The 56,841-nt window shown below is 62.6% G+C and carries 50 protein-coding genes, 3 tRNA genes and 1 pseudogene (2 of these 54 cut by a window edge); 29 read left to right on the top strand and 25 right to left on the bottom strand.

Annotation, left to right across the window (positions count from 1 at the left end; genetic code table 11):
- Window positions 1-984, bottom strand: partial view of an MFS transporter gene (locus ACZ5J0_RS14495; protein ID WP_464093344.1) — the 5' portion only. It extends 303 nt beyond the left edge of the window; only the first 984 of its 1,287 coding nucleotides appear in the window; its start codon is at window positions 982-984; its stop codon lies off the left edge, out of view.
- A 75-nt stretch (window positions 985-1,059) separates the two neighbouring features.
- Window positions 1,060-2,502: a PucR family transcriptional regulator gene (locus ACZ5J0_RS14490; protein WP_464093343.1), complete on the bottom strand. Its 1,443-nt coding sequence runs from the start codon at window positions 2,500-2,502 to the stop codon at window positions 1,060-1,062.
- A gap of 144 nt (window positions 2,503-2,646) precedes the next feature.
- Between ACZ5J0_RS14490 and ACZ5J0_RS14485 the strand changes: the two genes are divergently transcribed.
- Window positions 2,647-4,077, top strand: a complete 1,431-nt coding sequence (locus ACZ5J0_RS14485; RefSeq protein ID WP_142938273.1) for a gamma-aminobutyraldehyde dehydrogenase — start codon at window positions 2,647-2,649, stop codon at window positions 4,075-4,077.
- A gap of 59 nt (window positions 4,078-4,136) precedes the next feature.
- Complete coding sequence (gene gabT / locus ACZ5J0_RS14480; protein WP_142938274.1) at window positions 4,137-5,492, top strand: 4-aminobutyrate--2-oxoglutarate transaminase; 1,356 nt, start codon at window positions 4,137-4,139, stop codon at window positions 5,490-5,492.
- A 179-nt stretch (window positions 5,493-5,671) separates the two neighbouring features.
- Here gabT and rarD read toward each other — a convergent pair whose 3' ends face one another.
- A complete protein-coding gene (gene rarD / locus ACZ5J0_RS14475) occupies window positions 5,672-6,760 on the bottom strand; it encodes an EamA family transporter RarD (protein WP_142938275.1) in 1,089 nt (362 codons plus the stop codon).
- 85 nt (window positions 6,761-6,845) lie between these two features.
- On the opposite strand from rarD, the gene ACZ5J0_RS14470 reads away from it, so the two are divergent.
- From ACZ5J0_RS14470 to ACZ5J0_RS14445, 6 genes are all read left to right on the top strand, one after another.
- Complete coding sequence (locus tag ACZ5J0_RS14470) at window positions 6,846-8,318, top strand: FAD-dependent oxidoreductase (RefSeq protein ID WP_464093342.1); 1,473 nt, start codon at window positions 6,846-6,848, stop codon at window positions 8,316-8,318.
- 150 nt (window positions 8,319-8,468) lie between these two features.
- A complete protein-coding gene (locus ACZ5J0_RS14465) occupies window positions 8,469-9,812 on the top strand; it encodes a GAF domain-containing protein (protein ID WP_142938277.1) in 1,344 nt (447 codons plus the stop codon).
- Window positions 9,813-9,908: 96 nt separating this feature from the next.
- A complete protein-coding gene (gene exaC / locus ACZ5J0_RS14460) occupies window positions 9,909-11,432 on the top strand; it encodes an acetaldehyde dehydrogenase ExaC (RefSeq protein ID WP_142938278.1) in 1,524 nt (507 codons plus the stop codon).
- A gap of 95 nt (window positions 11,433-11,527) precedes the next feature.
- A complete protein-coding gene (gene adhP / locus ACZ5J0_RS14455) occupies window positions 11,528-12,550 on the top strand; it encodes an alcohol dehydrogenase AdhP (RefSeq protein ID WP_187697113.1) in 1,023 nt (340 codons plus the stop codon).
- Window positions 12,550-12,966 carry a DUF779 domain-containing protein gene (locus tag ACZ5J0_RS14450; RefSeq protein ID WP_142938279.1) on the top strand — a complete coding sequence of 139 codons (417 nt, stop codon included), beginning with the start codon at window positions 12,550-12,552 and terminating at the stop codon, window positions 12,964-12,966. Before adhP ends, ACZ5J0_RS14450 begins: the two co-directional genes overlap by 1 nt.
- A gap of 167 nt (window positions 12,967-13,133) precedes the next feature.
- Window positions 13,134-14,687 carry an amino acid permease gene (locus tag ACZ5J0_RS14445; RefSeq protein WP_223940689.1) on the top strand — a complete coding sequence of 518 codons (1,554 nt, stop codon included), beginning with the start codon at window positions 13,134-13,136 and terminating at the stop codon, window positions 14,685-14,687.
- A 183-nt stretch (window positions 14,688-14,870) separates the two neighbouring features.
- Here ACZ5J0_RS14445 and ACZ5J0_RS14440 read toward each other — a convergent pair whose 3' ends face one another.
- The 4 genes from ACZ5J0_RS14440 to ACZ5J0_RS14425 all read right to left on the bottom strand — a co-directional run bounded on the left by ACZ5J0_RS14440 (window position 14,871) and on the right by ACZ5J0_RS14425 (window position 18,413).
- Window positions 14,871-15,506: a DUF2461 domain-containing protein gene (locus tag ACZ5J0_RS14440; protein ID WP_464093341.1), complete on the bottom strand. Its 636-nt coding sequence runs from the start codon at window positions 15,504-15,506 to the stop codon at window positions 14,871-14,873.
- A 130-nt stretch (window positions 15,507-15,636) separates the two neighbouring features.
- Window positions 15,637-17,118 carry a catalase gene (locus ACZ5J0_RS14435; protein WP_223940687.1) on the bottom strand — a complete coding sequence of 494 codons (1,482 nt, stop codon included), beginning with the start codon at window positions 17,116-17,118 and terminating at the stop codon, window positions 15,637-15,639.
- 14 nt (window positions 17,119-17,132) lie between these two features.
- A complete protein-coding gene (locus tag ACZ5J0_RS14430) occupies window positions 17,133-17,609 on the bottom strand; it encodes a Fur family transcriptional regulator (RefSeq protein WP_142938282.1) in 477 nt (158 codons plus the stop codon).
- Window positions 17,610-17,639: 30 nt separating this feature from the next.
- Window positions 17,640-18,413, bottom strand: coding sequence for a hypothetical protein (locus ACZ5J0_RS14425; RefSeq protein WP_142938283.1), 774 nt, complete (start codon window positions 18,411-18,413; stop codon window positions 17,640-17,642).
- 91 nt (window positions 18,414-18,504) lie between these two features.
- Here ACZ5J0_RS14425 and ACZ5J0_RS14420 point away from each other — a divergent pair, with 91 nt between their 5' ends.
- Together ACZ5J0_RS14420 and htpX are read left to right on the top strand one after the other, a co-directional pair.
- Entirely contained in the window at window positions 18,505-19,776 is a 1,272-nt protein-coding gene (locus tag ACZ5J0_RS14420) for an MFS transporter (RefSeq protein WP_142938284.1), read from the top strand.
- A gap of 201 nt (window positions 19,777-19,977) precedes the next feature.
- Window positions 19,978-20,847 carry a zinc metalloprotease HtpX gene (htpX, locus tag ACZ5J0_RS14415; protein ID WP_142938350.1) on the top strand — a complete coding sequence of 290 codons (870 nt, stop codon included), beginning with the start codon at window positions 19,978-19,980 and terminating at the stop codon, window positions 20,845-20,847.
- A 79-nt stretch (window positions 20,848-20,926) separates the two neighbouring features.
- On the opposite strand, the gene ACZ5J0_RS14410 is transcribed toward htpX, so the two are convergent.
- The gene (locus ACZ5J0_RS14410) at window positions 20,927-21,418 is read right to left on the bottom strand and encodes a YajQ family cyclic di-GMP-binding protein (protein WP_017200185.1); all 492 of its coding nucleotides are present in this window, start codon (window positions 21,416-21,418) and stop codon (window positions 20,927-20,929) included.
- Window positions 21,419-21,600: 182 nt separating this feature from the next.
- Here ACZ5J0_RS14410 and ACZ5J0_RS14405 point away from each other — a divergent pair, with 182 nt between their 5' ends.
- Window positions 21,601-21,858 (top strand): hypothetical protein, encoded by a 258-nt coding sequence (locus ACZ5J0_RS14405; RefSeq protein WP_464093340.1) that lies wholly within the window; start codon window positions 21,601-21,603, stop codon window positions 21,856-21,858.
- A gap of 128 nt (window positions 21,859-21,986) precedes the next feature.
- Window positions 21,987-22,068: transfer RNA gene (locus ACZ5J0_RS14400), tRNA-Tyr, on the top strand.
- A 245-nt stretch (window positions 22,069-22,313) separates the two neighbouring features.
- On the opposite strand, the gene ACZ5J0_RS14395 is transcribed toward ACZ5J0_RS14400, so the two are convergent.
- Both ACZ5J0_RS14395 and ACZ5J0_RS14390 read right to left on the bottom strand, forming a co-directional pair.
- Window positions 22,314-23,123: a potassium channel family protein gene (locus ACZ5J0_RS14395; RefSeq protein ID WP_142938285.1), complete on the bottom strand. Its 810-nt coding sequence runs from the start codon at window positions 23,121-23,123 to the stop codon at window positions 22,314-22,316.
- 46 nt (window positions 23,124-23,169) lie between these two features.
- Window positions 23,170-23,391, bottom strand: a complete 222-nt coding sequence (locus ACZ5J0_RS14390; protein ID WP_142938286.1) for a hypothetical protein — start codon at window positions 23,389-23,391, stop codon at window positions 23,170-23,172.
- Between the two features lie 163 nt (window positions 23,392-23,554).
- Between ACZ5J0_RS14390 and ACZ5J0_RS14385 the strand changes: the two genes are divergently transcribed.
- A complete protein-coding gene (locus tag ACZ5J0_RS14385; protein ID WP_142938287.1) occupies window positions 23,555-24,100 on the top strand; it encodes an acyl-CoA thioesterase in 546 nt (181 codons plus the stop codon).
- Here ACZ5J0_RS14385 and ACZ5J0_RS14380 read toward each other — a convergent pair.
- The 3 genes from ACZ5J0_RS14380 to ACZ5J0_RS14370 are packed head-to-tail and all read right to left on the bottom strand — an operon-like array spanning window position 24,097 to window position 26,604.
- Window positions 24,097-24,897: an ABC transporter permease subunit gene (locus ACZ5J0_RS14380; RefSeq protein ID WP_166839829.1), complete on the bottom strand. Its 801-nt coding sequence runs from the start codon at window positions 24,895-24,897 to the stop codon at window positions 24,097-24,099. The two genes, ACZ5J0_RS14385 and ACZ5J0_RS14380, sit on opposite strands and share 4 nt — an antisense overlap.
- Window positions 24,890-25,930 (bottom strand): ABC transporter ATP-binding protein, encoded by a 1,041-nt coding sequence (locus tag ACZ5J0_RS14375; protein WP_464093339.1) that lies wholly within the window; start codon window positions 25,928-25,930, stop codon window positions 24,890-24,892. Before ACZ5J0_RS14375 ends, ACZ5J0_RS14380 begins: the two co-directional genes overlap by 8 nt.
- Complete coding sequence (locus tag ACZ5J0_RS14370; protein WP_464093338.1) at window positions 25,927-26,604, bottom strand: TetR/AcrR family transcriptional regulator; 678 nt, start codon at window positions 26,602-26,604, stop codon at window positions 25,927-25,929. Before ACZ5J0_RS14370 ends, ACZ5J0_RS14375 begins: the two co-directional genes overlap by 4 nt.
- 142 nt (window positions 26,605-26,746) lie before the next feature.
- Between ACZ5J0_RS14370 and ACZ5J0_RS14365 the strand changes: the two genes are divergently transcribed.
- On the top strand, window positions 26,747-27,124 hold the full coding sequence (locus ACZ5J0_RS14365) for a thioredoxin family protein (RefSeq protein WP_142938291.1): 378 nt from the start codon (window positions 26,747-26,749) through the stop codon (window positions 27,122-27,124).
- 106 nt (window positions 27,125-27,230) lie between these two features.
- Here the strand turns inward: ACZ5J0_RS14365 and ACZ5J0_RS14360 are convergent, their stop codons facing one another.
- Window positions 27,231-27,509: a putative quinol monooxygenase gene (locus ACZ5J0_RS14360; RefSeq protein ID WP_011775682.1), complete on the bottom strand. Its 279-nt coding sequence runs from the start codon at window positions 27,507-27,509 to the stop codon at window positions 27,231-27,233.
- An 83-nt stretch (window positions 27,510-27,592) separates the two neighbouring features.
- Here ACZ5J0_RS14360 and ACZ5J0_RS14355 point away from each other — a divergent pair, with 83 nt between their 5' ends.
- Window positions 27,593-29,284 (top strand): AMP-binding protein, encoded by a 1,692-nt coding sequence (locus ACZ5J0_RS14355; RefSeq protein WP_464093337.1) that lies wholly within the window; start codon window positions 27,593-27,595, stop codon window positions 29,282-29,284.
- Here ACZ5J0_RS14355 and ACZ5J0_RS14350 read toward each other — a convergent pair whose 3' ends face one another.
- The 3 genes from ACZ5J0_RS14350 to ACZ5J0_RS14340 all read right to left on the bottom strand — a co-directional run bounded on the left by ACZ5J0_RS14350 (window position 29,285) and on the right by ACZ5J0_RS14340 (window position 32,140).
- Entirely contained in the window at window positions 29,285-30,097 is an 813-nt protein-coding gene (locus ACZ5J0_RS14350) for an ABC transporter permease (RefSeq protein ID WP_142938293.1), read from the bottom strand.
- Entirely contained in the window at window positions 30,097-31,065 is a 969-nt protein-coding gene (locus ACZ5J0_RS14345) for an ATP-binding cassette domain-containing protein (RefSeq protein WP_187697115.1), read from the bottom strand. Before ACZ5J0_RS14345 ends, ACZ5J0_RS14350 begins: the two co-directional genes overlap by 1 nt.
- A gap of 103 nt (window positions 31,066-31,168) precedes the next feature.
- On the bottom strand, window positions 31,169-32,140 hold the full coding sequence (locus ACZ5J0_RS14340; RefSeq protein WP_464093336.1) for a DNA-3-methyladenine glycosylase family protein: 972 nt from the start codon (window positions 32,138-32,140) through the stop codon (window positions 31,169-31,171).
- 156 nt (window positions 32,141-32,296) lie between these two features.
- Here ACZ5J0_RS14340 and ACZ5J0_RS14335 point away from each other — a divergent pair, with 156 nt between their 5' ends.
- The 5 genes and pseudogenes from ACZ5J0_RS14335 (at window position 32,297) to ACZ5J0_RS14315 (ending at window position 37,444) form a co-directional block, all read left to right on the top strand.
- Window positions 32,297-32,689: a VOC family protein gene (locus tag ACZ5J0_RS14335; RefSeq protein ID WP_223942663.1), complete on the top strand. Its 393-nt coding sequence runs from the start codon at window positions 32,297-32,299 to the stop codon at window positions 32,687-32,689.
- A 54-nt stretch (window positions 32,690-32,743) separates the two neighbouring features.
- The gene (locus ACZ5J0_RS14330; protein WP_142938296.1) at window positions 32,744-34,129 is read left to right on the top strand and encodes a cystathionine beta-synthase; all 1,386 of its coding nucleotides are present in this window, start codon (window positions 32,744-32,746) and stop codon (window positions 34,127-34,129) included.
- A gap of 52 nt (window positions 34,130-34,181) precedes the next feature.
- Window positions 34,182-35,345, top strand: coding sequence for a cystathionine gamma-synthase (locus tag ACZ5J0_RS14325; protein WP_464093335.1), 1,164 nt, complete (start codon window positions 34,182-34,184; stop codon window positions 35,343-35,345).
- Between the two features lie 130 nt (window positions 35,346-35,475).
- Window positions 35,476-36,027, top strand: coding sequence for a winged helix-turn-helix transcriptional regulator (locus ACZ5J0_RS14320; RefSeq protein WP_464093334.1), 552 nt, complete (start codon window positions 35,476-35,478; stop codon window positions 36,025-36,027).
- Window positions 36,024-37,444 (top strand): annotated as a pseudogene (locus ACZ5J0_RS14315) (MFS transporter). Before ACZ5J0_RS14320 ends, ACZ5J0_RS14315 begins: the two are co-directional and overlap by 4 nt.
- 158 nt (window positions 37,445-37,602) lie before the next feature.
- Here ACZ5J0_RS14315 and ACZ5J0_RS14310 read toward each other — a convergent pair.
- The 4 genes from ACZ5J0_RS14310 to ACZ5J0_RS14295 are packed head-to-tail and all read right to left on the bottom strand — an operon-like array spanning window position 37,603 to window position 43,884.
- The gene (locus ACZ5J0_RS14310; protein WP_464093333.1) at window positions 37,603-40,689 is read right to left on the bottom strand and encodes a glycoside hydrolase family 2 TIM barrel-domain containing protein; all 3,087 of its coding nucleotides are present in this window, start codon (window positions 40,687-40,689) and stop codon (window positions 37,603-37,605) included.
- On the bottom strand, window positions 40,689-41,603 hold the full coding sequence (locus ACZ5J0_RS14305; RefSeq protein ID WP_142938300.1) for a carbohydrate ABC transporter permease: 915 nt from the start codon (window positions 41,601-41,603) through the stop codon (window positions 40,689-40,691). The genes ACZ5J0_RS14310 and ACZ5J0_RS14305 overlap by 1 nt, the downstream gene beginning before the upstream one ends.
- Complete coding sequence (locus tag ACZ5J0_RS14300; protein WP_223940677.1) at window positions 41,600-42,553, bottom strand: carbohydrate ABC transporter permease; 954 nt, start codon at window positions 42,551-42,553, stop codon at window positions 41,600-41,602. Before ACZ5J0_RS14300 ends, ACZ5J0_RS14305 begins: the two co-directional genes overlap by 4 nt.
- Window positions 42,550-43,884: an ABC transporter substrate-binding protein gene (locus ACZ5J0_RS14295; protein WP_142938302.1), complete on the bottom strand. Its 1,335-nt coding sequence runs from the start codon at window positions 43,882-43,884 to the stop codon at window positions 42,550-42,552. The genes ACZ5J0_RS14300 and ACZ5J0_RS14295 overlap by 4 nt, the downstream gene beginning before the upstream one ends.
- 149 nt (window positions 43,885-44,033) lie before the next feature.
- Between ACZ5J0_RS14295 and ACZ5J0_RS14290 the strand changes: the two genes are divergently transcribed.
- Window positions 44,034-44,693, top strand: coding sequence for a TetR/AcrR family transcriptional regulator (locus ACZ5J0_RS14290; RefSeq protein ID WP_464093332.1), 660 nt, complete (start codon window positions 44,034-44,036; stop codon window positions 44,691-44,693).
- Between the two features lie 54 nt (window positions 44,694-44,747).
- Here ACZ5J0_RS14290 and ACZ5J0_RS14285 read toward each other — a convergent pair whose 3' ends face one another.
- The 4 genes from ACZ5J0_RS14285 to ACZ5J0_RS14270 form a co-directional block, all read right to left on the bottom strand.
- Complete coding sequence (locus ACZ5J0_RS14285; RefSeq protein WP_464093331.1) at window positions 44,748-45,923, bottom strand: acyl-CoA dehydrogenase family protein; 1,176 nt, start codon at window positions 45,921-45,923, stop codon at window positions 44,748-44,750.
- Between the two features lie 133 nt (window positions 45,924-46,056).
- Window positions 46,057-47,583: an APC family permease gene (locus ACZ5J0_RS14280; RefSeq protein WP_464093330.1), complete on the bottom strand. Its 1,527-nt coding sequence runs from the start codon at window positions 47,581-47,583 to the stop codon at window positions 46,057-46,059.
- Window positions 47,580-48,785: a glutathionylspermidine synthase family protein gene (locus ACZ5J0_RS14275; protein WP_166839854.1), complete on the bottom strand. Its 1,206-nt coding sequence runs from the start codon at window positions 48,783-48,785 to the stop codon at window positions 47,580-47,582. Before ACZ5J0_RS14275 ends, ACZ5J0_RS14280 begins: the two co-directional genes overlap by 4 nt.
- A 2-nt stretch (window positions 48,786-48,787) precedes the next feature.
- On the bottom strand, window positions 48,788-49,486 hold the full coding sequence (locus ACZ5J0_RS14270) for a Tat pathway signal protein (RefSeq protein ID WP_142938307.1): 699 nt from the start codon (window positions 49,484-49,486) through the stop codon (window positions 48,788-48,790).
- A 152-nt stretch (window positions 49,487-49,638) separates the two neighbouring features.
- Here ACZ5J0_RS14270 and ACZ5J0_RS14265 point away from each other — a divergent pair, with 152 nt between their 5' ends.
- The 8 genes from ACZ5J0_RS14265 to ACZ5J0_RS14230 all read left to right on the top strand — a co-directional run.
- Entirely contained in the window at window positions 49,639-51,159 is a 1,521-nt protein-coding gene (locus tag ACZ5J0_RS14265; protein WP_464093329.1) for a sensor histidine kinase, read from the top strand.
- Window positions 51,156-51,830: a response regulator gene (locus tag ACZ5J0_RS14260; RefSeq protein ID WP_166839860.1), complete on the top strand. Its 675-nt coding sequence runs from the start codon at window positions 51,156-51,158 to the stop codon at window positions 51,828-51,830. The genes ACZ5J0_RS14265 and ACZ5J0_RS14260 overlap by 4 nt, the downstream gene beginning before the upstream one ends.
- 32 nt (window positions 51,831-51,862) lie before the next feature.
- Complete coding sequence (locus ACZ5J0_RS14255; RefSeq protein WP_464093328.1) at window positions 51,863-52,519, top strand: MOSC domain-containing protein; 657 nt, start codon at window positions 51,863-51,865, stop codon at window positions 52,517-52,519.
- Window positions 52,520-52,913: 394 nt separating this feature from the next.
- On the top strand, window positions 52,914-55,079 hold the full coding sequence (locus ACZ5J0_RS14250; protein ID WP_250820108.1) for a DEAD/DEAH box helicase: 2,166 nt from the start codon (window positions 52,914-52,916) through the stop codon (window positions 55,077-55,079).
- 496 nt (window positions 55,080-55,575) lie between these two features.
- Window positions 55,576-55,647: transfer RNA gene (locus tag ACZ5J0_RS14245), tRNA-Thr, on the top strand.
- 61 nt (window positions 55,648-55,708) lie between these two features.
- Window positions 55,709-55,782: transfer RNA gene (locus tag ACZ5J0_RS14240), tRNA-Met, on the top strand.
- Window positions 55,783-55,847: 65 nt separating this feature from the next.
- A complete protein-coding gene (locus ACZ5J0_RS14235; RefSeq protein WP_142938312.1) occupies window positions 55,848-56,504 on the top strand; it encodes an NAD(P)-dependent oxidoreductase in 657 nt (218 codons plus the stop codon).
- Between the two features lie 118 nt (window positions 56,505-56,622).
- Window positions 56,623-56,841, top strand: the beginning of a protein-coding gene (locus ACZ5J0_RS14230) for a Na+/H+ antiporter (protein WP_166839862.1). The gene runs 1,353 nt beyond the window's last position; 219 of the gene's 1,572 nt are visible here — the first part of the coding sequence; it begins with the start codon at window positions 56,623-56,625; the stop codon falls past the right edge of the window.

The raw sequence follows: 56,841 nt of genomic DNA, 5'->3' as shown, positions 1-56,841 counted from the left end.
TGACGTTGGCAGCCAGAGCATGGCGGCAATGGCCACCAGCGTGGAGCTGCTGGCGAGATACAGTGCGGGGCGGAGCATTCCCGGCCGAGAGCCGAAGGCAAGCAGGATCATTCCGGCGGCAACGGACACCAGCTGCATCACGCCAAACTGCAGGCCGCTTTCGGAGGCGCTGAGGCCTTGGGACGTGAGGATGTATGCAAACCAGCTCATCACGGCGTAGGCAAGAAACGCCTGGAAGGTGAAGATTGCGGTGATCAGGATGCCCAAGCGCGTGCGCAGGAGAGGCCACATGGAGACCCTTGGACGATCAGTTTTGGTGGTGTTCCGGTGAGTGTGCAGGACAACCGGCAGGAATCCAAGCAGGGCCGCGACGCCCAGCAAGCCCCAGGCAGCCAGGCCCATGGACGGGGAACCGAGCTCCTGGGCCAAGGGAACGCTGACGACTGCGGCGAAGGTGGCGCCGCCGGACATGGTGAAGGTATAGAGGCCTGTCATCATGGAGGTGCGCTCGGAGTAGTGCTCACGGATGAAGGACGGCATGGCCACGTTGCACACGGCCAGGCCGGACATCGCCAGGACGGTGCCTCCGAGGAGTGCACCTGTTACCGGAACGCCGCGGACCAGCAGGCCGCCAGTCAGCAGTGCCAGCGCAATTGCGATGGCTTTCTCCACACCCACCCGACGCGTGAGCCATGACGTTCCCATGCCCGCAACCGCAAAGCACAACAGGGGGATGGACGGCAGAATCGACGCGACCAAAGCACCGTAGCCCAGTACCTGTTGCAGATCGTGGAACAACGCCGCGGCACTGGTGATGCCTGCCCGAAGGTTCAGACCGATGAGCACCACGGCAATAATGCCGACGACGGCGACGACGCGCGTCTTGGGAGCCGAAGGGTTCGCAAGGACTGCGGGGGCAACCTGGGCGTTGCTCACAGTGGGGATGTTTCCGGTGCTGGGGGTAAGAGGAGTCGTCGCGGCCATACCTAAAGGTTAGACGTTTGACGTCTAATGTCTAGAACTTTGTGGCGAACCTCTCCACGCTCACTGCAGAGGGGACTATCGCGGGTTGCGCGAACCCAACCGTTGCACGGCAAGGGCGAGCCACAGCTGCACCCGGTCTTGCGTCTGTGAGGGGTCGTAGCCCGTCAGCTCCGTGATTTGGGCCAGACGGTAACGCACCGTATTGCGGTGCAGGGTCAAGGCCTCGGCGACGGCGGCCACTGACCCATTGTGGTTCAGGTAGCTTTCCAGCGTGGCCACCAGTTCGGCGCCGTGGGCGGCATCGAACTTCCGCAGCGGCGTGAGGGACTCGCTGGCCATATCCGCCAAAGGAACATCCTCGCTGGCGAGCAACAGCGACGTCAGGCTCAGCCGTTCGGGTTCGTTGACCGGCAAGCCGTGCGCCACGGCGTCGCGCGCTTCAAAGTAGCTCCAGCGCAGGCCGTTTGGCTTCGTGTAGGCACCGCCGATGCCGATGACGGCGTGGATTCCGGCCTCCTGCAAGTGATCACTGAGGCTTTTGGCCAAAGCGGTGGCCGAGCTGCCGTCGTCGTTGATGACCGTGACCAGGTCCTTCCCGACGACGGCGCTCACGCCGGCTTCCAGCGCCTGGGGCAGGGAAATGCTGACCAGCTGCTTGTGGTGTGCTGTGGACTCCGCCACGAGCACCACGTTCTTCCTGGTGCTGTTGATTCCCACTCCAGCCAGGCGCCGGGCGGCCTCGATGCTCTCCAGAGTGCCGTGGATAACGTCGTCCAACACTTGCCCGGCCATGGCGCGCTGGGACTGGCGCTGCTTGACCATGTTGTTGAGCTCAACGCTGATGAGGTTCTGCGCGTAGCTGACTATCCCGGAGTCCACAAAAGGCTGCCTAAGCCACAGCGTGCATGCATCCCTGCGGCCGGTGGGAATCGGATACGAAGCCCAGCCGTCCGCCGTCGGGGCCGGTTTCCCAGCCACGCTGTTGTAAAGCTGCGCGCTGAACTGGGTGAGCACCACGTCGGTGCGGAGCATGCTGCCCAATTGTTTGAGGAGCTCGTTCAGGCCGCCGCCGGTGAGGAGTGAGCGTGCCAGGATCTGGTGCCCGGCGAGGAGCCGCTCCAAGTTGGAGTAGTGGTCAGCCGAATGCGATTCCGCCACCAGTTTGCCGATGGCTATGAAGGGGGTCTCGTAGGGGACTTCCACCAGCGGTAAACCCCAGCGGTTGGCTTCGGCGATGAGGGCTTCCGGAACGGACTCGTGGGTGAGGCCGATGCCGAAGCCGATCCCCACCGCGCCGGCGCGCTGGGCCTGACGAACGAACCGCCGCTGGTCCGCGGCGCTCTTGAGGCGGAGCCCGGTGGTAAGGACCAATTCGCCGCCGCTGAGGAAGCGCTGCGGATCTTCCAGTTCCGTCACGGCAACCCAGCTGATGTCCTGGTTCCAGGTAGTTTCGGCAAGGCCGGCCTGGCGGAGTTTCAGGGAGGGGACAGCGACGAGCGAAGCGAGGGACATTGCCATGCTTTAAAGCCTAACCCGGCACTGGTCAAGCGCACTAAGCGGAGGGCTCTTGTGTGTGCAGCTGGCTATTCCTTGGTCCACCTCCCTGGCATAGGCTCTGATCAGCTAAACCCATGCCCAGACTCCGAAAGAGGGTTGCACACCGTGGTTCAAACCTTGCAGAACTTCATCAACGGCGAATTCGTTACGCCGGCAGGTACGGGTCTTCTGGACATCGTGAACCCCGCCACCGGGGACATCGTTGCCAAGTCGCCGATTTCGGTGCAGGAAGACGTGGACGCCGCCATGACTGCGGCCAACCAGGCCTTCAAGTCCTGGAAGAAGGCCACCCCGGGCCAGCGCCAGCTGATGCTCCTCAAGCTCGCCGACGCCGTGGAGGCCAACAGCGACGAACTGGTCGAAGCCCAGCACCGCAACACCGGCCAGGTCCGCTCCCTGATCGCCTCAGAGGAAGTTGCCGCCGGCGCAGACCAGCTCCGCTTCTTCGCCGGTGCTGCCCGCATCATGGAAGGCAAGTCCGCGGGCGAGTACTTCGAGGGCCACACCTCCTACGTACGCCGCGAACCGATCGGCGTGGTAGCCCAGGTTGCTCCGTGGAACTACCCGTTCCTCATGGCTATCTGGAAGATCGGCCCCGCGCTGGCCGCAGGCAACACCGTGGTCCTGAAGCCCTCGGACACCACTCCTGAGTCCACCCTCGTATTGGCACGTCTCGCCGGGGAGATCTTCCCGGCCGGTGTCCTCAACGTTGTCCTCGGCACCGGCGAAACCGGCGCCATGATGGTTGACCACAAGGTCCCCGGGTTGGTTTCCATCACCGGCTCCGTCCGCGCAGGCATCGCCGTGGCAAGCGGCGCAGCCAAGGGCCTCAAGCGTGCCCACCTGGAACTTGGCGGCAAGGCTCCGGCCATTGTGTTCAAGGACGCCGACATCAAGAAGAGCGCCGCGGCCATCGCCGAGTTCGCTTTCTTCAACGCCGGCCAGGACTGCACGGCCATCACCCGCGTTCTGGTGGAAGACTCCGTTCACGACGACGTCGTGGCAGCCATGGTGGAGCACACCAAGACCCTGCACACCGGTTCGCAGAACGACGAAGACAACTACTTCGGCCCGCTCAACAACGTGAACCACTTCAACGCGGTCACGTCCGTGGTGGAGAACCTGCCGGCCAACTGCAAGATCGAGACCGGCGGCCACCGGGCAGGGGAGAAGGGCTTCTTCTTCGAACCCACCATCATCTCCGGCGCCAAGCAGACCGATGACATTGTGCAGAAGGAGACCTTCGGCCCGGTCATCACTGTCCAAAAGTTCAGCTCGGAAGAAGAAGCGCTGGAGCTGGCCAACGACGTCGAATACGCCCTGGCGTCCAGCGTCTGGACCACCGACCACGGCACGGCCATGCGCATGAGCCGCGACCTTGACTTCGGTGCAGTCTGGATCAACACCCACATCCTCCTGACGGCAGAGATGCCGCACGGTGGCTTCAAGCAGTCCGGCTACGGCAAGGACCTCTCCATGTACGGCGTTGAGGACTACACGCGCATCAAGCACGTCATGTCCGCACTCGATGCATAACCCGGCTGCATAGCGCAGCCGCGTAACCCGTACGAATTTCCCAGAAAGGCAACCACCCCATGACCACCACCGCGAACGAGCTCTCGTACCGCATCGAGCAGAAGCGCAACATCAACGGCACCTTCCCCGGACCCAAGTCGCAGGCACTTGCCGAGCGTCGCGCCGCCGTCGTTGCTGCCGGAGTTGCGTCCGGCGTCCCTGTCTACGTTGAAGACGCCGACGGCGGAATCATCCGCGACGTCGACGGCAACTCCTTCATTGACCTCGGCTCAGGCATCGCCGTGACCAGCGTCGGCGCGTCCGATCCCGCCGTCGTCGCCGCTGTCCAGGAAGCTGCCACGCACTTCACCCACACCTGCTTCATGGTGACCCCGTACGAGGGCTACGTTGCAGTTGCCGAGCAGCTCAACCGCCTCACCCCGGGCGACCACGCCAAGCGCACCGTGCTGTTCAACTCCGGCGCTGAAGCCGTGGAAAACGCCGTCAAGGTTGCCCGCCTGGCCACCGGCCGCGACGCCGTCGTAGCCTTCGACCACGCCTACCACGGCCGCACCAACCTGACCATGGCACTGACTGCCAAGGCCATGCCGTACAAGACCAACTTCGGCCCGTTCGCGCCCGAGGTCTACCGCATGCCCATGAGCTACCCGTTCCGTGAAGAGAACCCGGAAATCACCGGTGCCGAGGCTGCCAAGCGTGCCATCACCATGATCGAGAAGCAGATCGGTGGCGACCAGGTTGCCGCGATCATCATCGAACCCATCCAGGGCGAAGGTGGCTTCATTGTTCCGGCCGAAGGCTTCCTCCCGGCACTGTCCGCATGGGCCAAGGAAAAGGGCATCGTCTTCATCGCTGACGAGGTCCAGTCCGGCTTCTGCCGCACGGGCGAGTGGTTCGCCGTTGACCACGAAGGTGTTGTCCCGGACATCATCACCATGGCCAAGGGCATCGCCGGCGGCCTTCCGCTCTCGGCCATCACCGGCCGCGCCGACCTCCTCGACGCCGTTCACCCCGGCGGCCTCGGCGGCACCTACGGTGGCAACCCGGTTGCCTGCGCCGCAGCACTGGCAGCCATCGACACCATGGAACAGCACGACCTCAACGGTCGCGCCCGCCACATCGAAGAGCTCGCCCTGGGCAAGCTCCGCGAACTGGCTGAAGAAGTTTCCGTGGTTGGCGACATCCGTGGCCGCGGCGCCATGCTGGCCATCGAGCTCGTTCAGTCCGGCTCCAAGGAACCGAACGCCGAGCTCACCAAGGCTGTTGCGGCTGCTTGCCTCAAAGAAGGCGTCGTGATCCTGACTTGCGGTACCTACGGCAACGTGATCCGCCTGCTCCCGCCGCTGGTCATCAGCGACGAACTGCTGATCGACGGCCTGGAGGTTCTCGCGAACGCCATCAAGGCTCACGCGTAAGTTTCACCCACAAGCAGGGCCGGATTCAATCGTGGATCCGGCCCTGCTTGCTTTAACCGGTCGCGCTCTCACATCCCACCGGTCTTTCGGGATTGCTCTCTCACATCCGGCAGGTTTTTGGCGGTTCCTCTCTCAGCTTCCGCCGGGCACGGGTGGCGGGGGCCGACGGCGGCTCCGGGCTAGGCCGCGGCCGTTGCCTCGCGTCGGGCCTGCTTTTTCATGACGGAGTTCTTGCGCGTTGTCCGGAGCATGTCCACTGTCAGCAAAACCAGGGCCAACCACACCACGCAAAAGCCGATCCAACGGGCCGTGGTCATGGTTTCGTGGAACACCGTCAGCGCCACAATGAACTGGAGGACCGGGGCAAAGTACTGCAGCAGCCCGATGGTGGTCATGGGCAGGCGGCGTGCGGAGGCACCGAAGAAGAGCAGCGGCACGGCGGTGATCACGCCCGAGGCCACCAGCAACCAGAAGTGGCCGGCGCCTTGGGTGGTGAGCGTTGCAGCGCCCGTCACGCCCAGGACAACCATGGTGATACCGGCGAGGGGAGCCAACACCACGGTCTCGACGCTGAGGCTGGTGAGGGCGTCAACCTTGGGTCCCACGCGCTTCTTGACGAAGCCGTAGAGGCCAAAGCTGAACGCGAGGATCAAGGCGATCCAGGGAAGCTGCCCGTAGGAGAACGTCAGCACTCCAACGGCCACGAACCCGATGCCCACAGCTGCCCACTGCAGGGGACGCAGCTTCTCCTTCAGGACGAAAACGCCGAGCAACACCGAAACCAACGGGTTGATGAAATAGCCCAGAGACGTCTCAACGGCGTGCCCGGTGGTGACACCAAAGGTATATGTCAGCCAGTTGATGGCAATCAGCACAGCAGCCAAGGCTAACGGGCCGAACACAGTGCGGTCCTTAACCGCAGCGCCGAAAACCCGCCAGGCCCGGGTGATGGTGATGAGCAGGGCACAGAAGATCAAGGACCACACGATCCGGTTGGCTACGATCTCGATGGCGCTGGCCGGCATCAGGACAAAGAAGTACAGCGGAAGCAGGCCCCACAGGCCGTAAGCGCCGATGCCGAACAGGATTCCCGCGGTCGACTCGCTCCTCATGGGCTTGCCGCCCGCTTTACCGGAACCGCCGGTACCACCAACGCCGCCGCCGACGGTCGCCGTCGTTGGCTGGTTTGAAGAGGGTGGGTTGGCAGCTATCTGATCCGGAGTCGACACAATGTCGCCAACGCCACCTCCCCCAGCAATATTCCGCAATCTTTACTAATTTCTGTGACTCCTGCCATATAGGCGGCCCGGTGTGGGGTGGACATCTAGAATTGGAATCTGCGCGCCCCACACAATGGCGTGGCTCACTGCTTCGGAAGGGCTAACGGTGTCCAACTCAGCCGCAACAACCCCCAATCGTCCGCTTCGCGTCGCGATCGTCGGCGCGGGACCCGCAGGTGTGTACGCCGCGGACATCCTGACCAAATCCAATGAGGTCAAGGACGGGCAGGTGGAGGTCAGCATTGATCTCTTCGAGGCGTATCCGGCGCCCTACGGGCTGATCCGCTACGGGGTGGCCCCGGACCACCCCCGCATCAAGGGCATCGTCAACGCGCTGCACAAGGTGCTGGACCGCGGCGACATCCGTTTCCTGGGCAACGTGACCTACGGCAAGGACCTCACGCTCCACGATTTCCGTGCTTTCTACGACGCCGTGATTTTCTCCACCGGTGCCATCAAGGACGCAGACCTGAACATCCCGGGCGTCGGTATGGAGGGTTCTTTCGGGGGCGCTGACTTCGTGTCCTGGTACGACGGACACCCGGACGTTCCCCGCGACTGGCCGCTCGATGCCAAGGAGATCGCCGTGATCGGCAATGGCAACGTGGCTTTGGATGTGGCCCGGATGCTGGTCAAGCACCCTGAGGAACTCCTGGTCACGGAGATCCCGGACAATGTCTACGCCGGGCTGAAAAAGTCGCCGGTTACCGACGTCCATGTGTTCGGCCGTCGCGGCCCGGCCCAGGTGAAGTTCACGCCGTTGGAGCTTCGGGAGTTGTCCCACTGCAAGGACGTGGACATTGTCCTGTACCCGGAGGACTTCGAATTTGATGAGGCCTCCGATGAAGCGATCAAGACCAACAACCAAATCAAGACCATGGTCAACACCATGACCAACTGGCTGGTGGAGGAGCACGCAGAATCGGAGCAGCCTTCCTCCCGCCGCCTGCACTTGCACTTCCTGCACAGTCCCGTGGAGATACTCGACTCACCTGAGACGCCCGGCAAGGTCTCCGGGATCAAGTTCGAACGCATGCAGTTGGATGGCGCGGGTAACGTCAAGGGAACCGGGGAGTTCATTCAATACCCTGTCCAATCGGTCTACCGGGCAATCGGCTACCACGGTTCGCCGTTGGAAGAGCTGGAGTACGACGCCCGCCGCGGCGTCATACCGAACGACGGCGGTCGCGTCCTGGATTCCGATGGCAACCCGGTGCCGGGGATCTACGCCACGGGCTGGATCAAGCGCGGACCGGTGGGGCTGATCGGACACACCAAGGGTGATGCTTTGGAGACTATCGGCTTCCTCCTGGAGGACAGGCTCAATCTGCCCCCGGCGGAAAACCCGGACCCGCAAGCGATCATCGACCTCCTTGAAGAACGCGGGGTGGAGTACACCACGTGGGAGGGCTGGAACAGGCTGGATGCCCACGAGGCCGCCCTGGGTGCTGCGTGGACCGGCAGTGACGGAGATGGCAATGGCGTAGTCCGTGAGCGCATCAAGGTTGTTCCCCGCGAGGAAATGATCCGGATCTCCCGCGGCTGACGAGGGAGTTTTTGTACAGCTGATGCCCTCATTCGACCACTTTGGGGGCCTTAGCTGTACAAAAACTCCAGCCCTGGAACTAGACTGCTGGGTACTGTCCCGCCCACCACACGTGCAGCGCACTGTTGTTGCGGACTATCAGGGAGTTCGATGAGGAATCCAGTCCATCCGCCCGTTCCTGGCAGCGATGCCGCGGAGCTGCTGCAGAAGCATGCCCTGGTTGGCCATGAACGCTTGGACTCCCTGCGCCTTGGGGCACCGGAGGACATTGTTGGATTACGCCGCTTGGTTCGTGAATCCTGGCAGCGTTCGGCAAACCTGCAGGCCAATCCGGACGTCCCCGAGGCGCCCCTCGCGATGGACCAGGATGAGCTGGAGGAGTACCGTCGGCAGCATCCCTTGGCCACCATCATGCCCGTCATTAAGAAGCTCCTGGTTCAGCCCAGCCATGACAGTGGCCTGCTGGTGGCGGTGGGTGACGACGTCGGCCGGCTTCTGTGGGTGGATGGTGATCCGGTGATGCAGCGCCGCGCTGAAGGCATGATGTTCGTGGCCGGTGCTGACTGGTCCGAGGCCTCCGTGGGCACCAGCGCACCCGGTACCGCACTTGCTTTGGACCGCAGTATCCAGATTTCGGGAGCGGAGCACTTCAAGCGCTCCGTGCATCCGTGGAGTTGCACGGCTGTTCCCTTCCACGATCCCGATTCGGGCGCTGTGCTGGGCGTTGTGGACATCACAGGCACTGAGACTGCCGTGGCGGCGCACACCCTTTCCCTGGTGGAGGCGACAGTTGCTGCCGCTCAGGCACAGCTGCGGATCGAGCGTCTTCAGCTTGCCGCAGCGGTCAAGGACAAACCTCGACGCCGGAGCGCGGCTGCCGCCTCCAGCCACGCGCTGTACCGGAACAGCCTGCAGCTGTTGGGCCGTGACCAGGCCTTGCTCAGCATCGATGGGCGGACGGTTTCCCTCTCTGCCCGGCACAGCGAAATCCTGGCCATCCTCAGCAGCCAGCCCGCCGGACTCAGTGCTGAAGACCTCTGCACGCAGCTGTATCCCGGGGATGGCTCTGCGGTGACCCTTCGCGCGGAGATGGTGCGGCTTCGCAAGGTCATCCAGGAGCTCAGCCCGGACGCGGTCCCCGGGTCCCGTCCTTACCGTCTGCCGGTTGAGCTCTTGCCCGATTCCGGCCAGGTGCTTAGCTGCCTTCAGCGCGGCGCCCACCGCATCGCCTTGGAAATCTACAAAGGTGCGCTCTTGCCACGTTCGGAGGCGCCCGGCGTCGTGCAGTTGCGCGAGCGGGTTTCGCACCTGCTGCGCGAAGCGCTGCTCAGCGACGGCAGCGTTGATTCGCTCCTCAAGTACGCTGAGCTGCCCGAGGCGAAGTACGACGTCGACCTCCGCCTTGCGCTCCTGAAGCTGCTGCCGCCTCGCTCGCCCAAGCGGGCCGCCGTCGTGGCAGACCTTGAGCGGATCGAAACGGAACTGAAAGCGTGAGCTGACTCACATGGTTGCAACGTAGCTGCAACCTCCCCGCTCCTAGGCTCGGATCAATGGCGACAGCCACCGTGATTCGCAGCAAAGGAGCTAGCAATGACTGTTTACGCACAGCCGGGTGCCGAGGGTTCGAAGGTCACGTTCAAGGACCGTTACGAGAATTGGATCGGCGGCGAGTGGGTGGCCCCTGTCAAGGGCGGCTACTTCGAGAACATCACCCCTGTTACGGGCAAGGCTTTCTGCGAAGTTGCCCGCGGCACTTCCGAGGACATCGAGCTGGCACTGGACGCCGCCCACAAGGTTGCACCCTCGTGGGGCAAGACGTCCGCCACGGAACGCGCAGCCATCCTGAACAAGATCGCGGACCGCATCGATGAGAATGTGGAGCTCCTCGCGGTCGCTGAAACGTGGGACAACGGCAAGCCCGTCCGTGAAACCCTCAACGCTGACATCCCGTTGGCGGCGGACCACTTCCGCTACTTCGCCTCTGCCGTTCGTGCGCAGGAAGGCCACCTCTCCCAGCTGGACGAGGACACCACGGCCTACCACTTCAAGGAGCCGCTGGGTGTGGTGGGCCAGATCATCCCGTGGAACTTCCCCATCCTCATGGCAGTCTGGAAGCTGGCGCCGGCGCTGGCAGCGGGCAACGCCGTGGTGCTCAAGCCAGCTGAGCAGACGCCCACGTCCATCCTGGTTCTCATGGAACTCATCGGTGATCTCCTCCCGGCCGGTGTGGTGAACGTGGTGAACGGTTTCGGCGTTGAAGCCGGCAAGCCGCTCGCCTCCAGCTCGCGGATCCGTAAGATCGCCTTCACCGGTGAGACCACCACGGGCCGGCTGATCAGCCAGTACGCCTCCAACAACCTCATCCCGGTCACCCTGGAACTGGGCGGCAAGAGCCCTAACATCTTCTTCGACGACGTCGCTGACCAGAACGATGCTTTCTACGACAAAGCCCAGGAAGGCTTCACGCTTTTTGCCTTCAACCAAGGTGAAGTCTGCACCTGCCCCTCACGGGCACTGGTCCAGGAGGGCATCTACGACTCGTTCATGACGGACGTCGTGGCCCGGACCAACAAGATCATCCAGGGCAACCCGTTGGACACCGAGACCCAGGTTGGAGCCCAAGCATCCAATGACCAGCTGGAGAAGATCCTGTCCTACATCGATATCGGAAAGCAGGAGGGTGCCAAGCTGCTCACCGGAGGCGCCCGGGCGGAGCTGTCAGGCGACCTGGCCGGCGGCTACTACGTCCAGCCCACCATTTTCGAAGGGCACAACCGGATGCGGATCTTCCAGGAGGAAATCTTCGGCCCGGTAGTGTCCGTCACCAAGTTCAGCGACTACAACGACGCCATCGGCATCGCCAACGACACCCTCTACGGACTGGGCGCCGGTGTCTGGTCGCGCAACGGAAACGTGGCCTACCGCGCAGGCCGGGAAATCCAGGCCGGCCGTGTGTGGGTCAACAACTACCACGCCTACCCGGCAGGTGCCGCTTTCGGCGGCTACAAGTCCTCAGGTATTGGCCGTGAGAACCACGCCATGATGCTGGACCACTACCAGCAGACCAAGAACCTCCTGGTCAGCTACAACGAGAACAAGCTGGGCTTCTTCTAAGAGTTTTTGTACAGCAGATGCCCTTATTGAGCGTTCTTAGGGGCATCAGCTGTACAAAAACTTCCACTATTCGTATAGATCAAAGGAGATCGTCAATGACTACAACCATGCGAGCTGCAGTAGTTACGGAATTCGGAACCGACCTTACGGTCAAGGATGTTGAACGCCCGACGCCGGGGCCAGGCCAGGCGCTGGTCCGTCTCATAACGTCGGGGGTATGTCATACCGACCTGCACGCCGCCGAAGGCGACTGGCCGGTCAAGCCGACGCCACCGTTTATCCCAGGCCATGAAGGTGTGGGAGAAGTAGTGGCCCTCGGGGAAGGCGTCACGGATGTCGCCGTGGGCGACCTCGTAGGGAATGCCTGGTTGTGGTCTGCCTGCGGGGACTGCCAGTACTGCCGGACCGGCTGGGAAACCCTGTGCGAGTCCCAGCAGAACGGCGGCTACAGCGTGGACGGCTCGTTCGGGGAGTACATGCTGGTGGATACACGCTTTGCGGCGCGGATTCCCGAGGGCTCGGACCCCGTTGAAGTTGCTCCGGTGCTGTGTGCTGGAGTCACTGTGTACAAGGGCCTGAAGATGACAGAGACCAGGCCCGGCCAGTGGGTCACCATCTCCGGCATCGGCGGTCTGGGACACATCGCCGTGCAGTACGCGGTGGCCATGGGCCTGCGGGTAGCCGCGGTGGACATTGCCGATGACAAGCTGGCTCTGGCACGTGAGCACGGCGCCGAACTGACGGTCAATGCCTTGCACGAGGATCCGGCGGAAGTCATCCAGCGCGAAACAGGCGGCTGCCACGGTGTCTTGGTGACCGCAGTCCACCCCTCTGCATTCGGCCAGGCGATCGGCATGGCACGGCGTGGTGGAACCATCGTCTTCAACGGCTTGCCTCCGGGAGACTTCCCTGCGCCGATCTTCGAGATCGTCCTCAAGGGACTGACCGTCCGGGGCTCCATTGTGGGCACGCGGCAGGACCTTGAAGAAGCATTGGAGTTCTATGCCCAGGGAAAGATCAAGCCCACAGTCTCAACAAGGGAACTCTCCGAGGTCAACGCTGTGTTTGACGAGATGAAGCACGCCAAGATCGACGGCCGCGTGGTGCTGAAGTTCTGATGAACAACATCAGCGTAGAAGCCGCGGTGACGCTACCCGGGGAAAATTTCTCCCGGGTGGCGCTCACCGCGGTGTCCGTGGACCTGCTCCGCAAGCTCTGGAAGCAGCACGGGCCGCTCATGTTCCATCAGTCCGGTGGCTGCTGCGATGGATCCGCCCCTATGTGCTTTCCGGCGGGGGAGTTCGTGACAGGCGATTCCGACGTTCTCCTCGGCAGGTTCGATATCGGCACCGGAGGAGAGCCGCAGCCGCTCGAGTTTTGGATGTCCAAGGAACAGTTCAATTACTGGTCCCACACCCACCTGACCGTGGATGTCGTCAACGGCCGAGGCAGTGGTTTCTCGGTTGAGTCACCCGAGGGCAAGCGATTCCTGATTCGTTCCACCCTCATGGACTGGGATGTGCCTAGCATCTAGGGCCAGATAGCTGGTGTGACGGGGGTTACCGGACCTCCGTCACATCAGTCCCACCGGCCTCGCCTTTCACAAGCCGTCTCACTATCTGGGATAAATATGGTCGTCCATTGGCCGGACACTATTCTTGATGAGTCCTATACCACTCCCATCCAGAATGTGGCATTTTTATGAACATTTTCAGGACCAAGTCGATCGAGCAGTCGATCGCCGATGCCGATGAGCCCGGGCGTAAGCTGAAGCGCAGCCTCAGTACCTGGGACCTGATGATCATGGGCGTCGCCGTTGCTGTCGGCGCCGGTATCTTCTCCGTCGGTGCCAAGGCTGCTGCAAACTTTGCCGGCCCGGCCGTCACCATCTCGTTTGCCATTGCCGCTGTCACGTGTGCTTTGGCCATCATGTGCTACGCCGAGTTCGCCACGGCGATCCCCGTTGCAGGCTCCGCCTACGTCTTCACTTATGCCACCATGGGCGAGGTCCTGGCTTGGATCATCGGCTGGAACCTCATCCTTGAACTCTTCACCGCCGCTGCCGTGATCGCCAAGTACTGGGGCATCTACCTCAGTACGGTCTTCGGCCTGATGGGCGTGGAGATGCCGCCGTCATTCCAAGTGGCTGGTGTTGACCTCTACTGGGGTGCCTTCCTGATTGTTGCGATCTTCACGGTCCTGCTGGTGCTGGGGACAAAGTTGTCCGCCCGTGTTGGCAACATCTTCACCCTGATCAAGATCGCCGTGGTGCTCTTCGTGATCGTTGTTGGCTTCAGCTACGTGAAGTTCTCCAACTACACGCCGTTCATCCCTGCCTCGGAGCCCACCGAATCCGGCGCCGCTGACGTCATGAAGCAGTCCTTCTTCGGCTTCCTCACCGGCGCTGCTCCCGCCCAATATGGAACCCTCGGCGTCTTCGCCGGTGCAGCCCTGGTGTTCTTTGCCTTCATCGGCTTTGACGTGGTGGCAACCTCGGCGGAAGAAGTCAAGAACCCGCAGAAGACCCTTCCCCGCGGCATCTTCGGTGGCCTCGCAGTGGTCACGCTTCTCTACATTTTGGTCTCCCTGGCGCTGACGGGAATGGTTTCCTACACGCAATTGGCCGAGGTGAAGAACCCCACCCTGACCACGGCTTTTGAGGCCGTGGGTAACACTGATGCTGCCAAGATCATCGCATTTGGCTCCCTGGTGGGCCTGACCACCGTGATTATGGTGCTGCTCATGGGCCTGTCCCGTGTGGTCCTTGCCATGAGCCGCGACGGACTCCTGCCGCGTTCTCTGTCCAAGACCAGCGACAAGCGCTCCACGCCGGCCCGCCTGCAGATCATCTGTGGCGCAGCAGTGGCCATTGTGGCAGGCGTAACCAAGGTGGACTTGCTCGAGGAAATGATCAACATCGGGACGCTCTCTGCGTTCGTGATGGTGAGCCTGGGCATCCTGGTGCTCCGCAAGAAGCGCCCGGACCTGAAGCCTGCCTTCCGTGTCCCGTTCGGCAAGGTCCTGCCGTGGGTCTCCGCAGTACTCTGCTTCTACCTCATGACCAACCTCGCCGTTGAAACCTGGATCTTCTTCGCCATCTGGCTGGTCATCGGCATGGGCATCTACTTCGCTTACGGCCAGCGCCACTCGCGGCTGAACGAGAAGTTCGCTGTAGCCAAGGCCTCTGTCAACAACAGCCCGGAAGGCCGCCAGGGCAAGGGCGACGAGGACGAGGATACCTTCACCAAGGTATAGACCAATGTGAGCAGCTTGTCAGACAGCTGCCTGATACAGCTGTACCAGTCGTCTAAATAGCTCTCTAGGCGCCCGGGAACCATCGGTTTACGAACCATCGGTCTCCGGGCGCTTTTGCGTGGCGGCGGCAGCAGCGCCGGCATCGGTTCGCGCCCGCATCGGTTCGCGCCAGCCTCGCCTCGGCTACGGCGCTGCATGCTCACCCACCCACTCAACCAGCGGCCTCAGCACTTCCCACCGGGCAGCAATCTCCTGACGGGCTGCGGACGTGGACACCCACTCCGGTTGGCCCACCTCTAGGCCCGCTGACAAGGACTTGTGCTTGAGAAGCTCGGCCCGTGGATGGTCCTTATCGAAACCTCGCGGAACGGTCTTGAGTCTCTCACCTTCAATGGCGAAACCTGCCGCCGCCACCGCATCCACAATCTTCTGGAGCTCCAACCCGCTCTCAGGGGCGTCCACTGCAGCCCGGAAACGTGCCAGTTGCGCCGGAGTGTGGGAGTGGTAGCCGCCGCCGATCAGCAGGCCGTCGGCGCTGATCTGCAGATAGAAGCCCACGCCCTCCTGCCCGGCAGCAAAAGCCCCTTGAGCTGTCTTGTACGGGGACTTGTCCTGGGAAAACCTGACGTCCCTGTTCGGCCGAAAGATCTTTGCCGGCCCGAACTCCGGCTCCAGCTCCGAAAGGAGCGATACCAGCGGTTGCTTCACCTCGGCGTCGTACGTTGTTTTGTGTTCCAGCCACCACTCACGGTTGTTGTTCTCTTCAAGCTCGGCGTAGAAACGGAATGCGGCGGTAGGGATGCCTTCAAATGTGGTCATAGAAGGATCCTAGGGACGGCAACGTCTGCCCAGCCATAGCCTGGGTGGGCTATGTGGAAAACAAAAGAACACCCCGCCGCGGAGAAGATCCGCAGCGGGGTGTTCTGGAAAGCACTAGAGCAAAAGACGCTTAGACCTTGTTGGCTGCTTCGGCGTCGGACTCGGTCTGGCCTGCACCGAGGTTGGCACGGAGCTTGGCGCCAAGATCGGAGTCGACGTTGGTCCAGTACTGGATGGCGCGTTCCTTGATGTCGGCGTTCTTCACGCCGCCAACAGCACCGGTGATGGTGTCCAGGAGGCGGGCCTTTGCGGCGTCGTCGTAGACCTCGCGGTACAGGGTCCCGGCCTGGCCGAAGTCGTCGTCCTCAGCGTGCAGGGTGTGGGCGGAGAGGGTGAGCTCGCCGTCGTTCTCCCAGCCGCCAGCCGGTGAAGTCGGCTCAACAGCAGCCGGGCCACCCACCGAGTTCGGTGCGTACACCGGGGTGGAGGGGGAATTGAACAGGAAACGACCCTGGCCGTCCTGGCTGTAGTTGTTGACCTGGTTCTTCGGCTGGTTCACCGGGATCTGAGCGTGGTTGGTGCCCACGCGGTAGCGGTGTGCGTCTGCGTAGGAGAAGATGCGGGCCTGCAGCATCTTGTCCGGGGAAGCGGCGATGCCCGGTACGAAGTTCGACGGCGCGAAGGTGGCCTGCTCGATCTGCGCGAAGTAGTTCTCAGGGTTCTTGTTCAGCTCCATGGTGCCCACGTGGATCAGCGGGTAGTCAGAGTGCGGCCACACCTTGGTGAGGTCGAACGGGTTGAAGCGGTACGTCTTGGCATCCTCGTACGGCATGACCTGGACGTGCAGTTCCCAGGAGGGGAAGTTGCCATCGGCAATGTTCTCCTGGAGGTCGCGGATGTAGAAGTCCGCGTCCGAACCGGCGAGTTCTTCGGCCTGGTCGCCCGTGATGGTCTTGACGCCCTGGTTGGACTTGAAGTGGTACTTGACCCAGAAGCGCTCACCGGCGGCGTTGATCCACTGGTAGGTGTGCGAGCCGTAGCCCTGCATTTCACGCCAGGAAGCCGGGAGGCCGCGGTCGCCCATAAGCCAGGTGACCTGGTGGGCGGACTCGGGGGAGAGGGTCCAGAAGTCCCACTGCATGTCAGCGTCACGCAGGTGGCTGCCCGGGAGGCGCTTCTGGGAGTGGATAAAGTCCGGGAACTTGATGCCGTCGCGGATGAAGAAGACGGGGGTGTTGTTGCCAACGAGGTCGTAGTTGCCCTCGGAGGTGTAGAACTTCACGGCGAAACCGCGGGGGTCGCGCCAGGTATCGGGAGAACCGTTCTCGCCTGCGACGGAGGAGAAACGGATCAGCATGTCCGTCTCGACGCCCGGCTGAAGGAAAGCTGCCTTGGTGTAGGCCGAAACGTCCGAGGTGGTCTTGAACGTACCGAAAGCGCCGCCGCCCTTGGCGTGCACTACGCGCTCCGGCACCCGCTCGCGGTTGAACTGCGCAAGCTTTTCCACCAGGTAGTGGTCGGTGAGGATGATGGCACCGTCAGCGCCGACGGACTTCGAGTGCGCGTCGGACGTAACGGGGGCACCTGACTGAGTCGTTGAAATGGCAGTCATTGTTCTCCTTTTTCTTATTTCTGAGTTACGGAAGTTACGGGAAGCTGTTGTTTGGACTGGCAGTCCTGGCAGATGCCTTGGTACAGGACATCTGCGATCTGAATGGTCATGGGCTTGGAATTCTCATCCCAATGCGGTGTGAGGCACGGGGCGTGGCCCACGGCGCAATCCACGTCCTCCACCTTGCCGCAGCTGATACAGACGGCGTGATGGTGGTTGTCGCCCACGCGGGTCTCGTATAGAGCAGGGGAGTGCGGCGGTTCAAAGCGGCGCAGCATCTGCAGGTCCGTGAGGTCGCTGAGCACAACATAAACGGACTGCGCCGTCAGTTCAGGAAGCTCTGTGCGGGCAGCGGCAAGAATGCCTTCTGCCGGGGAGTGCGGATGGTGCTGGACTGCGGCGAGCACTGCCAGCCGCTGTTTTGTCACACGCCGGCCGTGGGCATGCAGGGCGGCTGCCCATTCTGCTTGCTCGGCTGTGTGATCTGTCATGCACTCATTGAAACACTTATTTTGAGGAGTTCACAATAAGGCAAGGCTAACTTCCGGTGAACTCATCAGCGCTTCCAGCGGATTGGCTTCCTCTGCCGCGGATCGGCCCAGCGCATGGACCCGCAGCGGACTACCTGCTGTCTCCGATTCCAGTGCCAGGCAGCTGAATCCGCTCAGACCCCCGCTCAAGGGAAGCTCAGCCAAGGCGGCCGCCATGGCCAGCAACTCCGCCGGCAAAACATCACGGACCAGCGCCACCGCCCGGACAGGCTCAATCACTGTGTGGTGCGGTCCTGCTTGCACCGCCCGCACCAGCGGACCGGGAATAGTGGAAGGCTCGACGGCGTCGCCCGCCCCCGGCTCAGAACTCATGGCGGCTTCTGGCCGCCTCCGCCGCAGCGCCTCACGGACGGCGGCATCGGTAGCTTCCAAGTGATCGGGCTCCCCGAGACGACGGTGGGCCGGCAACGAAAGCTGAGCCCCCGGCGTCGTGGTTTCTCCGTCCCAGCGCCCGAACAGATGGAACGTAGGTGTTGAAGACTCAGCCACAGGCTCGCCGATGGCGGAGCCCAGCGGATGCCAACGGTGGGCGAACATCACCGCGTAGCGGGTTGCCCCCAACACGTCATGGAGTGCTGCGCGCACAAGGTTGTGGCAGAAAAGCCAGTCGGTCGCTGATGCATGGGCGAACTCGGTGGCAGGGTCAGACAACCGGATCAGGATGTGCCCGGCCGTGAGGGGGTGGCGCGGCCGGGCTATTTCCCAAAACCCCGAACGGTACAGCAATCGTCGCTCCAAGCCCATGTCAACTCCTTCCCCGGGGTGAGCCTACCAAGCGTTACCGAAGGCGGGGAGAGTTACGGGAGGTTGCCTCAGGGGTAGTTAGGGTAAGACGGTGGCGAAACTATTGGCAGATATCACCCCTTTGAAGGAGAGCCCGGCTTTTCGGCGGCTCTGGCTGGGGGCCTCGGTAGCTGCCATAGGAACCCAATTGACCTTGGTGGCCGTTAGCCTGGAGGTTTACCGGCTCACACAGGAGAGCTTCTACGTGGGCCTCCTGGGCATCTTTGCGCTGGTGCCCTTGGTCATCGCCGGGCTTTACGGAGGCTCCGTTTCGGACGCCTATGATCGCCGCAAAGTTGCCCTCGTTGCTTCGCTTGTCCTATGGGCCACCACGGCCGCCCTGGCCTTGCAGGCGTGGCTGGAAATCGGAAACATCTGGCTCCTTTATGCGCTGGTGGCCGTACAAAGCGGCGCCCAAGGCATCAACGGCCCGGCCCGCAGTGCCATCATTCCGCTCCTGGTCCGCAAGGATCTGCTTCCCGCGGCCAATGCCCTGAGCATGCTGACATTCGGCCTGTCCATGACAGCCGGGCCGCTTCTGGCAGGTGTCCTGGTGGCAACCATTGGATTCGGATGGACGTACACCATTGACGTCATTAGCTTCACCTTCGCTTTGTGGGGGCTTTTCAAACTCCCGCCCCTACCGCCTTCCAAAGACGCTGTGCGGCCAGGGCTCCGCTCCGTGGTGGAGGGATTCCGGTTCCTGGGGACGCGGCCTAATGTTCGCATGACGTTCATCATCGACCTCATCGCCATGATCTGCGCCCAACCCCGGGCCTTGATGCCGGCCATCGGGGCAGTAATGATCGGCGGAGGCGAAACCACGGTGGGTGTTCTGCTTGCCTCCACAGCCGTGGGTGCTTTCCTGGCCGGGCTCTTTTCAGGGCCCCTGGGGAGAGTCCGCAAGCAGGGCAGCGCCGTGGTGTGGTCGGTGATCGGCTGGGGCGCGTCCATTGCCGGTTTTGGGCTGGTGGTGCTGCTGGCCGGCGACTCAGGGAAGGGTGGCGTCACCGCCTGGCTGATCCCCGCCGCGCTGTGTTGCGCCCTCGCAGGGATCTCGGACTCCATTAGCGCCGTCTTCCGTACCACCATCCTCCAGTCAGCCACGCCGGACCACATGAGGGGGCGGCTTCAGGGTGTGTTCATCGTGGTGGTGGCCGGAGGTCCCCGAGTGGGGGACATGCTGGCCGGCGGTGTCACCCAGTTCCTGAGTGAAGGCGGAGTGTTGCTCCTTGGGGGACTTCTCTGCATAGTCCTGGCCTGGGTGGCTTCGCGAATGCAGCCCGGATTCGTCGCCTACGACGCCAAGCATCCGGTGCCCTAGGCCACCAGGCTCACGCCTTGGCGTCCGGGCCCCTTCGCGTAGCCCCTTTTGCGTTGCGAGGCCAGCTCTGCCGGGTTTCGGGGACGTTTACCCTGCGTAGCGGGCCCCGCAACGTAGGCTGACAACGGAACACGACGGCCGCCGTCGGCGTTAATCCGTACAGAACCCCTACCACAGCCGAGGAAAGTGACCAGATCTACCGTGCATAAACACAACAATGGACTCAAGACCGCGGCGCTCTTTGGTGTGCTGTGGGCGGTGTTGTTGGGTTTGGGCGCCATCATCGCGGCCGGGACGCGCAGTACCACGCCCATCTGGATCATGGCGTTGATCGGTGTGGGAACCACTGCTTATGGCTACTGGAACAGCGACAAGATCGCCATACGCTCCATGGCCGCCTACCCGGTCACCGAGGCGCAGGCACCGCAGCTCTACCAGATTGTTCGGGAGTTGTCCGCACGTGCCAACAAACCCATGCCCCGTATCTACCTTTCACCCACCATGACGCCCAACGCCTTCGCAACCGGTCGCAATCCCAAGAACGCTGCCGTGTGCTGCACCGAGGGGATCCTCCATCTGCTGGATGCCCGTGAACTCAGGGGCGTCCTGGGTCATGAGCTGATGCACGTGTACAACCGCGACATCCTCACTTCGTCGGTAGCTGCGGCCGTGGCCGGCGTCATCACTTCCGTGGGCCAGATGCTGCTGATCTTCGGCAGCGGCGACCGGCGCAACGCCAACCCGCTGGCCACCATCGCCATGGCCCTGCTCGCGCCATTCGCAGCGTCGCTGATCCAGATGGCGATATCCCGCACCCGCGAATTCGACGCCGATGAGGACGGCGCGGAGCTCACCGGCGATCCGTTGGCGCTCGCCTCAGCTCTGCGCAAGATCGAATCCGGCGTCACCCAGTTGCCGCTCCCGCAGGACCAGCGGCTGGTCAACGCCTCACACCTGATGATCGCCAACCCGTTCCGCGGTGGTGGCATGCGGCGTATGTTCTCCACGCACCCGCCCATGAAGGAACGGATCAACCGACTGGAACGGATGGCCGGGCGACCGCTTTTGTAATTGGCATAAACGTCGCTGGCCCGCTTTTCCGTGGTTGAACAACCACGGAAAAGCGGGCCAGCGACGTTTTAAGAGGGGACTAGCTGCGGAAGTTTACAAACTGCAGGTCAGCCTCTTCGAACTTCTTGAGGATGTTCATGGTCTCCTGCAGGTCATCACGCGACTTGGAGGTGACGCGAAGTTCGTCGCCCTGGATCTGGGACTTGACGGACTTAGGGGCCTCATCGCGGATGATCTTGTTGATCTTTTTGGCGATGTCCTGGGCGATGCCCTCCTTGATGGTGCACTCCAGTCGGAACTCCTTGCCGGAAGGGAAAGGTTCGCCCTGGTCGAGGGACTTCAGGGAGATGCCGCGCTTGATGAGCTTGGACTGGAAGACATCCAGGACAGCCAGGACGCGGTCCTCGGAGTTGGCCTTCATGAGGATCTTCTCGCCGCTGAAGTCGATCTCAGCGCCGACGCCCTTGAAGTCGTATCGCTGCGCAATTTCCTTCTGGGACTGGTTCAGCGCGTTGGCAACCTCTTGCTTGTCTACTTTGCTTACGACGTCGAATGTGGATTCGCCTGCCATGACTCTCCTTAGGTTGGGGGCCCTGTGAGGGCGGGTTGGTCTGGCATCCAGCCTAGTACGGAAGGCGTCGGTTGGGGCCGGGCAGTTCATTCACAGTTCGCTCACAGCGCATGCAGGGTTGGAACAGAGGCGGGCGGTTGAGAGTTGAACCAGTTGGAAGAACGCATCCACGGAGGATCAGCATGAGCAGCAAGGCCGTCCAATCCATCAGCAAGTCCGCTTCTGCAGCAGCAGGGTCCATTGGCACGGCCGCAGCAAGTGCTGTAGCCGCAGCAGCTGTGGCGGCATCGATTGTTCTGAGTCCGGTTCCCGATGCTGCCTCCCGTATGGACGGAGTGCATGCGGACTTGCTGCGCGCTGTGCAGCTCAACCAGATCACTGCCGAGCAGGCCGAAAAGTTCGAGGCCAAACTGGCCGGAAGGATCCTCGGAGAAGCCTGAAATCCCGCGAAATCCCGGGCGTCAGACGCCGATTAGATTCTTCGCCGAAAGTTCTGTAAGGTTGTCTCTGCCTTCGGTTACCGGATCTAAAAGAAACGGTCTCCGGAAGTGATCTTCTTTTGAAGTTCGGCAGATTACCCGAGCGGCCAAAGGGGGCTGACTGTAAATCAGCTGGCAACGCCTACGGGGGTTCGAATCCCTCATCTGCCACCCAAGGAAAATCCCCGGAACCACTGGTTCCGGGGATTTTTTGTGTGCCCACGAGTAGTTTTGGCTTCTTGATTCCGCTTCGCCCAGGGAGGCGCCCTAGGAGGGTGTGCGGCTACCACCCACTTTGATTGCACTAAACCGGCAACACGCAGGAATGCGGGGCGTGTCGCAATACCCGGGTCGCAAAGTAGGTGGTGACGGTACGGGGGATAGGGCCCGACGCCGGATAGGGCCTGACGCCGGGACTAAGCCTCGCGCTCCGGCCCGCGTTCTGCAGCCGGCCTGAGTTCCGTGGCCTGCCTGACTTCGGTGGCTTGCCGGAGCTCGGCGATCTCCATCCTCAGCGCGGCGATCTCCGTCACGAGGTCCGCCATCTCGGCGCGGACCGGTTCCTCGGCAGCTGCGGCCTTGACTTCCGCTGCTGCGGCCACCTCCTCGGCATTCTCCTCGATTCGTTGCAGGAGCCAGGAGGCAATGGACGCCGTGACCATACCCAGGACCGCGATCCCGCTCATCATCAGGGCGGCAGCCACCATCCTGCCGATGGGAGTTACTGGGTAGAGGTCTCCGTAGCCCACGGTGGTGATAGTGGTGATGGCCCACCAAGCGGCGTCTCCGAAGGTGAGAATTTTGGCGTCGGGCGCGTTCTGCTCAACGTCCAGCACGGCCAGGGCTCCGATGAGGATCAGCATCGCGGCTGCGCCGGCAACATAGGTGGCCACACGCCCGCGCAGTGTTTCGCCCACGGTGCGCTGCAGGACGGAGAGCAGCGTGACCAGCCTCAGAAGGCGGAGGGGGCGGAAGAAGGGGAGTATCACGATCAGAAGTTCGTGGAGATTCCAGAGGAACCACCGCATGCGGTCCTCGGCAAGCCAAAGATTAGCGAAGTAATCCACCGCGAAAATTCCCCACGTGATCCACAGAACCACTTCGAAGGGGATTGCCTCGGCCCCGCTGACGCGACCGATGACCTGCCACGCGTAAGCCGTGAGGAAAATCAATGCGGTGGCCATGAGGGGCCATTCAACCAGGTCCCTGTATCGCGCTTGAGTCATACGGGAATACTAGCCACAGCGAGCGCCCTGTCTTGACGGGGCGGGATCAGGCGGCCGGCGTCTCCAGCCAGTAGCCGTCCAAGTGGTGCACCAGTTGGCGCCCCAAGCCACCCTTGAGTTGGATCCACAGTGTACTGCGATCGTCGGTCATGCCATCGATGGTTCCCTCGATCCGGTTGCCGCGGGCATCCTGGAGGACCACATGCTGGTGGCGGGAAAGTTCGGGCCAAACGTCGCCTTGCGGCCTGACGGTTTGCAGCGTGCTCATAGGGGTCCCCCTTGTATCTTCCATCAATATGAGTTTCAGACATTATTCACGTCTTTGATGAACCGGCGGTAAACGTTAGACATAAACCTGCTGCGCCCAAGAAAAGGGTCCACTATGCGGTCCATGCATTCCCCAACAAGTTACTGGCGGGTAACATTGAGTTATGCATCTGCTTCTTCGCACCCTCATGTTGCTGTTCACGTCCTCCAAGCGCTCGCCGCTCGGCGTTTGGGAAGAATCGTCGCTGCCCCTACGGGTTCTGCCCACTGACATCGACATCGCGATGCACGTCAACAACGGCATGTATTTCTCGTTGATGGACCTCGGCCGTTTCGACCTCATGGTCCGCAGCGGCATCTGGACAAGAATGCGCAAGCGGGGTTGGAGCCCGGTGGCAGCCGGTGAAACCATCGCCTTTCGCAAATCTCTTCAACTCTGGCAGCAATACACCATCGAAACCCGCATCATTGGCCTGGACACGAAGGCCATCTATTTTGAACAGCGCATGGTAGTAGACGGTGAAATCTATGCGCGGGCGCACATCGCCACCCGCTTGGTCTGTAAGGGTAAGCCAGTTACGCAGGAAGAAATCATCGCTGAGTTCGGAGCGCCACCGGCTGACCTTGAGTTGCCCGAATGGATCCACGAATGGCGGGAAAACAATGCCCTTCCCGGATCGCGGCGGCCAGCGCCGCACGTCTGGAGCTAAACCCCCACATCGCGTCGCTGCAGCGCGACTGCGCCCAGCACAATTAGCCCCGCCGAAATGCCGTACAAGCCCGCGGCAGCTCCCCAGTCTGCGCCGTTGGCTACAGGGGAGTTACCGTACGCCCAGTGGTACGGCGAAAGGTTCAGCAACCACTGGACGTCGGGACTTTGCCGTCCCACGGCGTTGAACACATAACCAAGAACAGCTACGGCGGCACCGGCGGCGATCCCGTAGACTTTCCGGCCGCTCAGTGCCCCGGCGAAGAGCGCGGCGGTCCCGCTGAGAAGTGCCAGGGCTGCGAACAGCAGTACCGCACCTGCGAGATGTCCGACGTCGATGCCCAGTTGCGAGGGCCCGTTCAGTCCCAGCACCAACAGAAAAACAAGGACCGAAAGCAACGCAATGCGAACCACGATTGCCAAGGCGCGTTCAAGGACTATCTGCACCCGGGTAACACTGTGGGCAAGCGTCAGTTCCAGCAAGCCGGATTCCTCGTCGCCCCCTACGGCCGCGGCACCCCAGCCGATGGAGGCCATGGACATCAGCAGGAATCCGATCAACCCGAACATGGTGGCCTGGGTGTAGCCGGGTCCCGAAGCGATTTGATCGTAGTTCAGGGCTTTGGTCATCTCAGGAGGAAGCGCATTGATCAGGTCCTGCATCTGCGCACTGCCTCCAATCGAGGGATAGAGCGGCAGGTACAGCATGCATGCCGCCGACAAACCAACTGCCCAAGCAAGCGTTGAACGCCATGAGTCAGTCAGGGCCTTGGTGAACAAGGGGAGGATTCTAGGCACGGTGTGCTCCTTCCACGTGCCGGCCCTGTGTTTGACCATTTCCAAGCCCCGGAGGTTGGCCAAGCCCCGGAGACTGGCCCGGCTGAGAAGACTGGCCCGGCTGAGGAGTTTGGGCTGTGTATAGAGTGAGCACAGCTTCCTCCAGGTCCGGTTCTTCGAGGACCAGGTCCGTCAAGTTCAACCTGGCCAGCGCCTGAACCAAGGGCTGAACGTGGCCGGACAGCATCGCCGTGGCCTCAACTGTTCCGGATGTGTGACCGTCGGCCTTGAGCTCCCCCACCACCATATTGGCGACGCCTGGCACCCGGGCCAGCAGCGCGCCGACGTCGTGCGCTTCCGTTTCGGTGCTGGTGAACCGTACCTGCCGGACTGCTGCAGTCCGGAGCGCTTCCACGGTGGAAACGGTCACGATGCCGCCGTCGCGGAGGATGGCGACGGCGTCGGCGGCCTGCTGCACTTCGCTGAGAACGTGCGAACTGAGGAACACAGTTGCGCCGCCATCCACTGCCTCGCGGACCATCGCATGGAACACCTGTTGGACCAGGGGATCCAGGCCGCTGGTGGGTTCGTCCAGCACCAGGAGTTCGGGCTTATGCATGAAGGCCTGAAGCAGCCCCAGCTTTTGCTTGTTGCCTTTGGAGAGTTTCCGGGTCTGTCGATCCAGATCAAGGTTCAGCCGCTCGGCGAGTTCGTTGACATGCTTGGGGTCCACCGGGCCGCTGATCGCCGCGAAGTGCTCCAGCATGCGGCGCCCCGTGGTCCTGTTTTCCAAGTGAAGCTCGCCGGGGAGGTAGCCGATCCGGCGGCGGAGGGCAGTGCCGGCAGAACGCGGATCTTCTCCCAAAACGGAAATGGACCCCGCGCTGGGCCGAATAATATCCAGCAGGCAGCGCATGGTGGTGGTCTTGCCTGCGCCGTTCGGGCCAATGACGCCGAAGACTGTCCCGCGGTCAACCGCGAAATCGAGTCCGTGCAGGACTTCGCGGTGACCGAACTTTTTGCGTAAACCCTCGACGACGATTGCCTGGGTCACGGGGCATGCTCCTTTCCGTGGTTGCTGGTTTCTTGTTCAAGGGCGTCGCGGGCCGCATACAGGAAACGCGCATCGGTGTAGAAGCCGTGCGTGTAAATCTCCAGGGCGGGCAGGGTCAGTTGCCGGAGAAGGTCGGGGCCGATGCCGTGCGGTTCAGGGTCCACCAGTCCCAGCGTCCGTGAGAGGTGCCGGCCCAGCATGAGGATTGAGAGGCTGTTGGAGGCGATCACGACGGCGGTGGACCGGACGTCGTCGAACGCCCTGATGGTTCCCGCCGCTATCCCGGCGTGGATGATGTCCTGCGTTTGCTTCACGACGGCGTCGAAGAAGGCGTCGCCGGCCTCGGATTCGTCGCTGAGGGTGCGTCGGATGTAGGTGATTTCGTCGGAGTATTGGTCGGGGTGGTTCATGTAGTCCTGGATCAGCTGCCGCGTGGAGACCGGATCGGTTTTTTCGCGGCCCTGGGTGGCTGTTTGCGCAAGGACATGCTGATCACAGGCATCACGAAGCCCGGTTTTGCTGCCGAAGTGGTGGATGACCAGGCCTGGACTGACCCCTGCGGCAGAGGCAACTGACCTGATAGTTGCGCGGGCGAAACCATCGCGGCCGAAGATCCCAATGGCGGCGTCGCGGATCCGGGCCCGGGTGGTCAAATCCTCTGCGTTTGAACGCATGTTTCAAAGACTAAACACTTGTTCAATCCGGGACAAGGCTTGCTTTAAAACTTCCCTCTCGGCGTTTATTCCCGGTGACGCAGACAGCGAACAGGGAGCCCCTCCGCGGGACTTCGCGGGCGGGGTCGCGTACCGTGGAAGCATGGCTACAGTTGACATCACTGGAGAACAGTTCGCATCGACCATTGAGGACAATGACATTGTCCTGGTGGATTTTTGGGCATCTTGGTGTGCCCCGTGCCGTCAGTTTGCCCCCACGTACGGGGCTGCTTCTGAGAAGCACACTGACGTGGTGTTCGCGAAGGTAGACACCGAGGCTGAGCAGCAGCTTGCCGCCGAGGCCGGGATCACGTCCATCCCCACGCTCATGGCTTTCCGCGAAAAGGTTCTGGTCTTCTCGCAGCCGGGTGCCCTGAACGGCCCGCAGCTTGAGCAGGTCATCGAGGCCGTGAAGGGGCTGGACATGGAAGAGGTCCACGCGCACGTCGCCAAGGCACGTGCCGAGGCTCAGGAAAACTAAGACTCATCGGCGGCTTCGAAACATCGATGCCGCCGGAAAGCATCGAGGTCGCCGGAAAATTCCGGCGACATCGATGCTTTAAGGCGTTCTCGCAGTTTTGCGGCGATTACAGCCGTTCGAGCTTGACCGGCTCGGCAAGCAGAGCGCTGAGGGATTCGTTGAGGTCCTGGACGGCGATGCCCTTGGAGTGCTTCTCCAGAAGCTCTTCGGATTCCCAACGCTCGGTCAGGACGAGCTTTTCCTCGGTCGCTTCGGTCAGTTCGTAACGGATGCAGCCGGGCTCGTTGACGACCTCGTCGATCGCGATTTCCAAAGCGAGCTTCACGCGGAAGAACTCGCCTTCGTTGGGGATGAACGTGGCCTGCAGGTCAATGGGTGCACTCATGGTTCCAACCCTACCGGCAGGACACGCCGCCGCTGGAGGTGGTTACGGTTCTGTTGCGGGCAGTCCCTTGGTAGCGTTCCGTCATGTTGTCCTATACCGCCGGAGACACTGCCGTCCCGCTGCTCGAAGAGACCATTGGTGCCAATTTTGAGCGCGTCGCGGCGCAGTTCCCCTTGCGGGATGCGCTGATCGAGGCCGCTGCAACACCAGGCGGCGATGCTCGCCGGTGGAGCTACCAAAAGTTGAACGACGACGTCGATCACCTCGCCCGCGCACTGCTCGCCATGGACGTGGGCAAAGGTGAAAGGATCGGCATTTGGAGTCCCAACTGCGCAGAGTGGACCATCCTTCAATACGCCACAGCAAAGATTGGCGCCGTGCTGGTCAATGTTAACCCGGCGTATCGCAGCCACGAGCTGGAGTTCGTGGTGAAACAGAACGGCATGAGAATGCTGGTGGCCGCACCAAGCGACAAGAACAGCGACTATGTGGGCATGGCCAGGGATGCGGCCGGCAACTGTCCCGAGCTCCGGGAGATCGTTTTCCTTCCGGGAGCGCCGGAACTGGGACTCACTGTGGGCGTCCCCGTAGCCAACCACGAACTCACGTACAGCCAACTCCTGACCCGGGCAGACGGCGTCGGGCCTTCAGCACTGCGTGAACGCATGGCGGAACTGGACCCTCACGATCCCATCAACCTGCAATACACCTCAGGCACCACGGGATTCCCCAAGGGCGCCACGTTGACGCACCACAACATCCTCAACAACGGGCACTCGATCGGCCGGCTCCTGAACTACACCGAGCATGACCGGGTGGTGATTCCCGTGCCGTTTTATCACTGCTTCGGCATGGTGATCGGAAACCTGAATGCCCTGAGCTTCGGCGCGGCCACCATCATTCCAGGACGCGGGTTCAATGCATCGGCGGCGTTGGAAGCCGTGCAGGACTTCGGCGGGACTTCCTTGTACGGAGTGCCCACCATGTTCATCGCCGAGCTCGCGCTGGAGGACTTCACCTCCTACGATCTCTCCACGTTGCGGACAGGAGTGATGGCAGGCTCCTTGTGTCCCATCGAAGTGATGCGCCGGGTGATCGATGAGATGCACATGGTGGATGTTGCCATTTGCTACGGCATGACCGAGACCTCGCCCGTGTCCACCATGACCCGCCCGGGGGACACGCTGGAGCAGCGGACCAGCACGGTAGGCCGGACAATGCCGCACCTGGAGAGCCGCATCATCGACCCGGGTTCCGGGGAAGTGGTGGAGCGTGGCGTGATCGGCGAGCTCTGCACGCGGGGTTACTCGGTGATGAAGGGTTACTGGGGCCAGCCGGACAAAACCGCGGAGGCAATCGACGCTGATGGCTGGATGCACACCGGTGACCTGGCCCGCATGGACGAGGATGGCTACCTGGTGATCGAGGGCCGCATCAAGGACATGGTGATCCGTGGCGGCGAGAATATCTACCCCCGCGAGATCGAGGAATTCCTGTACCTCCACCCGTCCATCCAGGATGTTCAGGTCATCGGCGTCCCGGACCGGAAATACGGAGAAGAGCTCATGGCCTGCATCATCCTCAAACCCGGTGTTGCCGCGCTGACGGTCCAGGACATTGCCGAGTACTGTCGCGGCAAACTGGCCCACTACAAGATCCCGCGCTACATCGACGTCCGCGAATCCTTCCCCATGACGGTCTCCGGCAAGGTGCGGAAGGTGGACATGCGGCAGGACGCGATTTCCCGGCTACATCTCCAAGCGCAAGGCAGGTAGTTAGTTGGTATTGCGCTTGATGGTCCGGATTCCCACCGCAAGCCCGACGGCGGCCGTCACCACAGCGGCCACGAGCCCCCACATGGTGTCCGTACCGATACGTCCGGCAAACAACTCACGTTCAGCATTGACCAGGTAGGTCAGTGGATTGAACAGGCTGGCCACCTTCATCCACCCCGGACCGGCCTCAATGGGCAGCATGATTCCGGAGAGGATCATCAGCGGGAACAGCAGGGTTTGCTGCACGCCCCAGAAGATCCATTCCTTGTTCTGCGAAACCAAGGCCAGCGAATAGGACAAAGCGCCCAGCCCGATGCCGAAGATGCCCAGAATGACCAAACCCAACACCACGTGCATGGGGTAGAAAACGAAGCCGAAGGGGATGCAGACCACGGCGATCAGCAAGCCCTGCAGTACCAAGGGAGCCCACTCCTTCAACGCCCGGCCAATCATCAGGGAGGACCGCGAGAGCGGCGTGGCAAGAATCCGCTCATAGGAACCGGTCATGAGTTCGTACTGCAGGTTGGAACCGGTCATGGAGGTGCCGAACAAGGCAATCATCACCACCACCCCGGGAAGGAACCATTGAAGCGTGGACTGGCCACCGAAGGCTGGAGCCCCCACGGCCGCACCCAGCAGTGGCCCGAACAACCCGAGGAACACCAGGGGTTGGATGAGGGAGAAAATCAGCGAGAACGGATCCCGCAGCGGCAGCAACATCTCACGCCAGAACACAAACCACGTGTCCGTCACAACGCTGCGCGGCCCCCGCTTCTGGAGAGTCACACCCGGGGCAACGGCTTGTTCAATCATCAGACTTCAGCTCCTTCCCGCAGGCTGCGGCCGGTCAGTTCCAGGAAAACGTCGTCCAGCGTTGGCGGTTTCAACTCCAGGGACTGGGCGGGAGCGCCGGCGTCGTGCATTTCCTTCAGCAACCCCGGCGCAAGCCGGGCACCGTGGGCCAGCCGAAGCCGGAAGCGGACTACGCCGTCGTACGCGTTTTCCTCCATGTCGCCTTCGGCGGCAGCGCGGCCCAGCAGCCCCCGCACCTCGGACGCGGCACCGGCGGCGACCTCCACTGCCAGGAGGTCCCCGGCAAGATTCGCTTTGAGCCGTGAAGCGGTGTCGTCGGCGATGATGGTTCCGTGGTCGATCACAATGACGCGCTCGGACATCGAATCGGCCTCATCCATGTAGTGGGTAGTCAGTACGATGGTGGTCCCGTGTTCCTCGCGCATCCGCATGATGTGCTCCCAGAGGTTGGCGCGGTTCTGGGGATCCATGCCTGTGGACGGCTCATCGAGGAACAGCAAGCCGGGCGAGTGCATCAGCCCGAGGGCAACGTCCATGCGTCGCCGTTGCCCGCCGGAAAGTTTGATGACCGTGCGCTTGGCGAGTTCGCTGAGGTCCAGGGAAGCCATGAGAGATTCGGCGCGGGCTTTGGCGTCTGTGGTGTTCATTCCGTAGAAGCGGCCTTGCATGATCAATTCGTCGATCACCCGGTAGCTGTGCCCGCCCCCGTTGCCTTGTCCGATGTACCCGATCCGGGCACGGACGCCCGCAGGATCCTTGTCCACATCAACCCCAGCTACGGTGGCGGAGCCGGACGTGGGTCTCAACAGCGTGGTGAGCATCCGCAGGGTTGTGGATTTGCCGGCGCCGTTGGGGCCCAGGAAAGCAACCAGTTCGCCGGGGGCGACGTCAATGTCCACGCCCTTCACGGCCTCGACGGTTTCCTTCTTCACGGTGAAGGTCTTGGTGAGCTTGTTGGTGTGGATCACGGTCACTCCAGGGACGGCTGGTGATGGCTCCTAAGCGCCACCGTATACCCGCCCGGAGAGGCCGTCCATGCCCCTGCGGACACCTTCGGTCCGCAATGAAAGCTCAGTGTCCGCGGTGATCCTGAACGGTCATCCGGGGCCCGAACGTGGGCTTGCGGAAGCCGCTGAGGTACAGCATCCGGACCAGTCGCTGCCTGTGTCCGCGCCACGGCTCCAAGAGTTGGATCATGCCTGCGTCGTCTGTTTTTTGTCCTGTCAGGGCGTACCCGACGTAAGCAGCCAGGTGGTAGTCGCCTACGGAAATCGAGTCCGGGCAGCCGTGGGTTCGTTGAACTACTTCTGCTGCGGTCCAAATGCCGATGCCCGGTATGGTCTGCAGCTTGGCGCCGGCTTTCGCCGCGTCCAGCCCGGCAAGACGTTCAAGCGCGACGGCGGACTGCAGCGCCCGCATGACAGTTGCCGAGCGCTGTGGTCCAACACCGGCTTTGTGCCACTCCCACGAAGGGATGGCCAGCCACTGCCTGGCGGTAGGAGGGACCAGAAGCCCGGCAGGAGCCTTACCCGGGGCAGGCGTTCCGTAGCGGTACATCAAATACCGGTACCCGCGCCGTGCCTCCAAAGAGGTGACCTTTTGTTCCAGGACGGCGGGCACCAGTGCGTCCACCATCCGCCCGGTGGAGGGCAGCCGCAGAGCCAGGTTCCGGCGTCGGGATTCTGTGACCAAGCGCGGGAGGGTGGCATGGAAGGCGGGCTCGTCGAAGGCCGACCAATCGTCGTCGGCGCCCAGCAACCTGGGCACAGCGGCCACGGCGTCCTCCGCCCCGGGCCCCCAGGCCTGTGCGTCCACGAAGGATTCGGTCCCCAGCCCACCTCCCGAGAGGCGCAGCGTCACTGGGCCGGAGGGTGCGGTGAACGCCATCCAAAATCCGCTGGAATGCGTTGCGAAGGACGGATCCGCCTTGCCGCGCATGAGCGGAAACATGGTGTGGTCCAAACGGAAGGAACTGCCCGGATACCACCGGACGGCCGCATCTGCCGCGGCCGCGACAATAGGCGGGGCGTCTGCGATGGTCATATATTTATGGTCCCACGATCGACTGACAATCTGCTGACGGTAACCCCCTGAAGTATCCCCTTACAGCAGCAGCCGGCCAGGGCTAGACTCCGTGATGTGGCGAGGATGCGCCGCGCCATGAACCATCACAAATCCACGGAACAAGGAGCGCGAATCATGGCCGCCATTGTGCATTTCGAGATTCCTACGGACAATCAAGACCGGGCCAACACCTTCTACCAGAGTGCCTTCGGCTGGAACCTGAGTCCCATGCAGGGGATGGACTATACGATCGCCATCACAGCACCTTCCGATGAACAGACAGGCGCGCCAAAAGAGCCCGGTGCCATCAACGGCGCACTGTTCCCACGGACCGATGCCCTGAAGACACCCGTCCTCACGCTGGATGTAGAGGACATCGATGCCGCGCTCAAGCAGGTGGAATCTGCTGGCGGCAGTGTGGTCCAAGCCAAGGAGGCCATGCCCGCCATGGGCTGGTATGCCTACTTCAAGGACACCGAAGGCAACGTTTTGGGCGTATGGCAGAACGACACCTCTGCCGGCGCATGATCGCTGACGGCGCCGGGTCCAGCCCCTTAGCAACCAGACGGTAACTTTGTATCTATGAAGTATGCCCAGTCCGTGTTGGACCTCATCGGCAATACGCCGCTCATCAAGCTCAACCACGTCACCGAGGGAATCAGGGCCACCGTCCTGGTGAAGCTCGAATACATCAATCCCGGCGGATCCATCAAGGACCGGATCGCCGTGAAGATGATCGAAGACGCGGAAAAGGACGGCCGGCTCAAGCCGGGCGGAACCATCGTTGAGCCGACGTCGGGCAACACCGGGGTGGGACTGGCGCTTGTCGCCCAGCAAAAGGGTTACAAGTGCGTCTTTGTGGTGCCGGATAAGGTGGGCGAGGACAAGCGGGCCGTGCTGAGGGCGTACGGGGCCGAAGTGGTGGTGACGCCCACCGCGGTAGCACCTGACAGCCCGCAGAGCTACTACGGCGTCTCCGACCGTCTGGTCAAGGAGATCCCAGGCGCCTTCAAACCGGACCAGTTCTCCAATCCCGCCGCCCCTGGCAGCCACTTCGAGACCACAGGCCCGGAAATCTGGCGGGACACGGACGGCCGGGTCACTCACGTGGTCATTGGCGCCGGAACCGGCGGCACCATCACCGGTACGGGCCGCTACCTTAAGCAGGTCTCGGCGGACCGCGCGGATTCCGACGGCGGCCAGGTCAAGGTCATTGGGGCGGACCCGGAAGGCTCGGTCTACTCAGGCGGAACCGGCCGGCCGTACTTCGTGGAGGGCGTGGGCGAGGACATGTGGCCCGGCAACTACGATCCCGCGGTGCCGGATGACGTGATTGCCGTATCCGACGCTGACTCCTTCTCCATGACCCGCCGCCTCGCCCGCGAGGAGGGCCTGCTGGTGGGCGGTTCCTCCGGCATGGCCGTCGTTGCGGCGTTGCACGCAGCCAAGGACCTGGACGAGTCCGCCGTGGTTGTGGTGATCCTCCCGGACTCGGGCCGTGGCTACCTTGCCAAGATCTTCAACGATCAGTGGATGCGTTCCTACGGCTTCCTGGCCGGCGGCGAGGAAGCTTCCGTGGGCGAGGTGCTCAAATCCAAGACGGGAGAGATGCCGGACCTGGTCCACATCCACCCGAACGAAACGGTCCGCGATGTCATCAACATCATGAACGAGTTCGGCGTATCCCACATACCGGTTCTTTCACAGGAACCCCCGGTGGTGATGGGCGAGGTCCTCGGGGCAGTTGATGAGCGCAGCCTCACCACAAAACTGTTCCGCGGCGAAGCCAAGCTGGCTGACAAGGTCTCCGAACACATGGGCGAGCGCCTGCCCGTGATCGGCTCCTTGGAGACCCTTTCCGCCGCCCGGGAGCTGCTGTCCGACGTCGATACCCTGATGGTGACCTTCGCGGGAGCCCCCGTGGGAATCCTGACCCGGCACGACCTCCTGGCCTACTTGAGCAACTGAGCGCCCCGCGCCGATTCCACTGCAATCCCTGAACGAAACTAGAGGAGCTTCAATGTCTGCCATCAACAACGCCGGGTTCAACACGCGCGCCGTCCACGCTGGACAGGCTTTCGAACCGGTGACCGGCGCTGTTGTGCCGCCACTGCACTTCAGCACCACGTACGCCCAGGACGGGATCGGCAACCTCCGTTCAGGATACGAATACGGCCGTGGAGGCAACCCCACCCGCGACGCCCTCCAAGAGCAACTCGCCGCCCTTGAAGGTGGCACGGCTGCGTTTTCCTTCGGCTCGGGGCTGGCAGCGGAGGATTCACTGATCCGGGCGCTTGCCCGGCCGGGGGACCACATTGTGCTGGGCAATGATGCCTACGGTGGCACCTATCGCCTGATCAACCGCGTGCTGGGGGACTGGGGCATCGGCAACACCCCGGTGGACATGGCCGATCTCGATGCCGTTGCTGCTGCTGTTGCTGCCAACAAGACGCGCCTGGTGTGGGTGGAGACGCCGTCCAACCCGATGATGAAAATCACGGACATCGAGGCGCTCGCCGCAGTAGCGCACGACGCCGGTGCCCTCCTTGTGGTGGATAACACCTTCGCGTCGCCCTACTTGCAGACCCCGCTCGCCCTGGGGGCCGATGTTGTGGTGCACTCCACCACCAAGTACATCGGGGGCCACTCCGACGTTGTTGGCGGCGCCGTTGTGGTCAAGGACGCGGATCTTGCCGAGAAGATCGGGTTCGTTCAGTTTGCGGTGGGTGCGGTGTCCGGCCCGATGGATGCCTTCCTGACTACCCGCGGTTTGAAAACGCTGGGTGTTCGCATGGACCGTCACAGTGAGAATGGCCAGGCTGTGGCCGAATGGTTGCTGCAGCGTCCCGAGGTTGAAGCCGTCCTTTACCCGGGCCTCCCGGATCACCCAGGTCATGAGCTCGCTGCCAAGCAGATGAAGAAGTTCGGCGGCATGGTGTCCGTACAGTTCAAGGGCGGCGAAGCGGCTGCCCGTATGGTCGCCGAATCCACCTCGGTGTTCACTCTGGCAGAGTCCCTGGGCGGCATCGAGTCCCTCATGAACTACCCCTCGGAGATGACCCACGCTTCGGTGAAGGGCACCGAGTTGGCTGTTCCGGTCAACCTTTTGCGCCTTTCCTGCGGCATCGAGGAAGCGGAGGACCTGATCGCAGACCTGGAACAGGCCTTCGCCAAAATCAGATAGTCCTTCGCTGCCCGTCCTTCGAATCCGGCTCTTGTTCGCACTCTCACCGGGGAAGTGAGGAACAAGAGCCGGATCTTTTCGCCTGCGCAACACCTAGCTTTCTTTAGCGAAGTCAGCTAATTTTGTGCGCATGCCTCTTCGTTCTGACTGGTCTGCGCGCACGTGCAGCCTTGCCCGTGGGTTGGATGTCCTCGGCGACCCCTGGGGGAGCCTGGTCCTCCGCGAGATCTTCTTCGGCAACGGCCGCTTCGATGCGATCAAGCAACGCCTCGAAGTAGCCGACAACGTCCTCAGTAAACGCCTGGGATGGCTTCTGGACGCTGGGCTGCTCGCCCAACGCCCCTATCAGGACGGCGCCCGCACACGGCAGGAATACGTCCTCACCCCCAAGGGAGAGGACACGCTTCCCGTGCTCAACGCCATCATCATCTGGGCTGAGAAACACCTGGACGCTCCCAACGAGGTGCCCCACATGAAGGTCATCCACACTGACTGCGGTCAAGCCACCATGTCCGCCGATACCTGCACCAGCTGTGGCGCCCGGCTGACCGCAGCCAACACCAGCTGGCACAGCTTCAAACGCAGTGACCATCCACTTCCGCTCGCCGTCGCACCCCTTGAAACCCGAAACACAGCTGGAACCCGAACTACAGCTTCCCCTGGTACGGAGATCCCCGCATGACCGCTCCCGACGTCACAGGGACCCCGCCCGAAGAAACACGGACCCCCACGGGAAAGGCGGGTAGGCGCCGACGCCTCCACCCCGCCTGGATCGTTGCAGCGGTTGCCTTCCTGGCGCTGGTTGGAGCCGCCGGATTCCGTGCGGCGCCCGGCGTCCTCATGGTCCCGCTGCAGGAGGAATTCGGCTGGTCCACCACGGTCCTGTCCCTGGCCGTAAGCATCAACCTGGTCCTGTTCGGCTTGACGGCTCCGTTCGCCGCGGCCCTAATGGAGCGCTTCGGTATCCGGAAGGTCACCTCGCTGGCTCTCTGCCTCATCGGGCTCGGCTCCGCCCTGACGGTCTTCGTCAACCAGTCCTGGCAGATCCTGCTCACCTGGGGCCTGCTGATCGGACTGGGCACCGGTTCCATGGCCCTTGTCTTCGCCGCCACCATCGCCAACACCTGGTTCGCCAAAAGCCGTGGCCTGGTGATCGGCATCCTGACGGCCGGTAGTGCAGCCGGCCAGTTGGTATTCCTGCCCTTTATCGCGGCCCTTGCCCAAAACCCGGGCTGGCGCGGTGCATCCTTGCTCATCGCGGCAGGTGCGCTCGCAGTAGTCCCGCTGGTGCTGCGTTGGCTGCGGAACTCACCTGCCGACGTCGGGGTGTTGCCTTACGGTGCCGAGGAAGCCGCAGCGGCTGAAGCTGCCGCCGAGAAACCTGAGGCTACAGCCGCCGACGCCGGAACAACCGCTGCGACGTTAGGCAAGCCCGCCGCTGTGGTTGCTGTGCCGGGGCAGGGGATTCTCCCAACGCCGCGATTCGTGCACTGCAGGTCCTCAAACGCGCGAGTAAAGTACGGACGTTTTGGGCATTGGCTGCGGGTTTCGCGATCTGTGGTGCTACCACCAATGGACTGATCGGCACGCACTTCATTCCGTCCGCACACGATCACGGCATGCCTGAAACCACAGCGGCGGGTTTGCTGGCCGTCGTCGGGATCTTCGACATCGTGGGGACCATCGCGTCCGGATGGTTGACGGACCGCTTCAACCCCAAAGTGCTGCTGGCTGTGTATTACCAGTTCCGGGGGATCGGTCTGCTGGTGTTGCCGCTGCTTCTGGGCTCGTCGGTTGAGCCGAGCATGATTATCTTCGTGGTGGTCTACGGGCTCGATTGGGTAGCCACCGTGCCTCCCACCGCCGCTATTTGCCGCTCGGTTTTCGGTGCCGACGGGTCTGTGGTGTTCGGCTGGGTGTTCGCAGCCCACCAGCTCGGGGCTGCCGTTGCGGCACTCCTGGCCGGGTTCATCCGCGATGCCACCGGGCACTACAACTACGCCTGGCTGGGCGCAGCCGCCATGTGCACGGTGGCCGCTGTCATTAGTGCCACCATCCGCAAGGATGCAGCTAAGAAGGAGCCCGTGGCGGTCGCCTGACACCCCTGCCCTTTCGTTGTGGGGCCCGCTCTGCGTGGTATTCCCGCGTCGAATCGCGCAAAACGGGCCCCGCAACGCACGGGGGTGGTGTTGTGGGGCCCGCTCTGCGCGCTATTCGTGCCCGGAAGCATGCAGAGCGGGCCCCGCAACGGGGGGAGCTAGCCCGCTTCGGTGATCCGGAACGTCAGCGTCCGTGCTTCCGGACGCAGTGCGTGGTCCGGCCAGACGTCCGGACCGCACGCCCTGGACCCGAGCCCGTGCTGGGCGGCATCGAGGTACAAGTAGCTGCCCTTGCTTGCCGGCAACTCGTGCGGGTGGGCTGCGGCGGAAATCTCCTGCGCCGTGTGCCGTGAGAGCGTGAAACCGGGCAGGCGCCCACGGGAATCAGGGATAGCGCTGAACCCCAGCCAGGGTTCTCCGGAGTTCTGCAGGTCCAGCGCGCGAACCGCACTCCGGTGTCCCGTTTCCTGCGGTTTGGCGTAGTTCACCGAAAGCTCGTCGATGCCCGCCGAGTAGCGGCCCACAAGCGTTGCATGCATGCTGTCCGGGTAGGACTCACGGGGGCCGGCGCCGAACCACGACGCACCATCCACTGACCCGGGTAGGTCAAAGCGGACCCCCACCCTCGGCCAGATGATGTCCCACCCCGAGCTGGGAACAATGTCCAGACGGAGCCACAGCTCGCCATCGGACAGTTGCCAGTTCTCCTCCACAGAGACCCAATGTGCGGCATCGGCTGCAGCGTAGCGGGTACGGACGGAGACGCCCGATCCGGTGGCCGAGACCTTCTCCACCCTGGCCGTCAACCGTTCAAGACCGGCGGCACGCCAGATGCTCTCGGATGACGGGGCCGGAACACCGTCGCCGTTGTTGAGCCACGGATCGGCGAGGTCGTAGCTGCCCCGGCCGGCGCCGGCGTCGTTATCGGTGGGAGCCCGCCACAATTCCAGGCGCGGCCCGGACACCGGCAGTCCGGCCAGCGAGACCAGCCGGCCGTCGTCAAAGACCCCGGGCCCCAGCGCAACCGTACCCGCCACTCCGTGGACGGCACGGTTGGCCGAAGACTGAGGGCGCGGGACGCTCAGACGAGGCGCAGCGTCTGAGAGTTGGAGCTGCGCAGCGGAGATCACGTGCCCGGCCTCGGCCCACGCTGTGTCCTTGCGAAGGACCGACTCCACAGTCAGCCAGCACTCTCCCGAGTCCATGGATGCGAACTCCGGCAACTCAATCAGCGCCGAATTCCCCGCGGGGAGGGGGACGCCGGCCGAGGTGACGACGTCGAGCTCACCGGACGCGGTCACCTCGCCGTCCACTTCGGTGCGCCAGCGAAGGGCGACGTCGGACGCATCAGCGGTGTGCCGCAGGTTGGCAACGGAAACGGAACGGCGCGTGCCGCCGTCGTGCGTTTCCGTGCTGAAACCCAGGCGCAGGGGCGCGACGATCTGTTTGTACTCAAAGAGACCGGGGCTGGGCGTGGAGTCGGAGAGGACCATGCCGTCCATCACAAAGTTGCCGTCGTGGACCACTTCGCCGAAGTCCCCGCCGTAGGCAAAGAACTCGGTGCCGTTGGCGTCCGTGGTGCGGATACCGTGGTCCCGCCATTCCCAGACAAAGCCGCCATGCAGCCGCGGGTAGCGGTCCACCAGGTCCTCGTACTGGTCGATTGCGCCGGGTCCGTTGCCCATGGCATGGACGTATTCGCAGAGAATGAACGGTTTGGTGCGCTGGCGTGCGGACTCCGCCGCGGAACATCCCAGGAGCAGCGAGCCGGAATCGTCCCGGCCGATCGCTTCGGTTTCCGGCACGGAGGAGTACATCCGGGAATAGACGTCGGTATAAGCGCCGGTGTAGTCGCCTTCGTAGTGGACGGGGCGGCCAGTGTCCCGGGCATGCGTCCATGCGGACATCGCGGCCAGGTTGGAGCCGCTGCCCGACTCGTTGCCCAGGGACCACATGACGATCGAGGGGTGGTTCTTGTCCCGCTCCACGGTCCGTTCCATGCGGTCCAGGTACGCTTCACGCCACGCGGGATCATCGCTGGGGTTACCCACCCAGCCGTGCCGTTCAAAGCCGTGGGTTTCAAGATCGCATTCGAGGATCACCCAGAAGCCCATCTCGTCCGCGATGTCCAACAGGCGGGGATGCGGCGGGTAGTGGCTGGTGCGGATGGCGTTGACGTTGAACTTCTTCATCAAGGCAAGGTCCTGGCGGGCAAAGTCCTCGTCAAACACGCGGCCGCGGTCAGGGTGGGTCTCATGCCTGTTGACGCCATGGAACACCACGCGCTTGCCGTTCACCAGGAACCGGTCGCCCTTGATCTCCACGGTCCGGAATCCCAGGCGCAGCGAAATGGTTTCCCCATCGCTGGACACGGTGGCGTTGTAGAGGCGCGGAACCTCTGCGGACCAGGGCTCGACGGCGGCAATTGCCACCGGGGTGACGTCGGCAGGGGAGTTCCAGACGACGTCGACGTCCAGCTCGGGTACGGACAGCCGCACCGGGTAGGCGGCGTTGTCAGCCGTGATTTCGGGGTCGATGACGCCCGCGTTGTTGGCATAAGACGTGCGCAACCAGACGTCGTCGATGCCCTTCGCAGGGCGGGCCTGGAGGGTGACATCGCGGAAGATGCCCGGCATCCACCACTGGTCCTGGTCCTCCACGTAGCTGGACGCAGACCATTGATGGACCCGCACAGCCAGGACGTTCTGTCCGGGGCGTGCTGCCTCGGTGACGTCGAATTCCTGGGCGAGCCGGCTGCCGGTGCCCACACCGATCTCGCTGCCGTTGAGCCACACCTTGTAACGGGATTCGACGCCGTCGAACCTCAGAACAAGGCGTTCGGTGTCCTTCCAGTCGGCGGGCAGTTCGAAGCTTCGGCGGTAATCCCCGGTGGGGTTCTCATCCGGGACATGGGGTGCATCGGTAGGGAAAGGAAACTGGACGTTGGTGTAGATGGGCCGTCCATAACGGCCATCGCCTTCCAGGACCCAGTGCGCGGGAACCGGGATCTGGTCCCAAGTGGAGTCATCCAGGGCTTCCTCGGCGACGCCTTCAGTGGGTTCGCCGGCGGGGAGGACACCTCGGCCGCCCGGGGTTCCGGGAGCCCCCGGGAGAAGCCGGAAACGCCACGTCCCGTTCAGGGAGATGGTGGGTGCGTCGGTGTGCAGCCAGGAACGGGCAGGGAGTCTCTTGCCGGATCCCGGACCGGTGTCAGTGATGTAGCTGGCGTCCAATGACGTGGTCATTACTTAACGGCTCCTTCTGTCAGTCCGCCGCGCCAGAAGCGCTGCAGGACAACCATGGCGATGCTGAGAGGAATGATGGAAAGCAGCACCCCGCCCGTGGTCAGTTCATAGAATTCGGGCAAACGGTCAACCTGGCTCAACCAGTTGTTCAGGCCCAGCGTGATGGGGTAAAGCTCGGAATCGGACAGCATGACCAAAGGCAGGAAGTAGTTGTTCCAGATGCCCACCAGTTGGAACAGGAACACGGTGACCAAGGCCGGCGTCAGTACCTTGAGCCCAATGGTGTGGAAGATGCGGAGCTCGCCCGCGCCGTCGATCCGTGCGGCCTCAATCAGCGAGGTATCCACTGTGGCTTGGGCGTAGATCCGGCAGAGGAACAGGCCAAATGGTGAAACCAGGGAGGGCAGCAGGACGCTCCAGTACGTGTTGGCCAGGCCCATCTGGCTGAACAGCAGGAAGAGCGGCAGGGCAGTGGCAGTACCCGGAACCAGGACGCCGCCAAGGATGGTGCCGAACACCAGGTTGCGTCCCTTGAACTGGTACTTGGCCAAGGCATAGCCGCCTGCTGCGGCAAAGTATGTGGCCAGGAGCGCGCCGACACCTGCGTAGATGGCCGAGTTCAGGAACCAGCGGCCAAAAATGCCGTTGTCGTAGCTGACCACACGGCCGATATTTTCCCACAGAGAGAAAGTGGGCGCGAACCAGAAGCCATTGGTGGAGAAGAGGTCTTCCGTGGATTTCGTGGAGGCCACGAACACCCAATACACGGGAATCAGGAAGTACAAGGCCACCACCACCAAAAGTGCGGTGACAATGATGGTGGATGACCGCCGTCGTCCGGCCGAACGGTCCGGACCCGCCGATGTCTTGCTGCGGATGGCGGGAGTGGCGGGCTTCGTTGCTGTGGAGGTCATGAGGACTTCCTGTTCGTCAGTGCGAGGAAAGCGAAGGAAAGGGCGAATGCGGCCACGGCGATGATGACCGACTGGGCTGCAGCGACGTTGTAGTCGTTGTAGGCGAACGCGGTGGTGTACGCGCTGAGATTGGGCGTGTATTGGCTGTCGATGGCCGGAGCAACGGTCTTGAGGACCTGCGCTTCAGCGAACAGTTGCAGCGTTCCGATGATGGAAAACACCGTGGTGAGCATCAGTGCGGGGCGGATCAAGGGGAGTTGGATGCTCCGGGCAACACGCCACGTGGAAGCGCCGTCCACCTTGGCTGCCTCATAGAGTTCCACCGGGATGGCCTTGAGCTGCGCCACGATGATCAGCATGTTGTAGCCCGTGTAGCTCCACGTGACGATGTTGGCAATGGACCACAGGACGCTGTTGGCGCCCAGGAAATCGGGAGTCAAGCCAACGATCTTGGCTGCGTCAAACAGCGGGCTGAGCCCGGGCACGTACAGGAAGGACCAGAGGATGGTGGCGATGACGCCCGGTACACCGTAGGGGAGGAAGTAGGCGGCACGGAAGAAGCCAGGCCACTTTGCCGATGCTGACTCGAGCATGAGAGCCAACGCCGTGCACAGGACGATCATCACGGGAACCTGGACGATACCAAAGAGCAGCATTCGGCCAATGGACGCCACAAAGCTGCCGTCGGCCAGAGCCTGGGCGTAATTGCTGAAGCCGGCGAACTCACTGGTCACGCCGGCTTCACCGAAGAGCCCGCTGCGGGTCACCTTGGTAAAGCTGGACATGATGGCCACAACAATGGGCAGCAGGAAGGTGAGGACAAAGAGCCCCAGGAACGGAGCCAGCAGAAGCCAAGGGGCGCGTGCAGCAGCGCCGGCCCGCTTGCCCGGACGGTTTGGTGCCGTGGCGGCGGGGCGCTGCACTGTAGATGCGGTGCGGGTGGTGGTCATGCCGTTTCCTTCCGAATGCTGAGGCCCTTGTTCTTGAAAACGGTGATGATCTGCTGCTCGGAAGCTGCGATTGAATCGACCAATGAGGTACCGAAAGCCTTTTTGCGGAAGCCGTCGCTGAGGATGTTGAACGACTGCTGGGTCACCGGCCACCAGGACCAGTCCGGGTTCTGCTGTTGGGCGGCGGGAACAAAGACTTCCTCGTTATAGCGTTGGCCACCGAAGAACGCCGAGGGCTGCTGCCGATCCGTGCCAATAAAGTCGGGGTTGGGTGACCAGCCGATGCCGCTGTGCTTGATCTCGGCGTCGATTCCCTCTTTGGACGTGGTCAGCCACACCGCAAACTCGAGTGCTTCCTTGGGGTGTTTGCTGTTGGCCAACACCGCCGCCGTAGAGCCACCCAGGTAGCTGGAGCCAAAGCCGGTGTCGCCCCACGTGGGCATCGGCGCGACGCGCCACTTACCTTCGGAGCCACTGACGCCCTGCACCAAAGCATCGCCCCAGCTGCCGGTGATGGTGGAGGCAATGCCACCCTTGCCGGCGGCCGCAAACCAACCCGGGGAGAAGGCGCCGTACGCGGTGGTGACGAGGTCGTCGTCGATCGCTTTGTCGAAGAAACGCGCGGTGTTGAGCGTGGCGTCGTCGGTCATGTTGATGACCCAGCCATCCTCTTCCGGTCGCAGCCACTGGGCGCCGGCCTGCCCCGCGAAGGACGCGAAGGGAGAGGCATCGCTGATGGGGAAGCAGTCCAAGTAACTGTCCACGGAGCGAAGTTCGGCGGCTAAGGCAGCCCACTCGTCCCAGGTCTTCGGGGCGCTGCCCCCCACCTTGTCCAGGATGGCGGGCTGGTAGAACATGCCCATGGGGCCGGCGTCCTGGGGGATGCCGTAAACGCCCCCGGTGTAGCTGACTTGCTTCCACAGGGTGGGGTCGTACAAGTGTTCGTGTTCCTTGGCGCCATAGCGGTTCAGGTCAACCAGTCCGTTCACCAGCATGAACTCCGGGATGGACCGTAGTTCCACCTGAGCCAGGTCAGGTCCGCCGCCAGCGGCCAGGGCTGAGTACAGCTTCTGGTACCCGCCTGCGTTGCCGCCCGGGATCCACACCACATCCACTTGGATGTTGGGATTGGACGCATTCCAGACATCAGCGACGTTTTGGAAGTCCTTAAGCCAAGCCCAGTAGGTCAGCCGCACGGGCTCCCCGGCGGCGGGGATGGTTGGTGCGGCGTTGACGGACTGCGTTCCTGGAGTAGCGCACCCGCTCAGCAAGCCCATGGCTGCTGTTCCCAGGCCTGCGCCCAGGAGTTGTCTTCGCGTGAATCGGGTCACGAGCCTTCACCTCTTCGTGTCAGGTTGACGATGACGCGGCTGGGAATTCCTTCAGTCCGCCGCGGCAAGTGTGACTACGGTAACAGAAAATTCGAGTAGTCACTCGAATTTCATTTTTGAGTCGAAACACACATGTACACTGGCTAGCCATGACCACAAAGGACGTGGGCCGAGCAGCGCGGCGGGGCCCCTACGCAAAATCCGAAGAACGGCGCCGGACCATTCTTGATGCCGCCCATGAGGTGTTCGCTGCCCACGGCTACCGGGGCGGGTCACTGCAGGACGTTGCCGACCGGGTGGGGCTGAGCCAAACCAGCCTGCTGCACTATTTCCCGTCCAAGCGTGATCTCCTGATGGCAGTCCTGGAGCGACGCGACGAAATCACCGGCGATGCCTTCCCTGATGACATGGAAGAGGGCCTGGTCGATTCAGTACTCCGGACGGCGCTGTTCAACGAGAACATTCCGGGCCTGGTTGAGCTGTACACCATTCTGTGCGCGGAGTCCGTTACCGATTCGCATCCAGGGCGCGTTTACTTCACCGAGCGCTTCGATCGGCTGAGGAAAAGCTATGCACGGCGCTTCGCCGAGCTGGCTGCAGAAGGCAGGTTGAGGGCCGGCGTCGATCCTGATGAAGCTGCAATGTCCTTGGTTGCACTGTGGGACGGGCTCCAAACACAGTGGCTGCTGGCCCCCGACGACGTGGACGTGGTCAAGGGGCTCCGCGGCTACTTCAAACTTCTGGTCCTCCCCGAACCCAAATCCGATCCCAACCCAACCCCGAACCCAACCCCAACTGAGTCGCAGTAGTGCGCCTTATGAGGCCGGCTCAAAACGCGCTCTACTGCGACTCAGTTGGGTGCGCTAGCCACGGAAAGCTCCGATGCCCGTGATGTGCTGACCCAGGATCAGGGTGTGGACCTCATCAGTTCCCTCATAGGTCCGCACCGACTCCAGGTTGTTGGCGTGCCGCAGCGGTGAGTAGTCCAAGGTGACGCCGTTGCCGCCCAGGATCCTCCGAGCCTCCCGGGCGATCTTGATGGCCTCGCGGACGTTATTCAGCTTGCCCAAAGAAATCTGCTGGGGCTGAAGATGGCCGGTGTCCTTCAAGCGGCCCAAATGAAGGGCCAGCATGGTGCCCTTCTGGATTTCCACCAGCATGTTCACAAGTTTCTCCTGCGTCAGCTGGTAGCCCGCCAGCGGCCGACCAAATTGGAGGCGATTGCCGGCATAATCCAACGCAGCTTCGTAGCAGTCCCGGGCCGCTCCCATGGCACCCCATGCGATCCCGTATCGCGCCTCATTCAGGCATGAAAATGGTCCCCGAAGTCCCGAGGCACCCGGGAGGATGGCTTCAGGACTCAGCCTCACGCCGTCGAACTTTACATCGCACTGAATGGAAGCGCGCATGGAGAGCTTCGGCTCAATCGGCGTAGCGCTCACACCGGAGGTCCCGGCGGGAACCAGGAACCCTCGGATGCCGTCTTCAGTGTTCGCCCATACCACCATGACGTCTGCAATGGTCGCGAGGCCGATCCAGCGTTTGGCACCATCCAGGACCCAACCGTCTGCTGTTTGGCGGGCAAAAGTGGTCATGGATGACGGATCAGAACCGGCAGTCGGCTCGGTCAGCGCGAAACAGCCGATCAGCTCCCCGGCGGCCATTCGAGGAAGCCATTGCTCTTTCTGTTCCTCCGAGCCCCATTTATGGATGGCCGTCATGGCAAGGGAGCCCTGGACCGAGACGAACGTGCGGATCCCCGAATCGCCGGCCTCAAGTTCCATCGCGGCGAGGCCATATTCGACGGCGGTCCGGCCGGGGCAGCCGTAACCGTCCAGGTGCATTCCCAGAACACCGAGCTCACCCAGCTCCGTTGCGATCCCGCGGGGGAAATGAGCGTCCTCGTACCAGCGTGCGATGTTGGGGCGGATCCGCTGTGCGGTGAAGTCGCGGACCCGCTCGCGGAGGGCCAGCTCGTCTGCCGTCAGCAGGGAATCGAGGGCAAGGACGTCGGAGGTGTTCGTCGTTGAATCGCTCATTCCAGCATCTTAAGCGGCCAACGCTGCGTTCCTCCCCGGTTAGTTCCCCGGTTCAACGAAAGAAGGGCCGGAAACGCCCGTGTCGCAGGGTGTTTCCGGCCCTTTCGGGAGACTAACTGGGGAGGAACGCAGCCTACTCGCCGCGGACCACACCCACCTCGGCGCGCTCACCGGTGAAGTAACCCCGGGTGGAGGGTGCGAAGCGGCAGACGACCGCCAACACAACGCCTAGGGCCAACAACAGTACGCCGCTGACGAACGCCCCGCCGATGCCGAAGATCTGCGTGTCGCCGTAGGCCGGGTCCCACATCTGCACTGCGGAGATGAAGAAAGCCGCAGCAAGGGATAGTGCACCAAGGAACGGCAGGATGCCGCGGAACCACAGGTTCCTGGCCGAATCCCGGAGCGTGGAGCGGAAGAACCATAAACAGGAGAAACCAGTCAGCGAATAGTAAAACGCAATGAACAAACTGATAGCACTGATGGAGTCCGAGAGCAGGTTTTCACTCAGGAAGCTCATGGCAACGTAGTACACCACAGCCACCGCACCCATCACCTGAGTGGAGAAGCCCGGAGTCATGAAGCGCTCGTGGACCTTGCCGAACCGAGGAGGAAGCGCGCCGTGGACACCCATGGACAGGGTTCCGCGGGCGGTGGGCAGGATGGTGGTCTGCGTGGAGGACAGGACTGAGGCAAGCACAGCCACAATGATCAGCCAGCCCCAAGGACCCAGCACAACGTCTTTCATGGCCAGGAAGACGTCGTCCTGGTTTGCCTCGTTGCCCAGTCCGATGCCGTCGGTACCGATCGTGGCGTACATCATCACCAGGAGGGCCACGGAAACGTAAATCGCCAGAAGGACTGTGGCGGAGAGAACGGCGCCACGGCCGGGGGTCTTGGCAGGGTTTTCCGTCTCCTCATTCAGCGCCAGGCACGTGTCCCAGCCCCAATAAATGAACAAAGCCAGCAGGACACCATGAACCACGGCGCCGGGATCTGCAAAGGCGCCGGCAGGATTGAACCACTCAAAGTCGAAGGCCTGCCCTTCAGGCGCACCGCCTGCGATCCGGAAAACAATGGCCACCGCAAAGATGCCCAGCGAAATGTACTGAATGTAGGTCAGTGTTCGCTGGACATGCTCGCCCAAACGGATGCCGCGGTGGTTCACGTACGTCATGAACACAATGAACAGCACACCGGTGGCAGTGACCAGCCAGGTGTTATCGGCCAGTGAACCGTCGCCGATCAGCAGCCACACGTACTTGCCCGCGATTTGCGCCAGGTTGGCCAGCACCACCACACCTGCCAGGGCCACGCCCCAGCCGCCCAGCCAGCCAGCCCACGGACCGAAGGCTTTGCGGGCCCAGAAGAACGTAGTACCGCAATCCGGCATGGCGCTGTTGAGCTCACGGAAAGCGTAGGCAATGAACAGCACGGGGATGAAGCCGAGGATCAGGATCAGGGGAGTGTAGTTGCCGTTGACTGCAACAATGAGTCCCAGCGTTGCCGCAAGCGAGTAGACGGGCGCGGTGGAGGCGAGGCCCAGCATGACGGAGTCGCCCAGGTCCAGGATCCCGGCGTGGAGGCCTTTGGAAGGTACGACGGCGGTGCGGTCGCCGCCCGCTGAGCCGCCACCCGGCGTCGAGGTTTCTGTGCTCATAGTGCAGCTCCGTAGGCAGTAGCAGGGGGCGCGATGGGCGCCGGGGCGTCAATGGTATTGGGGACAAAGCGGCAGAAATAGTCCGTGATGGGTCCGTCTGATTCGCGGATTCCGCAGCCCACGGATTCGCCATCCACTACCCACAGGCCCAGGACAGGATGGTTGCCGTCGAAGTCGGGGAGGGAGTGGTACTGCTGGAAACACCAGCCTTCGCGACCATAACCACCTGGCTGTTGGATTTCGATGCCGGGGGCGTGAATGCGAATGTTATCGCCCTCGCGTCCATGCAGCGGCTTGGCCACCCATTCCTTGAGAGGACCGGGATCGCCGAGGTAGGCAGGCAGCAGGTTCTCATGATTGGGGTAGAGGTGCCACAGCGCAGCCAGCAGGGCTTTGTTGGACAACAGCATCTTCCACGCCGGCTCAACCCAGCGCGGGTTGTGGGCGCGCTGAAGGAGACGGTGTCCGAAGGGTTCCTTCATCATCAGTTCCCACGGGTACAGCTTGAACATGGTGCTGATCATGAAGTTGTCCAGGTCCACGAACCGGTTCAGGTTGGGGTCCCAGCCAATATCGGACATATTGATCCCGATGGTGGTCCAACCGCCCTGGCTTGCAACATCCCGCATGTACGCCGCCGTCATCCAGTCCTCGCCGGATTCCTCCGCCTCGGAGTGGGCAACATGCAAGGTGCTCATGCCGGTGCGGAACTGCAGCTTCTTCCACTGACGGATCAGGGCCTCATGGATTCCGTTCCACTGGTCCTTCTCCGGGAAGACGTCCTGCAGCCAGAACCACTGAGCCACGGAAGCCTCGATCAGCCCGGTAGGGGTATCGGCGTTGTACTCCAGCATCTTGGCCGGACCACCCTTGCCGTCATAGATGAAGTCGAAGCGACCGTAAATATCCATGTCGCCGGCCTGCAGCGACTCCCCGGCCAATTCCAGAGCCTGCCGCCCGATGCCGATATCGCCCATGGCCCCGGTGGCGAGGTACTTCGCCGCCTCCAAGCACATGATGTGCATGTCCTCGGCGGTTTTCTCGAGGGTTTCAACCTCGTCTTCGGTGAATTCGTAATAGGCCGATTCGTTCCAGTACTCGATGTTCCGGCCATCGGGCATGGTGGTAGTGGAAAATACCAGGCCCTGTTCTTCGATCTTCTGCTTCCAGTCCGGCCTGGGCTCGGAGGGGAGTCGACGCACGCCTAGCCCCCCGAGCTTCCGCCGCTTTTGGAGCTGCTGCCAAAGCCGCCGCGGCTGACGGTGCCGCCCTTGGTGCTGTACCCCTTGGAGGCCTTGGCGTCCGTGGGCACATTCTTGGTGTAGCTCGGGTAGGAGCTGCGGTTTTGGCCCACGGCAGGCACGCTGGCCCCGCGGGAATAGAAGTACCAGGCGTAAACCCCTGAACTGCGGCCCGCCGAACTGCTGTTGTCGCACTGGTTGTCATCAACGCGCTCGCCGGTTTCCTCATTGAAACAGACCTGCGCGTAGTCAGCTTCCTCCTTGTTGCTGGCCACAATCGCAGTGATGGTTCCGGCCAGGAGGGCAGTCACACCCAGACCCACCACCAGGGTGCGGCGATGCGAGCGCTTCTTCTTCTTGGCCGCCTCCGCCTCACCGCGCTCGCGTTCTTTAGCGAAGGGGTCAACTACGGGGAGGGGTTGGCCGGGCTTGGGTGCTCCAGCCCCAGGCTGGGGTGCCCCGGCGGGCTTTTTCCTGCGCTTGCCGGTGCTGCCCTGCGCCGGTTCTTTCTCGACGGGCGTGAACAGCTCAGGGTGGAGCTCGGGCTTGGGTACCTGCCACGGAGGAGGCTTGGGCGGATTGTTGCCCGCCGCAAAGTCGCCGTTGTTGTCCCTGCTGCCGCCGTTGTTGCCGGCTGCGTCAGGGCTGTCATTCGGGCCCATGTATATCCCCCTGGATAGACCGTTGAAGTGTCCGGCGCCACGCCGGACCAGAATACTCAGAGCAAGCCTAGTCCCTGTGCGCCGCGCAGGCACGGGTGACGGCCGTGAATGGGGATAAGTCCCCATGTTTGGAAGCATGTAAGGATGTAGCCATGGCGGGACCTGAAGCAAACAGCAACGGCGACGACGGCGTGCTGCTGCGGCTCCCGCCGATCCGCGGCATCGGCACCGCCCGGGTGATCACGGGCCTGGTGTTGGCTGTTGTGTTGCCGCCAGGCATTGAACTCATGGTCACTGTCCTTGGCTTCCGCAACTTCGCGATCATCATGCTGTTGCAACTGGCTGTAGCTGTTGCGGTGGCGGCCATTGGTGGTTTGTGGCCGGCGGTGGTGGCCGCGGTGCTGGGCAGCTTCCTCCTTAACTACTTCTCCGCGGATCCGGTGGGGTCCCTCTCCATCGCCGATCCCACCACCTTGTTTACGTTGGTGGTTTTCCTTGCGGTGGCCTGCGGGGTTGCGCTCGCGGTGGGCCTTGCCAGCCGCAGGGCGCAGGAGGCAGCCCGCTCTGGGGCAGAGGCCACGGCCTTGAGTGAGCTCGCCCTGCGCATCCTGAGCTCTGATGGGAGCCTGGAGTCCTTCCTTGAGAAAGTGCGCAGCAATTTGGGAATGGAAGCGGTGACGCTACTGGGTTCATCGCAGCAGGGCGCGTCAGCCGGTTCGACGCCGGAGTGGCGGGTCCTGGCGGGTGCCGGCCCGAATCCGCCGGTGACCCATGCCGCCGCAGACCATGCCGCCGTCGTCGATCCCCATTACACGTTGCTGCTGCGGGGCGGACCGTTGTCAGCCCATCAGCAACGGATGCTGGCCGCCTTCGGGGCTTTTGTTGTGGCTGTCCGTGATCGGCAACAGTTGGTGAAAAGCCGGCGGGACAACGTGAGGTTGGCTGAAAGCAACAAGATGCGCACCTCCATCCTGCGCGCCGTCTCCCATGACCTCCGGACTCCTTTGGCCGGGATTAAGCTCGCTGTCAGCAGCCTGCGCCAGGAGGACGTGACATTTCCTCCCGACGTGGAACGCGAGTTGCTGGAGACCATCGAAGAGTACGCCGACCGCTTGGACCATTTGGTGGACAACCTCTTGGACATGTCGCGCATTACGGCTGACGCGGTCAATCCGCTGCTGACGGGCATTGTGTGGGCTGAGGTGTTGCCGCAGGCGCTACGGGGGGTCCCCAGGGAACGGCTGCGCAATGAATTGCCGCCCAATCTTCCCCCGGTGCAGGCCGACGCCGGGATGCTTGAACGGGTGGTGGCCAACATTGTGGAGAACGCCATGAAGTATGCGCCGGAGTCCGATGTGGTCCTCACGGCGCGTGCCGGAGAGGGCATCACCCTGGGGGACCGGCCCGCCAGCGAACTGAGAATCATCGATCACGGCGGGGGAGTGGGGCATAAGGAAGTGGTGGATATATTCCAGCCGTTTCAACGATTTGGTGATTCCCCACCTCAGTCGCCTGCAGGCGGGATCAGCGCCGGTGGCGGGATCGGATTGGGCCTTGCAGTGGCGAAGGGCTTCAGTGAAGCCATGGGCGGCAGGCTGGCTGCGGAGCCGACGCCGGGTGGTGGCTTGACCATGGTGGTCACGTTGCCGCTATGGACCGGGGGTGCGCAATGACGCTGGTGCTCATTGTTGAGGATGAAGCCCGTATTGCCCGCGCCATGCAGGTGACCCTCCAAGCGCACGGCTATCAGGCGCTGACCGTCGGCACCGGTGCCGAGGCCTTGCAGGCTGCGGCCAAGCAACCAGTGGAGATTGTGGTGCTGGACCTCGGGTTGCCGGACATGGACGGAGTGGAGATCATTCGTCGCATTCGCGGGTGGAGCAGCATGCCAATCATTGTGCTGTCCGCGCGGCACGCCTCTGAGGACAAGGTAGAAGCGCTCGACGCCGGTGCGGACGACTACGTGACCAAGCCCTTCGGTTTGGATGAGCTGCTTGCGCGGCTTCGGGTCGCCTCGCGCCGGGTTGTTACCGAACATGAGGAACCAACACTGGCCACCACGGACTTTATGGTGGACCTGGCTGGCAAGAAGATCATCAAGGATGGCGCGGAAGTGCGCCTGACACCCACGGAGTGGAACATCCTGGAGCTGCTGGTCCGTAATAAGGGGAAGCTGGTGAGCCAGCAGCAGATCCTCACCCAGGTGTGGGGGCAGGCGTATGCGAAGGAAACGCAGTATTTGCGCGTATATATTGCCCAGCTTCGGCGGAAGTTGGAGCGGGATCCTGCCGAACCCAGGCACCTTCACACGGAAGCGGGCATGGGCTACCGTTTCGATCCTTAATCCTGGCCCCTTGCGTCCGTACACTGTTGTCCATGAACACCGCATCCCTCCTTGCCGTCTGCCGTGTGCACCAGTTGCTGCCCGACCCCGAGGGGAGCGTGGGCGTCACCGGCATGGACAAGCGCCCCGTGGAGGGGCCGGTTAAGGTCCACAGACTCGGACTGCATGGGGATGTGCAGGCAAACCGGGTTGATCACGGCGGGGAGGACCAGGCTCTGTACGCGTATTCGCAGGCTGATGCTGACTATTGGTCAGGTGAGCTGCAGCGGAAGATGCCAGCCGGAATTTTCGGCGAGAACCTGCGCGTCACCGGCATCGAAACCACCGGGGCTGTCATTGGCGAACGTTGGAAGATCGGTTTGGATGTGGAGCTGGAAGTCACCTCACCACGGGTTCCGTGCGCCACCTTCCAACGGGTGATCGGCGAGCCGCAATGGGTGAAGCGTTTCACGCAGGCCGGCCGGGTTGGCACCTACCTTCGGGTGATCAAGACAGGCACCATTTCCGCGGGGGATCACATCCACCGCACTTTCGTCCCCCGGCACGGAATTACCGTGGGTCAGTGGTTTAGTGAGCCCACTCCGGAACTGGTCCAGATCCTGCTCGATGCCGATGCCGACGGCGAGATCCGATTGCAGGAGGACTACCACCCCGTCTTCGAAAAGGTCCTGCGCAGAAACGGACTCTAGGTCCCCACCGTGTGGCCGTAGATCCGGGTGTGAACAAGCTCACCCCGCCCTTGTGCTCCCTCGGGTCGCGCTGATGGGCCTGCGTGCCCTACACTTGAAATATCCCCCACTCCGGAAATCCCTTTATCCTGCCCAATTCTTGAGGCAGGACTGGTAAGTGTTGGGGCCCGCAAATGTGTGTGGGCATTTTCATAGGGAGAGCCGGCTAAAGAAAACGCTGTACAGACTGCTGGGATAGCAGCCAAGAGATGCAGCGGGAAGTCCTGCCATGGGATTGCGATAGCGCCGGACTTCTTGCGACAAACAGGGCACCTTTCCTGTTTCTCGCGACGAGTAATGCGGCCAAGCCCAACCGGGCCGCGCCGACTGCCCTATGGATGAGGAATTTCCCCCTATGACCGAAAATCTCAACGAAAACTTCGACGCCCAGACCGCCGAGTCCGCTGCTGTAGCTGAGACCTCCGCACCCGCCGAAGCTGAAGCACCGGCTGCTGCCGCTGCCCCCGTCGAGACTCCTGCAGCTGAGACTGCAGCCCCCGCCTTCACCGAAGCTCCTGCCCCCAAGGCAGGGGACGAGGACGAAGAAGGCGTCAAGTTCGTCGATCTTGGCATCGATGGACGCGTCCTGGCCGCCCTGCAGGATGTCGGCTATGAGAAGCCGTCCCCCATCCAGGCAGCCACCATTCCGTTGCTGCTCGAAGGCCGCGACGTCGTAGGCCTCGCCCAGACCGGTACCGGCAAGACCGCGGCATTCGCCGTTCCTGCCCTGTCCCGCCTGGCTGAACTCCACGACCTCAACGGCCCGTCCCGCAAGACCCAGGCGCTTGTCCTGGCTCCGACGCGTGAACTGGCCCTCCAGGTTGCTGAGGCATTCACTTCCTACGCCAAGCACATTGACGATTTCACCGTCCTCCCGGTGTACGGTGGCTCCGCTTACGGCCCACAGCTGGCCGGCCTGCGCCGCGGTGCACAGGTAGTTGTCGGCACCCCCGGCCGCGTGATTGACCACATCGCCAAGGGTTCATTGGACCTCTCCGAGCTCCAGTACCTGGTGCTGGACGAAGCTGACGAGATGCTGCGCATGGGCTTTGCCGATGACGTTGAGCAGATCTTCCAGCAGACCCCTGATACCCGTCAGGTTGCGTTGTTCTCCGCCACCATGCCGGGCCAGATCCGCCGCATGTCCAAGCAGTACCTGAACAACCCGGCTGAGATCTCGGTGAAGTCCAAGACCACCACCGGTGCCAACACCAAGCAGCGCTACCTGCAGGTCATGGGCCCGCACAAGCTGGACGCCCTGACCCGCATCCTCGAAGTTGAAGAGTTCGACGGCGTTATCGCCTTCGTGCGCACCAAGATGGCTACCGAGGACCTCGCCGACAAGTTGAAGTCCCGCGGTTTCCAGGCTGCCGCCATCAACGGCGACATCCCGCAGCAGCAGCGCGAACGCACTGTTGACGCGCTGAAGGAAGGCCGCATTGACATCCTGGTTGCTACCGACGTCGCCGCCCGTGGCCTTGACGTTGAGCGCATCAGCCACGTGATCAACTACGACATCCCTCACGACACCGAGTCCTACGTGCACCGCATCGGCCGCACGGGCCGTGCGGGTCGTTCGGGTGACGCTATCCTCTTCATGACGCCGCGTGAGAAGTACTTGCTGCGTTCCATCGAAAAGGCGACGCGTCAGCCGGTTGAGCAGATGCACCTTCCTACTGCCGAGACTGTGAACACCCTGCGTCTGGGCAAGTTCGCAGAGCGCATTACGGAGACCCTCGCATCCGAAGACGTTGCCGCGTTCCGCGACCTCATATCTTCCTACGAGGAAGAGCACAACGTTCCGGCCTCTGAGATCGCCGCAGCCCTGGCCGTCATGGCGCAGGGTGGACAGCCTCTGCTGGTGAAGGAACTGCCTGCAGCTCCCGAGTACCAGAAGCGTGAGCGCTCCAAGGATGGCTTCGGCTCACGTGGGCCGACCCGCGCGCTGACCGAGGGCAACGCCACCTACCGTATCTCCGTGGGACGCCGCCAGCGTGTCATGCCGGGTTCGATCGTAGGCGCCATTGCCAACGAAGGCGGCATCTCCTCCGCACAGATCGGCGGCATCGATATCCGCTCGGACCACTCCTTGGTGGAGCTCCCGGCAGACCTGAGCGCCGATCAGTTGCGTGCATTGTCCCGCACCCGCATCGGTGGTGAGCTGATCAACCTCGAGCTGGATAACGGCCGCAGGCCCAACAGCGAGCGCGGCGGCTACTCCGGTGGCGGCGCTGGCGGACGCGGTGGCTACGGCGACCGCGAAAACCGCGGTGGCGGAAACTTCAAGGGTTCCGGCGGCTTCAAGAAGGACTTCCGTAAGTCCGACGGCGAGCGTACCTCCGCTGACCGCGGTGGCCGCTCCTACAGCGACCGCTCCGAGCGGACCGCAGGCAGCTTCGGCGACCGCGATCGCGGCCAGGCCAGCGGATCCCGCTTCGGCGGCCACGGTGATGGTGCACGCAAGCCCCGCAGTGGCGGCGAAGGCGGACACCGCGATTTCAACCGCAAGGGCAAATGGTAAACACTTTCGCAAGTGGTAAACACTAAGTAGTTCCCGTCAGGGGGTCGGCTATCGAGCCGGCCCCCTGACGTGTTTAACGCTTACCTCCGGGTCCTGGTGTCTGCGCGCCGGTGTGCGGCGGGAATTTCCCATGAGGCGGGTTCCGTGCGGCCGCGGACGCTGCAGCAGCGCAGGAGGCCGCTACGGGGGCCGGACAGCCAGGTCCAGTGGCGCCGCGGGCCACTGAGGTTGTGGTGGAGCAGGGTGACACCATGAACGGGATCGCCGCGCTGTATGGGTGGACCTTGGTTCCCTGATTGCCACCAACGCGGATACGGTGCCAAATCCGGACCGGATCTACCCTGGATAGGTGCTCCGGTTGCCCTGAAGCTTGCCTGTTTGAAGCCGAAAATAGATCAAGGATTGAGCGTCTTCGCAAATTGTGTCGGCGCTGTCTTTTCGCGTTTTTTCGCCGATTTGTAGCTTCTGAAAACGTCCGGTAGAGTATTTACTCGTTGCCCCCCTAGCTCAGTGGTAGAGCGCGTTCTTGGTAAGAACGAGGTCACCGGATCGATTCCGGTGGGGGGCTCTGGATGAGGGCCTGTGTCAAGGCGGTTTTGACCGGCTTGACACAGGTTTTTCTCATTCGTGGCGGTGTAGCTCAGTTGGTTAGAGCGCACGACTCATAATCGTGAGGTCGGGAGATCGAGCCTCCCCACCGCTACAGAGCAAGGCCCCGCAGCTTCTGCCTGCGGGGTCTTTTTTCGTTGAGTGGGACAGAATGGTTTCATGAGCCGAATCGCAATCATTGGTGGCCACGGGAAAGTGGCCCTGCATCTGTCCCGCATTCTTAGTGGCGAAGGTCACGACGTCACATCCTTCATCCGAAATCCCGACCATGTGGCAGATGTCACGGAGACCGGTGCCTCGGCTGAGGTGCTGGATGTGGAGAACTCGACGACGGCGGAACTCGCCCAAGCGCTCAAGGGCCACGATGCCGTGGTCTGGTCAGCAGGAGCCGGTGGAGGGAATCCTGACAGGACCTATGCCGTGGATCGGGACGCAGCCATCAGGTCGATGGACGCCGCCGCAGAGGCGGGGGTTAAACGGTATGTGATGGTTTCTTATATTGGTGCTGCCAAGGACCACGGTGTGCCCGCCGACAACCCGTTCTTTGCCTATGCCGAGGCCAAAGCGGCGGCCGACGATTACCTGCGGGCTACCGAGTTGGACTGGACCGTCCTGGGCCCTGGAACCCTGACCGACGAGCCGGCCACGGGTCAGATCCAGACTGACCCGGAGAACCCCGGTAGCGGCACGGAGACCTCACGGGCCAATGTTGCCTTGGTCACTGCGGCGGTGCTGGAGTTGCCGGGCACCATCCACCGGACCATCGCCTTTAAGGACGGATCCAAGGACGTGGTGGATGCCCTCACGGAGGACTGATCCTGCACTGGAGACGCGGACCACGCACAGGGTGAGCCTGCGCACCGGGATATGTTGGTAGGGACCTTTTTCGGCTTCGCCCGGGGAAGGGCCTTACAACCTCTGGGGAAGCAGGAACATGGATCAGTTGGCGCTCATTGTCGGGTTGCTGCTCGCGACGGTGGTGGCAGTGGGCTTGGGGGACAGGCTTCGGCTTCCGTACCCGGTGTTGATGTTGCTCCTGGCCGTTGGGCTGACCTTCATACCGGGCTTTCCCGAGTTTGAGATTTCGCCGGAACTGATCCTGCCGATCTTCCTTCCGCCCTTGTTGTTCGCGACCGCGCAAAAGAGCTCCTGG

The organism is Arthrobacter sp. DualSoilB13, from assembly GCF_055389195.1.
The sequence above is the reverse complement of the archived record's forward strand: the minus strand, read 5'-3'. Positions and strand labels throughout refer to the sequence as shown.

Coding starts and splice junctions, on each gene's coding strand:
- ACZ5J0_RS14410 (WP_017200185.1), bottom strand. CDS start 21,418: ATGGCAGGCGAATCCACATTCGACGTCGTAAGCAAAGTAGACAAGCAA.
- ACZ5J0_RS14350 (WP_142938293.1), bottom strand. CDS start 30,097: ATGATTGAACAAGCCGTTGCCCCGGGTGTGACTCTCCAGAAGCGGGGG.
- ACZ5J0_RS14430 (WP_142938282.1), bottom strand. CDS start 17,609: ATGACAGATCACACAGCCGAGCAAGCAGAATGGGCAGCCGCCCTGCAT.
- ACZ5J0_RS14450 (WP_142938279.1), top strand. CDS start 12,550: ATGAACAACATCAGCGTAGAAGCCGCGGTGACGCTACCCGGGGAAAAT.
- ACZ5J0_RS14330 (WP_142938296.1), top strand. CDS start 32,744: ATGAAGTATGCCCAGTCCGTGTTGGACCTCATCGGCAATACGCCGCTC.
- ACZ5J0_RS14360 (WP_011775682.1), bottom strand. CDS start 27,509: ATGAGTGCACCCATTGACCTGCAGGCCACGTTCATCCCCAACGAAGGC.
- gabT (WP_142938274.1), top strand. CDS start 4,137: ATGACCACCACCGCGAACGAGCTCTCGTACCGCATCGAGCAGAAGCGC.
- exaC (WP_142938278.1), top strand. CDS start 9,909: ATGACTGTTTACGCACAGCCGGGTGCCGAGGGTTCGAAGGTCACGTTC.
- ACZ5J0_RS14405 (WP_464093340.1), top strand. CDS start 21,601: ATGAGCAGCAAGGCCGTCCAATCCATCAGCAAGTCCGCTTCTGCAGCA.
- ACZ5J0_RS14385 (WP_142938287.1), top strand. CDS start 23,555: ATGCATCTGCTTCTTCGCACCCTCATGTTGCTGTTCACGTCCTCCAAG.
- ACZ5J0_RS14300 (WP_223940677.1), bottom strand. CDS start 42,553: ATGACCACCACCCGCACCGCATCTACAGTGCAGCGCCCCGCCGCCACG.
- ACZ5J0_RS14335 (WP_223942663.1), top strand. CDS start 32,297: ATGGCCGCCATTGTGCATTTCGAGATTCCTACGGACAATCAAGACCGG.
- ACZ5J0_RS14365 (WP_142938291.1), top strand. CDS start 26,747: ATGGCTACAGTTGACATCACTGGAGAACAGTTCGCATCGACCATTGAG.
- ACZ5J0_RS14435 (WP_223940687.1), bottom strand. CDS start 17,118: ATGACTGCCATTTCAACGACTCAGTCAGGTGCCCCCGTTACGTCCGAC.
- ACZ5J0_RS14370 (WP_464093338.1), bottom strand. CDS start 26,604: ATGCGTTCAAACGCAGAGGATTTGACCACCCGGGCCCGGATCCGCGAC.
- ACZ5J0_RS14270 (WP_142938307.1), bottom strand. CDS start 49,486: ATGGGCCCGAATGACAGCCCTGACGCAGCCGGCAACAACGGCGGCAGC.
- ACZ5J0_RS14395 (WP_142938285.1), bottom strand. CDS start 23,123: ATGACTCAAGCGCGATACAGGGACCTGGTTGAATGGCCCCTCATGGCC.
- ACZ5J0_RS14235 (WP_142938312.1), top strand. CDS start 55,848: ATGAGCCGAATCGCAATCATTGGTGGCCACGGGAAAGTGGCCCTGCAT.
- ACZ5J0_RS14470 (WP_464093342.1), top strand. CDS start 6,846: ATGGCGTGGCTCACTGCTTCGGAAGGGCTAACGGTGTCCAACTCAGCC.
- ACZ5J0_RS14445 (WP_223940689.1), top strand. CDS start 13,134: ATGAACATTTTCAGGACCAAGTCGATCGAGCAGTCGATCGCCGATGCC.
- ACZ5J0_RS14285 (WP_464093331.1), bottom strand. CDS start 45,923: ATGAGCGATTCAACGACGAACACCTCCGACGTCCTTGCCCTCGATTCC.
- ACZ5J0_RS14265 (WP_464093329.1), top strand. CDS start 49,639: ATGGCGGGACCTGAAGCAAACAGCAACGGCGACGACGGCGTGCTGCTG.
- ACZ5J0_RS14280 (WP_464093330.1), bottom strand. CDS start 47,583: ATGAGCACAGAAACCTCGACGCCGGGTGGCGGCTCAGCGGGCGGCGAC.
- ACZ5J0_RS14355 (WP_464093337.1), top strand. CDS start 27,593: ATGTTGTCCTATACCGCCGGAGACACTGCCGTCCCGCTGCTCGAAGAG.
- ACZ5J0_RS14290 (WP_464093332.1), top strand. CDS start 44,034: ATGACCACAAAGGACGTGGGCCGAGCAGCGCGGCGGGGCCCCTACGCA.
- ACZ5J0_RS14260 (WP_166839860.1), top strand. CDS start 51,156: ATGACGCTGGTGCTCATTGTTGAGGATGAAGCCCGTATTGCCCGCGCC.
- ACZ5J0_RS14250 (WP_250820108.1), top strand. CDS start 52,914: ATGACCGAAAATCTCAACGAAAACTTCGACGCCCAGACCGCCGAGTCC.
- ACZ5J0_RS14325 (WP_464093335.1), top strand. CDS start 34,182: ATGTCTGCCATCAACAACGCCGGGTTCAACACGCGCGCCGTCCACGCT.
- ACZ5J0_RS14340 (WP_464093336.1), bottom strand. CDS start 32,140: ATGACCATCGCAGACGCCCCGCCTATTGTCGCGGCCGCGGCAGATGCG.
- ACZ5J0_RS14320 (WP_464093334.1), top strand. CDS start 35,476: ATGCCTCTTCGTTCTGACTGGTCTGCGCGCACGTGCAGCCTTGCCCGT.
- adhP (WP_187697113.1), top strand. CDS start 11,528: ATGACTACAACCATGCGAGCTGCAGTAGTTACGGAATTCGGAACCGAC.
- ACZ5J0_RS14390 (WP_142938286.1), bottom strand. CDS start 23,391: ATGAGCACGCTGCAAACCGTCAGGCCGCAAGGCGACGTTTGGCCCGAA.
- ACZ5J0_RS14465 (WP_142938277.1), top strand. CDS start 8,469: ATGAGGAATCCAGTCCATCCGCCCGTTCCTGGCAGCGATGCCGCGGAG.
- ACZ5J0_RS14440 (WP_464093341.1), bottom strand. CDS start 15,506: ATGACCACATTTGAAGGCATCCCTACCGCCGCATTCCGTTTCTACGCC.
- ACZ5J0_RS14425 (WP_142938283.1), bottom strand. CDS start 18,413: ATGGGCTTGGAGCGACGATTGCTGTACCGTTCGGGGTTTTGGGAAATA.
- ACZ5J0_RS14255 (WP_464093328.1), top strand. CDS start 51,863: ATGAACACCGCATCCCTCCTTGCCGTCTGCCGTGTGCACCAGTTGCTG.
- ACZ5J0_RS14305 (WP_142938300.1), bottom strand. CDS start 41,603: ATGACCTCCACAGCAACGAAGCCCGCCACTCCCGCCATCCGCAGCAAG.
- ACZ5J0_RS14490 (WP_464093343.1), bottom strand. CDS start 2,502: ATGGCAATGTCCCTCGCTTCGCTCGTCGCTGTCCCCTCCCTGAAACTC.
- ACZ5J0_RS14310 (WP_464093333.1), bottom strand. CDS start 40,689: ATGACCACGTCATTGGACGCCAGCTACATCACTGACACCGGTCCGGGA.